Origin of the sequence: Paraburkholderia sp. CNPSo 3076, assembly GCF_026343935.1 — a bacterium.
GTDB lineage: Bacteria > Pseudomonadota > Gammaproteobacteria > Burkholderiales > Burkholderiaceae > Paraburkholderia > Paraburkholderia nodosa.
In genome coordinates this window covers 1-49,704 of the sequence record NZ_JAPMAL010000048.1, presented here as the reverse complement: position 1 = coordinate 49,704, position 49,704 = coordinate 1, and the positions used below count along the sequence as shown (strand labels likewise).

At 64.8% G+C, this 49,704-nt stretch carries 48 protein-coding genes and 4 pseudogenes; 27 read left to right on the top strand and 25 right to left on the bottom strand.

Annotated elements, in window-relative coordinates:
- Positions 1–665, top strand: a 665-nt coding sequence (pstS, locus tag M3A49_RS37775; RefSeq protein ID WP_266233379.1) for a phosphate ABC transporter substrate-binding protein PstS, incomplete at its 5' end; no start/stop codon positions are given.
- Positions 666–740: 75 nt separating this feature from the next.
- Here the strand turns inward: pstS and M3A49_RS37770 are convergent.
- The 3 genes from M3A49_RS37770 to M3A49_RS37760 form a co-directional block, all read right to left on the bottom strand.
- Positions 741–938, bottom strand: a complete 198-nt coding sequence (locus M3A49_RS37770) for a DUF3562 domain-containing protein (protein ID WP_254353186.1) — start codon at positions 936–938, stop codon at positions 741–743.
- Positions 939–1,074: 136 nt separating this feature from the next.
- Positions 1,075–1,794: a response regulator gene (locus M3A49_RS37765; protein ID WP_254353187.1), complete on the bottom strand. Its 720-nt coding sequence runs from the start codon at positions 1,792–1,794 to the stop codon at positions 1,075–1,077.
- Positions 1,787–3,241, bottom strand: coding sequence for an ATP-binding protein (locus M3A49_RS37760; protein ID WP_266233378.1), 1,455 nt, complete (start codon positions 3,239–3,241; stop codon positions 1,787–1,789). Before M3A49_RS37760 ends, M3A49_RS37765 begins: the two co-directional genes overlap by 8 nt.
- 232 nt (positions 3,242–3,473) lie before the next feature.
- Between M3A49_RS37760 and M3A49_RS37755 the strand changes: the two genes are divergently transcribed.
- Positions 3,474–4,205, top strand: coding sequence for a response regulator (locus tag M3A49_RS37755; protein WP_254353189.1), 732 nt, complete (start codon positions 3,474–3,476; stop codon positions 4,203–4,205).
- A 631-nt stretch (positions 4,206–4,836) separates the two neighbouring features.
- Here M3A49_RS37755 and M3A49_RS37750 read toward each other — a convergent pair.
- The 3 genes from M3A49_RS37750 to M3A49_RS37740 form a co-directional block, all read right to left on the bottom strand.
- On the bottom strand, positions 4,837–5,739 hold the full coding sequence (locus M3A49_RS37750) for a transglutaminase family protein (RefSeq protein ID WP_254353190.1): 903 nt from the start codon (positions 5,737–5,739) through the stop codon (positions 4,837–4,839).
- Positions 5,736–8,369: a circularly permuted type 2 ATP-grasp protein gene (locus M3A49_RS37745; RefSeq protein WP_254353191.1), complete on the bottom strand. Its 2,634-nt coding sequence runs from the start codon at positions 8,367–8,369 to the stop codon at positions 5,736–5,738. The genes M3A49_RS37750 and M3A49_RS37745 overlap by 4 nt, the downstream gene beginning before the upstream one ends.
- A 77-nt stretch (positions 8,370–8,446) precedes the next feature.
- Entirely contained in the window at positions 8,447–11,896 is a 3,450-nt protein-coding gene (locus M3A49_RS37740; RefSeq protein ID WP_266233377.1) for a DUF2126 domain-containing protein, read from the bottom strand.
- A gap of 173 nt (positions 11,897–12,069) precedes the next feature.
- On the opposite strand from M3A49_RS37740, the gene M3A49_RS37735 reads away from it, so the two are divergent.
- A complete protein-coding gene (locus M3A49_RS37735; RefSeq protein ID WP_266233376.1) occupies positions 12,070–13,143 on the top strand; it encodes a zinc-binding metallopeptidase family protein in 1,074 nt (357 codons plus the stop codon).
- Between the two features lie 37 nt (positions 13,144–13,180).
- Here the strand turns inward: M3A49_RS37735 and M3A49_RS37730 are convergent, their stop codons facing one another.
- The gene (locus M3A49_RS37730; RefSeq protein ID WP_266233382.1) at positions 13,181–14,629 is read right to left on the bottom strand and encodes a circularly permuted type 2 ATP-grasp protein; all 1,449 of its coding nucleotides are present in this window, start codon (positions 14,627–14,629) and stop codon (positions 13,181–13,183) included.
- A gap of 156 nt (positions 14,630–14,785) precedes the next feature.
- Entirely contained in the window at positions 14,786–15,445 is a 660-nt protein-coding gene (locus M3A49_RS37725) for a glutathione S-transferase family protein (RefSeq protein ID WP_254353194.1), read from the bottom strand.
- A gap of 312 nt (positions 15,446–15,757) precedes the next feature.
- Between M3A49_RS37725 and M3A49_RS37720 the strand changes: the two genes are divergently transcribed.
- The gene (locus M3A49_RS37720; protein ID WP_266233375.1) at positions 15,758–17,113 is read left to right on the top strand and encodes a polyhydroxyalkanoate depolymerase; all 1,356 of its coding nucleotides are present in this window, start codon (positions 15,758–15,760) and stop codon (positions 17,111–17,113) included.
- Positions 17,114–17,117: 4 nt separating this feature from the next.
- On the opposite strand, the gene M3A49_RS37715 is transcribed toward M3A49_RS37720, so the two are convergent.
- Positions 17,118–17,555 (bottom strand): cupin domain-containing protein, encoded by a 438-nt coding sequence (locus M3A49_RS37715; protein WP_254353196.1) that lies wholly within the window; start codon positions 17,553–17,555, stop codon positions 17,118–17,120.
- 207 nt (positions 17,556–17,762) lie between these two features.
- On the opposite strand from M3A49_RS37715, the gene M3A49_RS37710 reads away from it, so the two are divergent.
- From M3A49_RS37710 to M3A49_RS37695, 4 genes are all read left to right on the top strand, one after another.
- A complete protein-coding gene (locus tag M3A49_RS37710; RefSeq protein WP_266233374.1) occupies positions 17,763–18,875 on the top strand; it encodes a BMP family ABC transporter substrate-binding protein in 1,113 nt (370 codons plus the stop codon).
- Between the two features lie 26 nt (positions 18,876–18,901).
- Positions 18,902–19,438: a nucleoside deaminase gene (locus tag M3A49_RS37705; protein WP_266233373.1), complete on the top strand. Its 537-nt coding sequence runs from the start codon at positions 18,902–18,904 to the stop codon at positions 19,436–19,438.
- Between the two features lie 337 nt (positions 19,439–19,775).
- Positions 19,776–20,543, top strand: coding sequence for a ParA family protein (locus M3A49_RS37700; protein WP_028206927.1), 768 nt, complete (start codon positions 19,776–19,778; stop codon positions 20,541–20,543).
- Between the two features lie 101 nt (positions 20,544–20,644).
- Positions 20,645–22,000, top strand: coding sequence for a tryptophan leader peptide (locus M3A49_RS37695; RefSeq protein ID WP_266233372.1), 1,356 nt, complete (start codon positions 20,645–20,647; stop codon positions 21,998–22,000).
- A gap of 34 nt (positions 22,001–22,034) precedes the next feature.
- Here the strand turns inward: M3A49_RS37695 and M3A49_RS37690 are convergent, their stop codons facing one another.
- Both M3A49_RS37690 and M3A49_RS37685 read right to left on the bottom strand, forming a co-directional pair.
- On the bottom strand, positions 22,035–22,796 hold the full coding sequence (locus M3A49_RS37690) for an ABC transporter permease (RefSeq protein ID WP_028206926.1): 762 nt from the start codon (positions 22,794–22,796) through the stop codon (positions 22,035–22,037).
- Positions 22,793–23,785 carry an ABC transporter ATP-binding protein gene (locus M3A49_RS37685; protein ID WP_254353200.1) on the bottom strand — a complete coding sequence of 331 codons (993 nt, stop codon included), beginning with the start codon at positions 23,783–23,785 and terminating at the stop codon, positions 22,793–22,795. Before M3A49_RS37685 ends, M3A49_RS37690 begins: the two co-directional genes overlap by 4 nt.
- 171 nt (positions 23,786–23,956) lie before the next feature.
- Here M3A49_RS37685 and M3A49_RS37680 point away from each other — a divergent pair, with 171 nt between their 5' ends.
- From M3A49_RS37680 to M3A49_RS37645, 8 genes are all read left to right on the top strand, one after another.
- Positions 23,957–24,706, top strand: a complete 750-nt coding sequence (locus M3A49_RS37680) for an IclR family transcriptional regulator (RefSeq protein ID WP_266233371.1) — start codon at positions 23,957–23,959, stop codon at positions 24,704–24,706.
- An 83-nt stretch (positions 24,707–24,789) separates the two neighbouring features.
- Positions 24,790–25,545: a transporter substrate-binding domain-containing protein gene (locus M3A49_RS37675; protein ID WP_266233370.1), complete on the top strand. Its 756-nt coding sequence runs from the start codon at positions 24,790–24,792 to the stop codon at positions 25,543–25,545.
- A gap of 17 nt (positions 25,546–25,562) precedes the next feature.
- Complete coding sequence (locus M3A49_RS37670; RefSeq protein ID WP_254353202.1) at positions 25,563–26,231, top strand: amino acid ABC transporter permease; 669 nt, start codon at positions 25,563–25,565, stop codon at positions 26,229–26,231.
- Positions 26,228–26,995, top strand: a complete 768-nt coding sequence (locus M3A49_RS37665) for an amino acid ABC transporter ATP-binding protein (RefSeq protein WP_302056689.1) — start codon at positions 26,228–26,230, stop codon at positions 26,993–26,995. Before M3A49_RS37670 ends, M3A49_RS37665 begins: the two co-directional genes overlap by 4 nt.
- On the top strand, positions 26,992–27,633 hold the full coding sequence (locus M3A49_RS37660; protein WP_266233369.1) for a HutD family protein: 642 nt from the start codon (positions 26,992–26,994) through the stop codon (positions 27,631–27,633). Before M3A49_RS37665 ends, M3A49_RS37660 begins: the two co-directional genes overlap by 4 nt.
- A gap of 4 nt (positions 27,634–27,637) precedes the next feature.
- A complete protein-coding gene (locus M3A49_RS37655; protein WP_266233368.1) occupies positions 27,638–29,056 on the top strand; it encodes a formimidoylglutamate deiminase in 1,419 nt (472 codons plus the stop codon).
- Positions 29,057–29,083: 27 nt separating this feature from the next.
- Positions 29,084–29,893: an N-formylglutamate deformylase gene (hutG, locus tag M3A49_RS37650; RefSeq protein ID WP_266233367.1), complete on the top strand. Its 810-nt coding sequence runs from the start codon at positions 29,084–29,086 to the stop codon at positions 29,891–29,893.
- A gap of 228 nt (positions 29,894–30,121) precedes the next feature.
- On the top strand, positions 30,122–30,925 hold the full coding sequence (locus M3A49_RS37645) for a transporter substrate-binding domain-containing protein (RefSeq protein ID WP_266233366.1): 804 nt from the start codon (positions 30,122–30,124) through the stop codon (positions 30,923–30,925).
- Positions 30,926–30,996: 71 nt separating this feature from the next.
- On the opposite strand, the gene M3A49_RS37640 is transcribed toward M3A49_RS37645, so the two are convergent.
- From M3A49_RS37640 to M3A49_RS37630, 3 genes are read right to left on the bottom strand one after another with little or no spacing between them, the layout of a single operon-like run.
- On the bottom strand, positions 30,997–32,319 hold the full coding sequence (locus M3A49_RS37640; RefSeq protein WP_266233365.1) for a c-type cytochrome: 1,323 nt from the start codon (positions 32,317–32,319) through the stop codon (positions 30,997–30,999).
- An 11-nt stretch (positions 32,320–32,330) separates the two neighbouring features.
- Positions 32,331–34,595 (bottom strand): xanthine dehydrogenase family protein molybdopterin-binding subunit, encoded by a 2,265-nt coding sequence (locus M3A49_RS37635; protein WP_266233364.1) that lies wholly within the window; start codon positions 34,593–34,595, stop codon positions 32,331–32,333.
- Position 34,596: 1 nt separating this feature from the next.
- Positions 34,597–35,052 carry a (2Fe-2S)-binding protein gene (locus tag M3A49_RS37630; RefSeq protein ID WP_254353208.1) on the bottom strand — a complete coding sequence of 152 codons (456 nt, stop codon included), beginning with the start codon at positions 35,050–35,052 and terminating at the stop codon, positions 34,597–34,599.
- 279 nt (positions 35,053–35,331) lie between these two features.
- On the opposite strand from M3A49_RS37630, the gene M3A49_RS37625 reads away from it, so the two are divergent.
- The 4 genes from M3A49_RS37625 (at position 35,332) to M3A49_RS37610 (ending at position 38,835) form a co-directional block, all read left to right on the top strand.
- The gene (locus M3A49_RS37625; RefSeq protein WP_254353209.1) at positions 35,332–35,904 is read left to right on the top strand and encodes a TetR/AcrR family transcriptional regulator; all 573 of its coding nucleotides are present in this window, start codon (positions 35,332–35,334) and stop codon (positions 35,902–35,904) included.
- A gap of 77 nt (positions 35,905–35,981) precedes the next feature.
- Positions 35,982–36,863, top strand: coding sequence for an NAD(P)H-binding protein (locus M3A49_RS37620; protein WP_266233363.1), 882 nt, complete (start codon positions 35,982–35,984; stop codon positions 36,861–36,863).
- 44 nt (positions 36,864–36,907) lie between these two features.
- Positions 36,908–37,624: an SDR family oxidoreductase gene (locus tag M3A49_RS37615; protein ID WP_254353211.1), complete on the top strand. Its 717-nt coding sequence runs from the start codon at positions 36,908–36,910 to the stop codon at positions 37,622–37,624.
- 374 nt (positions 37,625–37,998) lie between these two features.
- Positions 37,999–38,835 carry a hypothetical protein gene (locus M3A49_RS37610; protein WP_254353212.1) on the top strand — a complete coding sequence of 279 codons (837 nt, stop codon included), beginning with the start codon at positions 37,999–38,001 and terminating at the stop codon, positions 38,833–38,835.
- Positions 38,836–38,847: 12 nt separating this feature from the next.
- Here M3A49_RS37610 and M3A49_RS37605 read toward each other — a convergent pair whose 3' ends face one another.
- From M3A49_RS37605 to M3A49_RS37595, 3 genes and pseudogenes are all read right to left on the bottom strand, one after another.
- Complete coding sequence (locus M3A49_RS37605) at positions 38,848–39,213, bottom strand: sensor histidine kinase (protein ID WP_254353213.1); 366 nt, start codon at positions 39,211–39,213, stop codon at positions 38,848–38,850.
- Positions 39,214–39,664: 451 nt separating this feature from the next.
- The gene (locus tag M3A49_RS37600; RefSeq protein ID WP_254353214.1) at positions 39,665–39,973 is read right to left on the bottom strand and encodes a hypothetical protein; all 309 of its coding nucleotides are present in this window, start codon (positions 39,971–39,973) and stop codon (positions 39,665–39,667) included.
- Positions 39,970–40,152, bottom strand: a pseudogene (locus M3A49_RS37595) (winged helix-turn-helix domain-containing protein); the annotation flags it as partial. The gene M3A49_RS37600 and the pseudogene M3A49_RS37595, both read right to left, overlap by 4 nt.
- 2 nt (positions 40,153–40,154) lie before the next feature.
- On the opposite strand from M3A49_RS37595, the pseudogene M3A49_RS37590 reads away from it, so the two are divergent.
- The 3 genes and pseudogenes from M3A49_RS37590 to M3A49_RS42550 all read left to right on the top strand — a co-directional run.
- Positions 40,155–40,370 (top strand): annotated as a pseudogene (locus M3A49_RS37590) (iron chelate uptake ABC transporter family permease subunit); the annotation flags it as partial.
- Entirely contained in the window at positions 40,367–40,615 is a 249-nt protein-coding gene (locus tag M3A49_RS37585; protein ID WP_266233362.1) for a hypothetical protein, read from the top strand. The pseudogene M3A49_RS37590 and the gene M3A49_RS37585, both read left to right, overlap by 4 nt.
- A pseudogene (locus M3A49_RS42550) lies at positions 40,515–40,736 on the top strand (porin); the annotation flags it as partial. The gene M3A49_RS37585 and the pseudogene M3A49_RS42550, both read left to right, overlap by 101 nt.
- A gap of 177 nt (positions 40,737–40,913) precedes the next feature.
- Here M3A49_RS42550 and M3A49_RS37575 read toward each other — a convergent pair.
- Positions 40,914–41,396, bottom strand: coding sequence for an SET domain-containing protein (locus tag M3A49_RS37575; protein ID WP_323183482.1), 483 nt, complete (start codon positions 41,394–41,396; stop codon positions 40,914–40,916).
- Positions 41,397–41,655: 259 nt separating this feature from the next.
- Between M3A49_RS37575 and M3A49_RS37570 the strand changes: the two genes are divergently transcribed.
- Together M3A49_RS37570 and M3A49_RS37565 are read left to right on the top strand one after the other, a co-directional pair.
- On the top strand, positions 41,656–42,111 hold the full coding sequence (locus tag M3A49_RS37570) for a MarR family winged helix-turn-helix transcriptional regulator (protein ID WP_028206875.1): 456 nt from the start codon (positions 41,656–41,658) through the stop codon (positions 42,109–42,111).
- 264 nt (positions 42,112–42,375) lie between these two features.
- Positions 42,376–42,582 carry a hypothetical protein gene (locus tag M3A49_RS37565; protein ID WP_266233361.1) on the top strand — a complete coding sequence of 69 codons (207 nt, stop codon included), beginning with the start codon at positions 42,376–42,378 and terminating at the stop codon, positions 42,580–42,582.
- A 236-nt stretch (positions 42,583–42,818) separates the two neighbouring features.
- On the opposite strand, the gene M3A49_RS37560 is transcribed toward M3A49_RS37565, so the two are convergent.
- The 7 genes from M3A49_RS37560 to M3A49_RS37530 form a co-directional block, all read right to left on the bottom strand.
- Positions 42,819–43,232 (bottom strand): VOC family protein, encoded by a 414-nt coding sequence (locus tag M3A49_RS37560; protein ID WP_028206874.1) that lies wholly within the window; start codon positions 43,230–43,232, stop codon positions 42,819–42,821.
- Positions 43,233–43,259: 27 nt separating this feature from the next.
- On the bottom strand, positions 43,260–43,793 hold the full coding sequence (locus M3A49_RS37555; protein ID WP_254353220.1) for a helix-turn-helix transcriptional regulator: 534 nt from the start codon (positions 43,791–43,793) through the stop codon (positions 43,260–43,262).
- A gap of 98 nt (positions 43,794–43,891) precedes the next feature.
- The gene (locus M3A49_RS37550; protein WP_266233359.1) at positions 43,892–44,257 is read right to left on the bottom strand and encodes a hypothetical protein; all 366 of its coding nucleotides are present in this window, start codon (positions 44,255–44,257) and stop codon (positions 43,892–43,894) included.
- 267 nt (positions 44,258–44,524) lie between these two features.
- The gene (locus tag M3A49_RS37545; RefSeq protein WP_069263211.1) at positions 44,525–45,292 is read right to left on the bottom strand and encodes an ABC transporter ATP-binding protein; all 768 of its coding nucleotides are present in this window, start codon (positions 45,290–45,292) and stop codon (positions 44,525–44,527) included.
- A gap of 30 nt (positions 45,293–45,322) precedes the next feature.
- Complete coding sequence (locus tag M3A49_RS37540; RefSeq protein WP_028206870.1) at positions 45,323–46,036, bottom strand: ABC transporter permease; 714 nt, start codon at positions 46,034–46,036, stop codon at positions 45,323–45,325.
- A complete protein-coding gene (locus M3A49_RS37535; protein WP_266233358.1) occupies positions 46,033–46,722 on the bottom strand; it encodes an ABC transporter permease in 690 nt (229 codons plus the stop codon). The genes M3A49_RS37540 and M3A49_RS37535 overlap by 4 nt, the downstream gene beginning before the upstream one ends.
- A gap of 65 nt (positions 46,723–46,787) precedes the next feature.
- Complete coding sequence (locus M3A49_RS37530) at positions 46,788–47,546, bottom strand: ABC transporter substrate-binding protein (protein ID WP_266233356.1); 759 nt, start codon at positions 47,544–47,546, stop codon at positions 46,788–46,790.
- Positions 47,547–47,811: 265 nt separating this feature from the next.
- Between M3A49_RS37530 and hutH the strand changes: the two genes are divergently transcribed.
- Together hutH and M3A49_RS37520 are read left to right on the top strand one after the other, a co-directional pair.
- Positions 47,812–49,350: a histidine ammonia-lyase gene (hutH, locus tag M3A49_RS37525; protein ID WP_266233355.1), complete on the top strand. Its 1,539-nt coding sequence runs from the start codon at positions 47,812–47,814 to the stop codon at positions 49,348–49,350.
- Positions 49,351–49,406: 56 nt separating this feature from the next.
- A pseudogene (locus M3A49_RS37520) lies at positions 49,407–49,704 on the top strand (urocanate hydratase); the annotation flags it as partial.

Here is a 49,704-nt window from a genome sequence, read left to right as displayed (position 1 = left end):
ACATCTACCTCGGCAAGATCAAGAAGTGGAACGATCCGGCCATCGTCGCGCTGAACCCGAAGGTCAAGCTGCCTGATCTCGACATCGCCGTGGTCCGCCGCGCCGACGGCTCGGGCACCAGCTTCATCTGGACGAACTACCTCTCGAAGGTCAACCCCGAGTGGAAGAGCAAGGTCGGCGAAGGCACGACCGTGAGCTGGCCGACGGGCACGGGCGGCAAGGGCAACGACGGCGTGGCAGCCTTCGTGCAGCGTCTGCCGGGCGCGATCGGCTACGTCGAGTGGGCGTACGCCAAGCAGAACCATATGGTCTACGCCGCGATGAAGAACGAAGCGGGCGCAGTCGTTCAGCCGAGCACCGAAACGTTCAAGGCAGCGGCCGCCGGCGCGGACTGGAAGAAGTCGTTCTACCAGATCCTCACGAACGAGCCGGGCAAGGACGCATGGCCGGTGGTCGGCGCGACCTTCGTGCTGCTGCACACGGCACAGGACAAGCCGGACCAGGGCAAGGAAACGCTCAAGTTCTTCGACTGGGCCTTCAAGAACGGCTCGTCCGCCGCCGATAGCCTCGACTACATCTCGCTGCCGGAGTCGGTCGTCAGCGAAATCAAGTCGCAGTGGAAGGAGAAGGTCAAGGACGCGAGCGGCAAGCCGATCGCACCTTAACCTGCAATGGAATGCAGGCGCGCATGCATTGCGCGCCTGTCTCCAGCCACGCTGAGCGTTCGAGGCCTGGTCAGCCTAGTGCGCGTCGCTGCGCAAACTCCGAAGATTTTCGCGCACACGCCGCGCGACCAGCACGCTCAGGTAATCCATGATGCGCGCGCCGTCGCTGAATGCCGCCCAGGTTTCTTCGTACATCCTGGAAACGGTCTCCATGGGAGCATGGGTCTCGGCTGCAATCGCCTTTACGAGTTCTTCTGTGGCGTGCTGGTTCATCGATGCCTCCATGCGTATAGAGGGGAACGCGGGAAGGCCATTAGACTGCATCGCGCGTCCGGCGCGCCAATACATTTAGCCTATCTAGCGACGCTTTTCGTTCGATCCGAATTTGTCGGTGTACAGCCTGTCAAATTCATTCGCCGGCAGGCGCGATCTCGAGGCGATAACCCACACCGTAGATTGAGCGAATCATGTCCTGCTCGGGCCGGATCGACTGGATCTTGCGCCGCAGGTTCTTGACGTGCGAGTCGATCGTGCGATCGGCCACGATACGGTGATCGTCGTATAGCGCGCGCAGAAGAAAGTCGCGCGCATAAATGCGGCCCGGGCCCGAATGCAATAGCGCGAGCAAACGAAACTCGATGGGTGTGAGGTGCAGATCCCGACCGTCCAGGCGCACGGCGTGTTGCGCAACGTCGATTGAAAACGGTGAGGCGACGGTGCCCTCCGCTTCCTGGTGCGCCCGCGCAAGCAGCTCGGCCCGGCGCAGGATCGCCTTGACGCGCGCCACGACTTCACGCGGACTGAACGGTTTGCACACGTAGTCGTCGGCACCCAGTTCGAGCCCGAGCAAACGGTCGATTTCGTCCACGCGCGCCGTGATGATCATCACGGGTATCGCGGAGAACGTGCGGAGTTCGCGGCACACGTCGAGGCCGCTGCGTCCGGGCAACATCAGGTCGAGCAGCACCATCGACGGTTGATGTTCGCGCACGTAGGGCACGACCTCGCGGCCGTCGGCCAGGATCGTCGTGGCGAAATCCTCCTTCGCGAGGTAGTCGGCGAGCAGGGCCGCGAGCTTCGGCTCGTCTTCGACGATGAGTATGGATGGCCGCGTGGTCGGATCAATCATGATGCATGTGTAGGCGAGGAAGTTGGACCAGGATCCGCAGCCCGCCAAGCGGGGAGCGCGATGCCTCGATGGTGCCGCCGTGCTGCTCCACGATGTGCTTGCACAATGCGAGCCCGAGACCCGCGCCGCCGCTTTGACGGCTGCGCGATGGATCGACGCGGAAGAACCGGTCGAACAGATGCGGCAGCAGCGGCGCGGGAACCGGCGGAAACGAGTCTTGAACGTCGACATAGATGTCGTTGTCGTTCGACGTGACCGAGAGCCTCACGCGGCCACCGGCATTGGTGTAGCGCAGCGCGTTTTCCAGCAGGTTTTTCCAGACCTGCGTGAGGCGATAAGGATCGCCCGAGAGCGTTGCATGTGCGTCGTCCGGACCGAATTCCAGCGAGATGTCTTTGGCGGCGAGGCGCTCGCGAAATACGTCGCATGCCGCTTCGACGATGGGCACGAGATCGAGCGGCACTTTTTCGAACGAAAGCTGGCCGATGTCCGCCAGCGATAGCTCGTAAAGATCGTCGATCAACTGGCTGAGCATCGCTACTTCGGACTGCAGAGAAGTGATGGTCGCCGCGTCGGGCCGGCGCACACCGTCCTCGATCGCCTCGAGTTCGCCGCGCAGCACCGAGAGGGGCGTGCGCAGCTCATGCGAAATATCGGCGATAAAGTCGCGGCGGTCGCTTTCGGCTTTTTCGAGCGACGCCGCGAGCCGGTTGAAATCGCTCGCGAGCATCTGCAATTCGTCGCTGCCTTTGGCCGGCACGCGCGTGGCGTAGTCGCCGCCCGCGAGGCGATGCGTGGCCGTGACGATCCGCTTGATCGGTGTGAGCAGCGTGCGCGCGAGGATGATCGACATGGCGGCGGAGAGCAACGCGGTAAAGCCCACGATGATCCAAGTCGCCTGCAGCTGGCGGTCCTTGAAGCGCTGCTCCGCCTGATTGATGAGCGAGGTGGGTCCCGCCACCGCGATCCAGCCGACCGTTTGACCCTTGACGCGCAGCGGATGGCGCACGGCGTCGGGCGGCGGGGGCGGACCCGCGCTCGTGACGAGCTTCATGTTCGCGTCGTAAAGCGTGTAGGGCGGGCGAAACGGCCGCGGGCGCCCGGCAAGGCCGGGGGCGAAGGGGCCACCGTTGCCGTCGCCGCCGTGGAAGCCGTCCGGCGCATCGGGCGGGCGCGCATCGCCGGGCGGCGCACCAGGCGGCGGGCCGCCATCGAACGGCGGCCGGTCTTGCGCGGGCTCGCGAGCGAAATCCCAATTGCCATGCTGGGCGTACGAGGCTTCGAGTTCCTGCTGGAGCGCCGACAGTTCGCTCGCACTTTGCTCCTGCAGAAAATCCACGAAGCCGAATTCGAAACTCGTCCGGATCGCGACGCCCATGGCCACGGCGGCGAGCACGCAAGCCGAAAGAATCGCGAGGAAGAGTTTGGAGGTGACGCTGACTTTCATGACGGGTTCAGCAGGGAGCAATAAAGGTGAGTGCGAAATTATTCGGCACTATTTTCGCCCGAAGCGTACCGCAAGGTGTACGTGGCCCGTCCGAATCCACATTTTCTCCAGATTTCCCTTCTTTTTCCTGCACCGTTGTTCCGTATGATCCGCTGCAGATCGAAGCGCATCCATGCGTTCGTGCGCGGGATCCGAATGGAAAGACGCGCATCTCAGAGGAAGGGACAGATCGATGGACATTCACGTGCTGCTTGTCGAACCCGATCAGGCATATCGGGACGACCTGCGTACTTATTTGCAGCGTCAGCAGATCGCGGTGTCGGTGCTGTATGGCGTCGAGCGGCTGGAGCAGCGTCTCGCGCGAGAAACGCCTTCGCTCATCATCGTGCGGCACGATGCGCTCAAGATCGACGGCATTGCAGCGCTGCGCACGCTGCGTGAGCGAGGGTGGCTGACGCCCGCCATCGTCGTGAGCCAGTCCGCCGACGTGGCCGACAAGGTGCTCGCCTTCGAATTCGGCGCCAACGACTACATGGTCGATCCGTTCGACCCTCGCGAACTGCTCGCGCGCCTGCACCACGCATTGCGCTGCAAGATCGACTATCCCGCGTCGCCGCGCAGGGAGACGAAGTACGTCTTCGACGGCTTCGAACTCGACGCCATCGACAATCAACTGTTCCGGGACGGCCTCAAGATTCCCGCGCCTCCCCTGGTGCTCGCCGTGCTCGCGGTGTTCGCCGCGAACCGCCGGCGGCCGCTTTCACGTGAGCGCATCGTGAGCATGATCGATCGCAATTCGTCGCTTCACGCGCGCAGCGTCGACGTTGTCGTCTTTCGTCTGCGCAAGTTGCTCGGCCTGTCGCCTTGCGGCCGCCAATATATTCAAACGCGTTACCGGGACGGTTATGTTTTTTGCCCCGACGACGCGCTTCCCGATCTGGACCTGGCCGCTGCACGTGGATAAAAAAAACCCGGCGGTTCGCCGGGTATGCAAAGGGTTGAAGGTAAAGCACCCTTCATCTGCGGTCGAGGCTTCCCGCGCAATGTCAGGCGAGACCAGCGTAGCAGGTGGCGTCGCATTCTCGAACTCCGGAAACATTGCTATTTCTTAACGCGTAATGGGTCCCGTAACGTTCAGGCGCGCTGGCGTGGCGCGGAAGAAATCCGCAGAAAGATCACGTAATCTGCAAAGCGCGCCACAGTGGCACCATGCGTGTCCATAGCCGAAACCCGCCTGGACACGTAACCGATGCCACAACCCGCCCGTGTGAGTCACGCACAAACGGCATTCGTGCGCCGCTGGAGTTTCGGCACCGCCGTTACGCCCAACGCGTGGCGGTGCATCCGGAGGCCAGCACGGCCGACAAGCGCTGGCTGGCGCGGCGCTTCGTGGGTTTATCCCAGCGTTTGAGCGGGGAAGGCTTTGCGCCTGAGTTCGTGGTTGCCGACAGCGAGCGCAAGCATTGGTTGCCAGTGCGTGTTGCTCTTTCCTTCGAGCAGCCATGTGCGCAAGGGACTTCCGCTCGTTGAAGCCGCCGTGCGAGACCTGAATGAACCCGTCGGCGTCGCTTCGACGCTGGGTCTGAGCGCGGCTGTCATTCCGCGCTCACATTGACCGCCACATCCACCTGATGCGCGCCCCCGCCAAGAATGACGCCGCGCAGGAGCGACACGTCGGTGTAATCGCGGCCGATGGCGAGCGTCACGTGGCCCTGGTCGGCGAGCACGTCGTTGGTCGGATCGAGATCGATCCAGCCGGCGGTCGGTGCAGACGGCGCCGCAGGCACGTACAGCGACACCCATGCATGCGAGGCGTCCGCGCCGATCATCGGTTGAGCGCCTTCGGGCGGGTCGTTGCGCAGATAGCCGCTTACGTAGCGCGCGGCGAGCCCGAGCGAGCGCAGGCAGCCGATCATCACCTGGGCGAAATCCTGACACACGCCATGGCGCAATTCGAATGCGCGCGCGGCGGGCGTGTCGAATGACGTCGCCGAGGGGCGGTAGGCGAAATCGGCGTGGATGCGATGCATCAGGTCGATCGCACCGGCCAGAACCGGCGCGCCGGGCGCGAAACTCTCCAGCGCGTAAGCGCGCAATTCCGGCAGCAAGGCGATATTCGGCGAGGCGCAGCAGAACTCCGACTCCGCATGGAAGGCGCCGCCCGCCGTGTAACGCAGCGTTTGTGCGACCTCTTCCCAGACCGGCGTGCCGTCTGCATCGAGCGTTGCGTAGCGCGACGAGAGCAGCACGCTCGTTTCGCTCGTCATCTGCAGGTAGTCGTGCGGCGCGTCGAACGAGAAGTAGAGCACCTCGTTGCCGAAGGCGTCGCGGCGGCTCGTCTGATACGACGGCGCGGGTTCGATACGCTCGCGGTGCGTGAGCACGCGCTGCCAGGGAAGATCGAGCGGGCGGATGGTCGCGAGATGCTGCGCGGTCTCGACGAGCGTCGAATAGCGGTAGGTCGTGCGGTGCGTGACCGCGAGGCGCGTGCCGTTCATGACCAGACCTGCGCGGCGAGCGGCACGGCGTGGCTGAACCAGCGCGCGCTGATCTCGTTCGACATCGCGGCCATCCGCTCGGCGAGGCTGTCGCACAGAGCGGTGAGCGCGGGGTAGCGGCCGTCGTCGCCGGGCTCGCAGAGCGCCTCCAGCGTGGGCAGCGCCTCGACGGACGGGAGTTGCGAGGCGAACGGCTCGCGCTTCGGGCCGCGCGCCGCCTGGGCGATTTCGTCGAGCCGCGCGCGCAGCCGCGCATAGACGCCGTAGAGGCCGCGCGGATTGGTCGGGTCGGTCACGATCACGTCGAGCAGGGCAGGCACTTCGAGGCGCCCAGGATACAGCGAGCGATACGTGAGCGTGCTGTCGAACAGTTGCAACAGCACGTCGAAGCCCGCGGGCGTGGCGAGCGTGCGTTCGTGCGCGGCGATACGGAGCATGGTGGCCAACGCGGCTACGCGTTCGATATGGCGTCCGGCGAACAGCAGGCGCCAGGCTTCGTCGCGGGTCATGCGGTCGCCCTGGCAGCCGCTGATGGCGCTCAACTGCGTTGCGAGCGCATCGAGCGCGCCCATCAGCGCCATGCGGTCGTACGGCGTGGGACGCCTGAATTCGATCGCCGCTCCCTGGCGCGCGGCCGCAGGCACGAGCGAAAGCGCCTGAAGCGCGTCACGGAAGTCGTTGCGCGAGGCGAGCACGGTGCGCCAATGGTCGTTCGAAAGCCGGCCGCGAATCTCGCCGCACGCATACGCCTGGCTTGCGAGCGTGCGGCCGATGCCCGTTGCGCCGGCATTTTCGTGCAGATTGGCCACGAGCGCGCGCTCGAAGTCGTCGAGGCTGCGCCGCGCTTCGCTGACCGTTGAGGGCACGAGCCCGTTGGCGGCGGCCAGCTCGATGAAGGTGCCGAACAGCTCTTCGGCGTCGCTGCCTTCGAGCGAGCCGAGAATCAGTCGGCACAGGCGCACGCCGTTTTCGGCGCGCTCGCCATAACGTCCCGCCCAGAACAGGTTCTCCGCTGAACGGCTCGGCACGCGGCGGCGCTCGCGGCGCAGCTCTGCGGGCTTGATCGGGCTCGGCAGGAGCGTGAAGGTCGAACCGGGCTGGCTTGACAGCACCCAGGTGTCCACGCTGCTGCCACCCATCTGCATCGATACGGATTCCTGATGTTCGGCCGCGAGGCGCGTGAAGCCGCCAGGCAGCACACGCCAGCCGCATTCCTGGTCCGCAATCGCGTAGACGCGCAGCACGGCAGGCCGCGCGCCGAGCATGCCCGCACCGGTCTCATAGCGCGGCGTATAGCTGTAGCGCAGCGGCTGCTGGACCGTGAAGGCGTCGGGCAACTGCTCGATGCGCTCGCGCCAGTCGGCGAGCGATTGCTCGCCGGCGGCGAGTCCGGGCGGCGCGGACGACGCGTTCGCCGCGCCCGGCCACGTCGGCACGAGCAGCGCCTCGGGCACCTGCGCGAGCGCATCGCGCCAGGCCGCGTCTTCGCCGCACCACCAGGTCGCGACGCCCGGCAGCGCAAGCTCCTCGCCGAGCAGCGCCTGCGCGATGCCGGGCATGAATCCGTGCAGCGCTGGCGATTCGACGAAGCCCGCGCCGGGCACGTTCGAGACCATCACGTTGCCCGCGCGCATGACCTGCAGCAGCCCCGGCACGCCGATGGTCGAGTCGGCGCGAAGCTCGACCGGGTCGCAGAAGGTATCGTCGAGGCGGCGCAGCACGGCGTGCACGCGCTCCAGCCCGTCCAGCGTTTTCAGGTACAGCATGTCGTCGCGCACCGTGAGGTCCTTGCCCTCGACGAGCGTGAGGCCGAGGTAGCGCGCGAGGAACACGTGCTCGAAGTAAGTCTCGCTGAAGGGCCCCGGCGTGAGCAGCACGATATGCGCAGACGCGCCGCTCACGCTGCGCTCGTCGGCGCTCATGATCGCGCGTGCAGCCGCGGCGAGCGTGGCGATGAGCTGCGAATAGGACGGCGCGAGACGGTGCACCCGCATGGTGCGAAACGGCTCGGCGAAGAGGCTCGAGACGATGAGCCGGTTTTCCAGCAGATAGCCGAGTCCCGAGGGTGCTTCCGTGCGGTGAGAAACGACGGTCCATTGTCCTTCGGGCGAGCGCGCAAGGTCGAGCGCGACGATCTGCAGATACTGGCGGCCGGGCGGCACGAAGCCTTTCACGGCGCGCAGATAGCCCGGGTGGCCGAACACCAGCGCGCTCGGCAGCAGGCCGCGCGCGAGCAGCGTTTGCGGCCCGTAGATATCGGCGACGATCTCGTTGAGCAGGCGCGCGCGCTGCGCGGCGCCGCGCTCGATCTGCGCCCATTCGGCTTCGTCGATGATGAACGGCAGCACGTCGAGCGCCCACGGCCGCGGTCCGCCCGCGTCGGCGTAGACGTTATAGGTGATGTCGTTCTCTCGCACCTGGCGCGCGACCGATGCGGCGGCGCCGTCGAACCCCGCCGCGCCCGGCTTGCCGAGCAGCCCGAAAAACTGCCGCCAGGGCTCGCGCAGCTCGCCTTCCGCCGTTTGCAGTTCGTCCCAGTGTCCGGCGCGCACCGGCAGCGTGCGCAGCGGCGCGCCCGCCTGGTCGTCGCTGGCGGAGGAATCGAACGGCAGGGTGGATTGAGTCGGCAAGATCGTGGGTCGTGGCAGCGCGCCTCGTTCGTGAGGCGCGCCTTCGGTTAGGGCTCTTGACGGGTTATCGGCCGCAATTAGCCGCGGCGTAGATCCAGTGTGAACGGAAATTCGAGGCTGCGCTCGGGCGGCGCCACTTCCACGGGCCCCGGTGTGTGGCCGGTCGTGAAGAAGCGCGCGCGCCGCCGGCTCTCGGCCTCGTAGGCATTGACCGGAAACGTCTCATAATGGCGGCCGCCCGGATGCGCAACATGATACTGGCATCCGCCGATTGCGCGCGCGCTCCAGGTGTCGACGATATCGATCGTGAGCGGCGCGTGCACGCCGATGGTGGGATGCAGCGACGTCGACTGTTGCCACGCGCGAAAGCGCACACCCGCCACGCTCTCGCTCACGCGCCCGGTGGATTGAAGCGGCAGCGCGCGGCCGTTCACGGTCACGACGTGGCGGCTTTCGTTGATGCCGAGCACGCGCACTTCGAGCCGCTCCACCGACGAATCGACATAGCGCACCGTCGCGCCGGCGCCGCCTTCTTCGCCCATCACGTGCCACGGTTCGAGGGCATGGCGCACCGAGAGCGCGATGCCGCTCGTCTGCAACTCGCCGACCAGCGGGAAGCGGAACTCGAAGTGCGGCGCGAACCAGGCGGGATCGAGCGCGAATCCCGCCGCGGACGTTTCGGCGAGCACGTCGTCGAAATCCATCCGCACGAAGGTCGAGAGCATGAAGCGGTCGTGCAGTTCGGTGCCCCAGCGCGTGAGGCGTTGCGTGTACGGCGTCTGCCAGAAGCGCGCGACGAGCGCGCGCAGCAGCAGTTGCTGCGCGAGACTCATGCGCGCGTGCGGCGGCATTTCGAAGCCGCGCAGCTCGAGCAGGCCGAGGCGGCCGGTCGGACCGTCGGGCGAGTAGAGCTTGTCGATGCAGAACTCGGCGCGATGCGTGTTGCCGGTCACGTCGATGAGGATGTTGCGCAGCGTGCGGTCGATGAGCCAGGGCGGCACGCGCGGGCGGTCGTCGAAGGGGCTCCCGAAGCCACGCAGCAAATCGACCTGACGCTGAATCTCGGCGAACGCGACTTCCAGCTCGTAGACCTGATCGTTGCGCGCTTCGTCCACGCGCGGCGCCTGGCTCGTCGGCCCGATGAAGAGGCCCGAAAACAGGTACGACAGCGACGGATGGTTGTGCCAGTAGGCCACGAGGCTCGCGAGCAGGTCGGGCCGGCGCAGGAACGGGCTGTCGCCGGGCGTGGCGCCGCCGAGCACGAGGTGATTGCCGCCGCCGGTGCCGGTGTGCCGGCCGTCGAGCATGAACTTCTCGGTGGAGAGCAGGGTTTCGTGCGCGGTCTGATAGAGGAATTCGGTGCGCTCGACCAGTTCATCCCAGTTCGACGACGGGTGGATGTTCACCTCGATCACGCCGGGGTCGGGCGTGACCTGGAGCATTTTCAGGCGCGGGTCGCGCGGCGGCGGATAGCCTTCTATCACGACGGGGAGTGCCAGCTCGGCGGCGGTGGCTTCGACGGCGGCCAGCAGGGCGAGGTAATCGTCGAGTTCGGTGAGCGGCGGCATGAATACATGGAGCTGGCCTTGCGAGCGGCCAAAGGAGGCGGCTTCGGCTTTCGGCCCTGCGGCGCGCGCGGGGTCGCGTACTTCGACGCACAGTGCGGTGCGGTAGGTCCAGGCGGCGGATTCGCCGCGCTCGGGATAGCGGTTTGTTTCAGGTCCGTTCGCGGTTCCCGCGTTTTCCTCGTGCCGCGATTGCGCGGCAGCATCGAAGCCCGCCTCGTACTGCATGCGCAGTTCGGCCGCGCTGCGCAGCGGCGCCGGCGCGGCGAACGGATCGCGCGAGTGTTGCCACCGGTAGTCGCCCGCCGCGACCCACGGCAGCGAATCGAGCGGCAGACGGTAGCCCATCGGCGAGTCGCCGGGAATCAGATACATGCGGTCGTCGCGGAAGAACCATGGACCGCTCACCCAGCGCGGGCCCTGCAGGGCGGGCTGGGCCGCCGTCGGCTCGCCGCGCTCGCACGCAAGCGGCAGCACATAGCCCGTCACGGTATCGAGGCCGGAGTCGAACACGCGGCGCAGCCGCATGCGTTCCAGTTCGTCGTCGAGGCGCGAGTCGAACGGATCGACGTTCACGGGCAGGCGGCGCTCGCGCCACAGGTAGTACCAGGTGTCCTCGTAGCCCGGCTGCACGTGTTGTGGATCGACCGCGAGCTTCGCTGCGACGTGTTCGATGAAGCGCTGCGCGTCCTGGGCCGTGTGGTGCGTCAGCGAGCGCTCGTCGGCGAAGAGCGCGGGATCGCGCCAGCAGGGTTCGCCGTCCGCGCGCCAAAAGAGCGAAAGCGCCCAGCGCGGCAACTGCTCGCCCGGATACCACTTGCCCTGGCCGATATACAGAAAGCCCAGTGCCCCATAATGCGCGCGCAGCTTGTCCATCAGCGCGATGGCGTAGCGGCGCTTGGTCGGGCCGAGCGCATCGGTGTTCCATTCGGGCGCGTCGCGGTCGCCCGCCGCCACGAAGGTCGGTTCGCCGCCCATCGTGAGCCGCACGTCCTGGCCGGCGAGCGCGGCGTCCACCTGGACACCCATGGCGTGCATGTCGGCCCATTGCGCTTCGGTGTAGGGCTTCGTCACGCGCGGCGTTTCAAGCACACGCGAGATCGACATCGAATGCGCGAACTCGACTTCGCAGTCGTCGAGCGCGCCCGAGATCGGCGCGGCGCTGCCGGGCTCCGGGGTGCAAGCCACCGGTATATGGCCTTCGCCCGCGAGCAGGCCCGAGGTCGGATCGAGCCCGATCCAGCCCGCGCCCGGCAGATAGACCTCGCACCAGGCGTGCAGGTCGGTGAAGTCGGCCTCGGCGCCGCGCGGGCCGTCGATTGCCTTGACGTCGGGCGTGAGCTGCAGCAGATAGCCCGACACGAAGCGCGCCGCGAGCCCGAGCTGACGCAGCGTCTGCACGAGCAGCCAGCCCGTGTCGCGGCACGAGCCGGAGCCTTTCTCCAGCGTTTCCTCGGGCGTCTGCACGCCCGGCTCCATGCGGATCAGGTAGCCGATCTCGCATTGCAGGCGCTGGTTCAGATCGACGAGGAAGTCGATCGTCACGCGCGGCGTGCGGTCGATCGTTTCGACGAACGCGGCGAAGCGCGGCGTCGGCTCGCTGCGCGCCAGATACGGCGCAAGCTCCGCGGCCAGCTCGGGCGCGTACACGAACGGAAAGCGCTCGGCGCCCGGTTCGAGAAAGAAGTCGAACGGGTTGTAGACCGCCATTTCCGCGACCAGGTCGATCGTGACGCGGAACTCGCGCGTCGGCTCGGGAAACGCGAGCCGCGCCTGGTAGTTGGCGAACGGGTCCTGCTGCCAGTTGACGAAATGACCGGCGGGCTCCACGCGCATCGAGTACGAGAGGATGGGCGTGCGGCAGTGCGGCGCGGGGCGCAGGCGCACCACGTGAGGCGCGAGGCGCACGAGCCGGTCATAGCGATACTGCGTGACATGGTTTAACGCGACACGGATGGACACACCCAACTCCTCGATCGACGTGGATGGAACGGCGGAAAAGGCGCACGGCGCAACCCGCCTATGATGCGCATGGCGCGAGTGCAGGATGTGACAGCGGCGGCCACGTGCGTGCGAGGCATGCGGCGTGCTGCGCGAGGCACAGCGGAGCGCGCGGCCCTCACAGGAATACGGCAATGAAGACCTTTCACTGCGATCACTGCAATCAGCTGGTGTTTTTCGAGAACTCGCGCTGCGAGCGGTGCGAGGCGCGCCTCGGCTACGTGCCGCTGACAGGAGAGATGCACGCGTTCGAGGATGCGGGCGAGGGCCGCTGGCGCAGCCTGAATGCGCAGGCAAAAGGCACGCTCTTTCGCCAGTGCCACAACTACGCGATCGAAAATGTCTGCAACGGCATGATCCCGGCCGATTGCGAGGATACGCTGTGCCGCGCCTGCCAGTTCACGCACACGATCCCCGACCTCTCGCGGCCCGAGAACCGCCTTTACTGGTATCGCCTCGAGACGGCCAAACGGCGCCTGCTCTACACGCTGGGGGCGCTCGGCCTGCCGCTCGTCACGCGCGCCGAAGACCCGGAGCATGGCCTGCAATTCGAGTTTCTCGAAGAGACGGGCGACGGCCAGCTCATTATGACGGGCCACGATCATGGCCTTATCACGATGAACATCGTCGAGGCCGACGACGCGCATCGCGAGCGCACGCGCGTATCGCTGCACGAGCCGTATCGCACCTTGCTGGGGCATTTCCGCCACGAGGTCGGCCACTACTATTTCGACCGTCTCGTCGCGCAGGAGCCGATGGGGCGCTGGCTCGAACCGTTTCGCCGCCGCTTCGGCGACGAGCGCGCCGACTATGCCGCCGCGCTCGCCGCCCATTACGCCAACGGCCCCGCGCCCGACTGGGCCCAGCGCCACGTGAGCGCGTATGCGTCCGTGCATCCGTGGGAGGACTGGGCCGAGACATGGGCGCATTACCTGCATATCGTCGATACGCTCGATACGGCCATGGCCTGCGGCCTCGCGCTCATGCCCGACAGCCCCGACGAGCCCACGCTGGTCGACCAGACGCCGGTGGACGAGGCGAGCTTCGACAGCCTGATGGCGCGCTGGTTTCCGCTCACCTATGCGCTCAACAGCCTGAACCGCAGCCTCGGCATGCCCGACGGCTATCCGTTCGCGCTGGCTTCGCCCGTCATCGACAAGTTGCGCTTCGTTCATCGCGTGATCTCGGCTTCGTGTTCGCGGTCGTGAACGCCCACGCGCCGCGCGAATTCGTTGCTGCGCCGGCTCAGCGCTCCAGCACCCAGGTGTCCTTCGTGCCGCCGCCCTGCGAGGAATTGACCACGAGCGAGCCCTCGCGCAGCGCGACGCGCGTGAGCCCGCCCGGCACCATGCGCACTTCCTTGCCCGAGAGCACGAACGGACGCAGATCGATGTGGCGCGGCGCGACGCCCGCTTCGACCCACGTCGGACAGGTGGAAAGCGAGAGCGTGGGCTGCGCGATGTACTTGTCCGGGTTCGCGACGAGCGCCGCGCGAAACGCCTCGATCTCGGCGCGCGTGGCGGCGGGACCGATCAGCATGCCGTAGCCGCCCGCGCCGTGCGTTTCCTTCACGACCAGCTCCGGCAGATGGTCGAGCACGTACTGCAGGTCGTCGGCCTTGCGGCACATCCACGTGGGCACGTTCTTGAGCAGCGGTTCCTCGCCCAGATAAAAGCGCACCATGTCGGGCACGTAGGGGTAGATCGACTTGTCGTCGGCCACACCCGTGCCCACCGCGTTGCACAGCGTCACGTTGCCCTTGCGGTAGACATTCATGAGGCCCGCGGCGCCGAGCGTCGAGTCGGCGCGGAAGACGAGCGGGTCGAGAAAGTCGTCGTCCACGCGCCGGTAAATCACGTCCACGCGCTGCGGGCCCTGCGTGGTGCGCATATAGAGGTGATCGTTCTCGACGAACAGGTCCTGGCCTTCCACGAGCTCGATGCCCATTTGCTGCGCGAGGAACGCGTGCTCGAAGTAGGCCGGGTTGTACATGCCCGGCGTGAGCAGCACGACCGTCGGGTTGTCGGCGCCGGAAGGCGCGGCGGCGCGCAGCGTGTCGAGCAGCAGGTCGGGGTAGTGCGCAACGGGCGCCACGCGATTGCGCACGAACAGATCGGGAAAGAGCCGCATCATCATCTTGCGGTTTTCGAGCATGTACGAGACGCCGGAAGGCACGCGCAGGTTGTCCTCGAGCACGTAGAACTCGCCCTCGCCGGCGCGCACGATGTCGATGCCCGCGATATGCGCATAGATGTCGTGTGCGACGTTCACGCCTTGCATCTCGGGGCGGTACTGCGCGTTGCGCAGGATCTGGTCGGCGGGGACGATGCCGCGCCTGACGATCTCCTGCTCGTGATAAATGTCGTGGATGAAGCGGTTGAGCGCGCTTACGCGCTGGCGCAGGCCTCGCTCGAGCGTGTTCCACTCCTGGCGCTGGAAGATGCGCGGGATCACGTCGAACGGAATCGTGCGCTCGGTGCCCGCGCCCGTTACGTCCTTTTCGCCATACACGGCGAAGGTGATGCCCACGCGCCGGAAGATGGCATCGGCTTCGGTGCGCTTCTTGAGCATCTGCTGCTCGCTCTGGCTGCGCATCCAGGCGAAGAATTCGCGGTAGTGGGTGCGCGGCTCGCCGGCCTGCGCGAACGCCGTGGCGGCCAGGCCCCGAACGTCGAACTCCCCGTACTCGAACATCTCGTTGAAGACTGTTGGCGTCATGTGCGTTTTTCCGTTCGCTGCTTTTTTGCGCTCGCTTATTCGTGTTTGTTCGTGCCGGGCTGCATGGGGGCGATGCAACTTCCATGCCGAAGCCCGCGGCAAGACGTGCTCGATGTTGGTGCGCGGCGACGCTCAGAACTCCATATCGAGCTCGTCGATGTCCTCGGTTTCCGACTGTGCAGCTGCAATCCATTCGGCGACGTAAGGCTGCTTGAGCACGCGCATGCAGTAGTCGCCGATATCGGGGTCGATCGGCACGTCATAGGTGAGCAGGCGCGTGACGACGGGCGCATACATCGCGTCCGCCGCGCCGATCTCGCCAAAGAGCCAGGGCCCGCCATATTTCTGCAGACATTCGCGCCAGATAGTCACGATGCGCGCGATGTCGTCCTGCGCGCGCGACCAGACGCGAAAGTTCGGAAAGTGGCCGCGCAGGTTCATCGGCAGTGCGGAGCGCAATGCGCTGAAGCCCGAGTGCATTTCCCCGCTTACCGAGCGGCAGTGCGCGCGCGCCGTGCGGTCCGCGGGCAACAGTTGCGCCTGCGGCTGGATCTCGTTGAGGTATTCGCAAATCGCGAGCGTGTCCCAGACCGCGATGCCGTCGTGGCGCAGGCAGGGAACGAGAATGGAAGGCGAGAGCAGCAGCAGTTCGGCACGCGTGGCGGCGTCGTCGAGCGGCACCGTCACCGTGTCGAATTCGAGTCCGGCGAGTCTGGCAAGCAGCCAGCCGCGCATGGACCACGACGAATAGTTCCGGCTGCTGATCGTCAGGGTCGTATTCGTCTGACTCATGGAGGCTCCTGAACGGTGAGGACATGACGGCAAACAGTGTGACGGTCAGGCAGCCGCATGCACCGAATGCGCGCATCGCCCCTGCATGCACCGCTCACGCCAACTGGGCGCACTACATTGCGGCATGCAGGAAGGCAGTGCCGCCGCTTCCTGCGAAGCGTCCGCGCCGTGCTGCCGTGACGCAGCGCGCCGGCCAGGGCGCGAGTGCAAGCGCGCCATGCCGGGAAAGTGCAAGCACTGTGCCAACGAGCGCTTCTGGCATACGTATTGCCTGCTTTGCTTCGCGTTCAAGACAAATCGGGATCTCTGCCCATGAACCTGCTCGCCTATCTGGCCTACCAGACGTTCGCGGACTTCACGAGGTTCGGGCGCACCACCGCGTCGTTCTCCCGCGCGGCGCTCGCGGCGTGGCCCGCGCTCGCGTGCGGCTTCGACGCGCGCTATCTCGACGCCTGGTGGGAGCAGATCGAGCTTGCCGGGCTCTCGCACGCGCGGCCGCCGTTCGAAATCGATGGGGTGGAGGTGGGTGGCGTGCGCACGCCGGTGACCGAAGCCATCGTCAAGCGCACGCCGTTTGCCTCGCTGCTGCACTTTCGCAAGGACGTCGCCACGCCGCAGCCGCGCGTGCTGCTCGTCGCGCCGATGTCGGGGCACTTCGCGACGCTGCTGCGCGGCACCGTGCGCACCATGCTCGCCGATCACGACGTCTATATCACCGACTGGCACAACCCGCGCGACGTACCTTTATCGGCGGGGCGCTTCGGCTTCGACGAATACGTCGAGCACGTCATGTCCTTCATTCGGCGGATCGGCCCCGATGCACATCTGGTGGCGATCTGCCAGCCGACGGTCGCGGCGCTCGCGGCCGTATCGTTGATGGCCGCCGACAACGATCCCGCGCAGCCCGCGAGCATGACGCTGATGGCGGGACCGATCGATTGCCGGGTGAATCCCACCAAGGTCAATGAACTCGCCAACAGCAAGCCGATCGCGTGGTTCGAGCGCAATCTCATCAGCGCGGTGCCAGGCGGTTTTCCCGGCGCGCAGCGGCGCGTGTATCCGGGTTTCGTGCAGCTCAGTGCGTTCATGTCGATGAACCTGGAGCGTCACATCGCTTCGTTCGAGGAGATGCGCCACGAGCGGGCGAAGGGCGACCCCACGAGAGCGGATGCGCTCAACGTGTTCTATCGCGAGTACTTCGCCACTTCCGATCTCACCGCGGAGTTCTACCTGGAAACGGTCAGATCGGTGTTTCAGGAATACGCCCTGCCGTCAGGCAAGCTCAAGGTGGGCGAGCGCCTCGTGGAGCCGCACGCGATTCGCCGCACCGCGCTGCTCACGATCGAAGGCGAGAAGGACGATATCTGTGCGGTCGGCCAGACCGTTGCCGCCCATGACCTGTGCCGGGGGCTGCGCCCTTATATGAAGACGCATCATGTGCAGACCGGCGTGGGTCACTACGGCGTCTTCAATGGCCGTCGCTGGGACACGCAGATCTATCCGCTCGTGCGTTCGACGATTCACGACCACGAGCCGCGCGCGCGGCGCATTGCGGCGCCGGAGGCGATGGGCGACGATCGGGTAACCCTGCGCGCGCTGCTCGACGCCGACGCGCATGCCGCAACGGCAATCAGCCGCGCCGCCGAAACGCAGCCCAACCAGGGCTAGCGCGTTAGATTGCGGGGCTCGCTTGCCAGGGTGTCGGCGCGGGCACCGCGCAGGGCGCTTCCACATCGATCGACTTGAAGTCGGCGGGGCTCACGATTTCGAGGTACTCCATGTCGGGCGAGTAATCGAAGAGGTAATGGGCGATGCCCGGCGCCTGATGCACGCAGTCGCCCGCTTCAACGAGCGTTTCCTTCTCGCCGTACATGAAGCGCGCCCAGCCCTTGAGCATGATGACGATATGAAACTCTGCCTCATGCCGGTGCCAGCCCGTGCCCAGTTCCGGCGCAAGATTTGCCCTGACGAGTTGCGCGACCACCTTGCCATGCGTGGCTTTGGCGATGCCCAGGTCGCGATAGACAAAGAAGTCGCGCAGCCCGCCGCCCGTGAACGAGGTGTCCTGCGGCTTGACGTGCGAAAAATCCGTGGCGAGTGCGGTTTGCATGACAGGTCTCCCGAGCGCAAAGGTTGAAGGGGCAAGGGGTTCGGCAAGCACGACGCGTTCCAGCGTGAAGCCACCGACGATTCCGTGCTTCAACGGCGCGTTGGGCGTTATATCGATTCCGTTATTCATCACATAATGAATCGAAATTTCGGCCTCAATTTTGACTGACCAGTATCTGACCTTTCCATTCCCTGTTTCGGAGACCTCATGGCAACAAGATTCGCTCGCGTGTCGGTGCGCTCACTGCGCCTGGTGGCTGCGCTGTTCGCCACGCTCGGCGCCTGGGTCGCGTTGAGCCCTACCGCCATCGCTGCGGCCCCGATGGGCGTCGCGTTCGTCTATCTCGGCAACCCCGGCGACGCAGGCTGGACCTACGCGCACGAACAGGGCGTGAAGGCGATCGAAGCGAAATACGGCGACAAGATCAAGGTCACACGTGTGGAGAACGTCCCCGAATCCGCCGACTCGGAGCGCGTGTTTCGCGATCTCGCGAGCAAGGGCAACAAGATTATCGTGGGCTCGAGCTTCGGATTTCAGGACTTCGAACTGAAGACCGCAAAGGATTATCCCGACGTTGTGTTCGAGCATGCGACGGGATACAAGAAGGCCGCGAACTTCGCGACCTATGACGTGCGCACGTACCAGAGCGCGTATCTGGCCGGGCTCGTCGGCGGCTATACGACGAAGACGAATACGCTCGGCTTCGTCGCCTCGGTGCCGGTGCCCGAAGTGGTGCGCAACATCAACGCCTTCACAATGGGCGCGCGTTCGGTCAATCCGAATGCGAAGGTCAAGGTCATCTGGATCAATAGCTGGTTCGATCCGGGCAAGGAGAAGCAGGCGGCCGAAACGCTGATCGGCCAGGGCGCGGACGTGCTGATCCAGAACACCGACTCGACGGCGACGATGCAGACTGCCGAGCAGAAGAAAGTGCATGCGTTCGGTTGGGACTCCGACATGAAGAAGTTCGGCCCGAATGCCCAACTGGGGGCTTGCGTGAGTTACTGGGGCGTGTATTACTCTCACCTGGTCGAAGAGGTGCAAGCCGGCACGTGGACCAACACGCCGACGTGGTGGGGCCTCAAGGAAAAGGCCATCGACCTCGCCGACATCAACACCGCAACCGTCTCGCCCGCCGCGCAAAAGGCGCTCGCGCAAAAGCGCGACGACATCATCGCCGGAAAATTCGAACCGTTCGCGGGGCCGATCAAGGATCAGAGCGGCGCGATCAAGGTGGCAGCGGGCACGTCGCTGCCCGACGCCGAGTTGCTGCGGCTGAACTGGTTCGTGCAGGGCGTAGACGGTGCGTTGCCGAAATGAAACCGCCAACAAGGAGGAGGCTCGCTTTGAGCCTGACCATTTCCCCACAACAGAACGCTTCTGAATTCCCGGAGCAAGGGCTCGCGCCGACGCGCGATCAGATCGTCCGCCATTTGCGGCACGCAAGCGTGATCGCGGAACGCGCGACGCAGTTGGGCCATCACCCGTTTGGCGCCATTCTCGTCGGGCCCGATCAGGAATCGGTTCTCATCGAACAGGGCAATGTCGATACCGTCAATCATGCGGAAGCCGTGCTCGCGCGCATCGCCGCGCTCAACTTTACGCCGCAATACTTGTGGAGTTGCACGCTGTATACGACGGTCGAGCCGTGCTGCATGTGCGCGGGCACGGCCTACTGGGCGAACATTGGGCGCGTGGTGTTCGGCATGACGGAAGAGCGGCTGCTGCAGGCCACGGGCAATCACGCGGAGAATCCGACGATGAGTGTGTCGTCGCGCTATGTCTTCGATCATTGCCAGAAGCGCGTTGACCTGATCGGGCCCGTAGCCGAGGTCGAGGAAGAAGTGATGCAGGTGCAGCGCAATTTTTGGGGACACGTTTGAGCAGTGACTTCATGCCGTAATCACGCGAAATCGCTCTGTAAGTCGGCTGACCTATGCTTAACCCACCGGCGTACCTTTGAACAGGAGAAACGCAAATGAAAGCTCGGCGCATCTTTGCAGCCCTGTTGGCTGTATCGCTTGTCCTGGCGCTGCCAGCCACCGCGAGTTACGCATGCGACGGTACTGGTTATAACCAGCCAGGCTCTGGAAAATGAAACGGTTAGATAACTAGCCGTTTGCCTGGAAAACGGCCACCAAAATCTTTTTGCACCGCCGCATCGGGTATGCTCATCCCCATCCATCTCATTGAATGAGAGAGAAACAGGGGAGCGAAGAGATGCGGCGCGTGGTGTTCAATCAGAAGGGTGGTGTAGGCAAGTCAACGATCGTTTGCAATCTGGCTGCGATCAGCGCGAACGAGGGCCGGCGCACGCTCGTGATCGACCTCGACGCGCAGGCAAATTCGAGCCAGTACCTGCTCGGCGCGGCTTCCACCGACGCGAAGCCCAACGTAGCCGACTTCTTCGAAACCGCGCTGACGTTCAGCTTCCGGCCGGTCGAGGTCACGTCGTTCATTCATTCGACACCCTTCGAGAATCTGGACGTGATGCCCGCGCATCCCGATCTCGACACGCTGCACGGGAAGCTCGAGTCGCGCTACAAGATCTACAAGCTGCGCGACGCGCTCAAAGAGCTCGACATGTACGATGCGATCTACATTGACACGCCGCCTGCACTGAACTTCTACACGCGCTCGGCGCTGATCGCGGTCGAGCGCTGCCTCATTCCATTCGACTGCGACGACTTCTCGCGCCGCGCACTTTACACGCTGCTCGAAAACGTGAAAGAAATTCAGCAGGACCACAATGCCGCGCTTACGGTCGAAGGCATCGTCATCAACCAGTTCCAGCCGCGCGCGAGCCTGCCGCAGCAACTCGTTGACGAACTCGTCGATGAAGGGTTGCCGGTGCTGTCGTCGCGGCTTTCATCGTCGGTGAAGATTCGCGAATCGCATCAGCAGGCCAAGCCCGTCGTTCACCTCGATCCGGCGCACAAACTCACGCGCGAATTCCTCGCGCTCCATCAGGAACTGAGCGGGGCTTAAAGGGCAAGCGCGGAGATCACCGGTTTACGCCCTCGGCGGAGTGTGCAAGTATCCCTCGCAGCGAGTCGCACCGAGACTCTTGCTCTCTTGCGAGGTGCAGAATGGACTGGAGGTTCTGGAAGAACGAGAAGCGCCAGGAAGAGGCGCGCAACTGGCCTGCCAATACGCATGAATCGATACGCCAACTCCTGGGCATGTATCAGGGCGTCGGCACGCCGCCGTTTGCGAACTGGGCCGCGCCCGGCATCGCATTCACACCCGAGGTCGAAGCAACCGCTCAAAATGGGGTCAAGGGCTACCAGCTCGCCCTCTGGTTCTGGCTCTTTGCCGAGAAGCACGGCACCATCGCGGCGAGAATGGCACGCGAGACGTTTTGCCTGCTGGCCGACGCAGCGCAGCCGTCGTCGGGAGACGCGATCGATGCGCTCCTCGATCAGGAAAACCGCCTCGCGCACGCTGTCGAGGCGATTTCCGCCGAGCAGCGCGCGTTCAGACTGGAAGGCCAGAGCGTCGAACTGCCGATGGAATTCTTTTTGGCCACCGGCACCCTGAGGCTCAGGCCCGACTCGCCTTACGCGGGGGATGTGGCCGCCTCCCTGCAAGGCAACGACTACAAGCTGGCGGACTGCTTTCGCCATGCCACCGACGAAGCGCTGTCCGTGTTCCGGCCGATGATCCAGGCGGTCGAATTCGACGCGAAATCGTTGCCCAACTGGAAATGGAGCGCCCGGCCGGGCGCGGCCGAGCGGCATCTGCAGCGGCGCTACAGCAATCCACTCTTTCCGCTGCATCGGCAGATGGTGACGGCTCACGACGTGCATGAGGCGCGTCTTGCCGATAACCAGGCGCTGCAGGATATTCGCAACGAACTCAGTGAAGTGCGCCGCGCATTCTTCGAAAAGCCGGAGCTGCCGTTGAACTGGCTGGCGTACCTCGAAAGCTACCGGGACGAGGTGGACAGGCTCGACGAACGCCGCCTCGTTGCGGGCGGGCAGAACGCGGCGCTCGGCGAAGCGATAGCGGCGCTGCGTGCCGAGATTCTGGCGCCGTGGCGCGCCGAGATTCAGAAGAATCGCCACAGCCTCGCCGCGCTCGAGCAGGACGAAGCGCGCAGGGCCGAACGGCGCGCACTGCTGTATGGCTGCGACTGGACCGCGCAACTGCTGAGTCACGGCTCGCTGATCCCGCCGGACGAAGTCGTTCCGGCTCTGCTGAGCGAATCTCCACCAGAGCTGCAGAGGGCGGTGACCGGTTTGCAGTCGGAGCCGCGCCTGCATGAGACGCTGGCCCACTGCCGGGCCGTTGCGCATCGGCTCGTGAACGAGCTGCGCGCGGCAGGTCACACCTTTCCCGATATGACCGACAAGCTGCGTATTCTGGACGGCTCGTTCGACGCCCCCCTGAACGGCCCGAAGGACCGGCCGCTCGACGGCGCGCCGGGAGAGGTGCCGGCCTGAAGTTCGAGGCGGGCACCCGGTTGATTCGCTAACGTCAGGTTTTCAGCCGGTAGCCCGTCTTGAAGATCCACGCAGTGATCGCGAGGAACACGGCGAGAAAGGCGGCTGTCATGCCGAGACTCACGCCGACGTCGACATCGGCGAGCCCGTAGAAGCTCCAGCGAAAACCGCTGATGAGATAGACGATCGGGTTGAATAGCGTGATCACTTTCCACGCCGTCGGCAGCATGTCGACCGAGTAGAAGGCGCCGCCGAGGAAGGTCAGCGGCGTGATGATCAGGAGCGGCACGATCTGCAGTTTCTCGAAGTTGTCCGCCCAGATGCCGATGATGAAACCGAGCAGGCTGAACGTGACCGCGGTCAGCAGCAGGAACAGCGCCATCCATACGGGGTGCTGGATCTGGATCGGCACGAAGAGCGCCGCGGTCGCGAGGATGATGAGCCCGAGCACGACCGACTTGGTCGCCGCCGCGCCGACATAGCTGACCACGATTTCGAGGTAGGACACGGGCGCCGAGAGCAGCTCGTAGATCGTGCCCGTGAAGCGCGGGAAGTAGATGCCGAACGATGCGTTCGAGATGCTCTGCGACAGCAGCGACAGCATGATCAGGCCCGGCACGATGAACGCGCCGTAGCTGACACCGTTCACTTCCTTGATGCGCGAACCGATTGCGGAGCCGAAGACGATGAAGTAGAGCGAGGTCGAAATGACCGGTGCGACAATGCTCTGCATCAGCGTGCGCCGGGTGCGCGCCATTTCGAATCGGTAGATGGCGCGAATTGCGTAGTGGTTCATCGGGAGGTTACCTGTCCTTTGCCGTCTTCTGCGACCGAAGCTGCGGCGGGCCGTGAAGCGGCCGCCGGGTCTCTATGGACGAGACTCACGAAGATGTCCTCGAGCGAACTCTGGCTCGTTTTCAGGTCCGTGAAGCCGATGCCGGCCTCGTTCAGGTTCTTCAGCAGCGTGATGATGTCGTTGCGTTCGTTTTCGCTGTCGTACGTATAGATGAGTTCGGAGCCGCCGTCGGCCAGCTCCAGCCCCCAGGCAGCGAGCCCGTCCGGAATCGCGCCCAGCGGCGCGTCGAGCTGCAGCGTCAACTGTTTGCGGCCGAGCTTGCGCATGAGCACGTCCTTGCGCTCGACGAGCATGATCTTGCCCGCGTTGATGACGCCGATGCGGTCGGCCATCTCCTCCGCCTCGTCGATGTAGTGCGTCGTCAGGATGATCGTCACGCCGTTCGCCTTGAGCCCGCGCACGAGTTCCCACATGTCGCGGCGCAGCTCGACGTCCACCCCCGCCGTCGGTTCGTCCAGAAACAGGACTTGCGGCTCGTGCGCGAGCGCCTTCGCGATCAGCACGCGGCGTTTCATGCCGCCCGAGAGCGTCATGATCTTGTTGTTCCGCTTTTCCCACAGCGAGAGGTCGCGCAGCACGCGCTCGACATACGCGGGGTTGGGCGGCTTGCCGAACAGGCCGCGGCTGAACGATACGGTGGCCCAGACCGTTTCGAACGCGTCGGTCGTCAGCTCCTGCGGCACGAGGCCGATCAGCGAGCGCGCGGCGCGATAGTCGGCGAGGATATCGTGACCGGCCACGCGCACACTGCCTTCGCTCGCATTGACGATGCCGCAGATGATGCTGATCAGCGTCGTCTTGCCGGCGCCATTCGGCCCCAGCAGCGCGAAGATTTCGCCCCGCGCAATGTCCAGATTGACGTTCGTGAGCGCCCGGAGTCCCGATGCATAGACTTTCGAGAGATTCTCGATGGATAGGATCGTTTGCATGTGCGTGACATTACCAGAAGCGGGTAAAAGACATCGCACGGACCCACACGGGACATTGAACATCTCCAGGGAAAACCCTCTCATGTCATTCCCATTCGCTGGGAATCGTATTTTTGATTTCTGGGAGTAGCGTGGCATGCTGAGTGCATCAATTCAGCCTTCGTCTTCCAGGTGAAACAGGAACCCGGTGTTACTGGCGCAGAGCGCCTGCTACTGGTGCTTTCGGCACTCGCGAGCCGCGGCAAGGCAATGTCCGCGAAGGACATGCTCGCGGCCACCGGGCTCGCGCAAAGCACACTTTACCGCCAGGTCGCGGTGCTCAAGCGCTGGGGCTTCGTGACCGAAGACGCCGGCTACTACGCGCCGGGCCCCATCAGTCTGCAGCTTGCGCTTGGCTTCGACGTCAATTCGCTGCTCGTCGAATCGAGCCGCGAAGGCATGCTGCAACTCGCGCGGACCTCGCAGGAGAGCGTCGGGCTCGTCGTCGCCGTGAACGACCAGGTGGTCTGCCTCGAAATGGTCGAAAGCACACATTCGCTGCGCTGCTCGTTCGAGAAGGGGCGCGCGGTGCCGCTCAAGGCCGGGGCGTCGGCCAGGTCATTGCTCGCGTTCATGCACGAAAAGGCGCGCGGCGAGACGCTCGATCGCCTCTTCGCCGGCGACGCCAAGGGCCGCGCCGCCATGGAAGCGGAACTGAAGCAGATTCGCGCGCGCGGCTACGCGGTGAGCGAAAGCGAAGTCGACCCCGGCGTATGGGGCGTGAGCGCGCCCGTGTTCCGGCGCGTTGCGCGCGGCGCGGGGGCCAACGCGTCGATCACCTTGATGGCGCCGTCCTCGCGCGTGGCAGGCCGCGAATTGCAGCTCGCCGACTGGACCTTGCGCACGGCGCACACCATTTCCGCCCGCCTGCAGACCGATTGACCGCAACGAACGAAGCCCACGAACAAAGCCAACGAACGAAGCCAAAAAACGCAGCGTCCCGACCAACCACACAGGAGTCCAACATGAAACTGCACAAACTGCTGTCCGCCACGTGCGTCGCCCTCGCGATGTTCGCCGCCGCCGCTCCCGGCACCGCGGGCGCGCAAGCGCAGAACGTCCTCCAGGTCGCGACCGATGCGACGTTCCCGCCGATGGAGTTCACGGAAAACGGTCAGCGCACCGGGTTCGACGTCGACCTGATGAACGCGCTCGCCAAGGCAATGGGCAAGCAGGTCCAGTGGACCGACATCGACTTCAAGGGGCTGATTCCGGGGCTGATCGCACACCGCTTCGACGCCGCGATCTCCGGCATCTACATCACGCCGGAACGCAGCCAGGTGGTGGACTTCACGCAGCCGTATTTCGCAGGCGGCCTCGTCGCGCTCGTGAAGGCCGACTCGCCCATCAAGACGCTCGCCGATCTCGACGGCAAGAAGGTCTCGGTGCAGGTCGGCACGAAGTCGGTGAACTTCCTGCGTGACAACTACCCGAAGGTCACGCGCGTCGAGGTCGAGAAGAACCAGGAAATGTTCGACCTGGTCGGCATTGGCCGTGCCGACGCCGCCGTGACCGGCAAGCCCGCGGCGTACCAGTTCGCCCGCACGCGCTCGGGTTTTCGCGTGCTCGACACGGAGCTGACGAAGGAGGCCTATGGCATTGCCGTGCGCAAGGATGAACCGCAGCTGCGTGATTCGCTGAACGCGGCACTTGCGAAGATCAAGGCGGACGGTACCTACGCCCAGATCGTGAACAAGTGGTTCGGCTCGAGTTCGAAGTGACCCGGCGGATCTGATCCATGCAATTCGACTTCTCTCCGGCTATCGCCGGTTGGGCCGACATCGCACACGGCGCGCTGGTCACGGTGGAAGTGACCGCTGCCGCACTCGTGCTCAGCTGCATGCTCGGCCTCCTGATCGGCATCGGCCGGCTCGCGCCGCAGCGGCGGCTCGTCTACGGCTTCTGCACGGGCTACCTCGTGTTCTTTCGCGGCACGCCGCTGCTCGTGCAGCTGTTCCTGCTGTTCTTCGGACTGCCGCAGTTCAACATCCTCTTGCCGGCGTTCGTCTGCGGCATGCTGGGGCTCGGGCTCTATTCGGCGGCCTACGTCTCGGAGATCGTGCGCGGCGCGATCCAGTCCGTCGATCGCGGGCAGATGGAAGCCGCGCGGTCGATCGGCATGTCGTCGGGGCAGGCCATGCGCGCCATCATCCTGCCGCAGGCCGTGGTTCGCATGATTCCGCCGCTCGGCAACGAATTCATCGCGCTCATCAAGAATTCCGCGCTGGTCTCGCTGCTGACGATCGACGACCTGATGCATGAAGGCCAGAAGATCATCAGCGTTTCGTATCGCTCGCTGGAGGTGTACCTCGTGATCGCGCTCGTCTATCTCGTGCTGACGCAGACGACCAACTACGCGCTGCATCGCGTCGAGCGCCGTCTGCGCGCAGGAGGGATGGTGCAATGAGCGCGCAACCGGATCCGATCGTTCGCATTCGCGGACTCAAGAAGTCGTTTGGCTCGCACCTCGTGCTCAACGGCATCGACTTCGACATTCAGCCGCAACAGGTGGTCGTGGTGATCGGCCCGAGCGGTTCGGGAAAGAGCACGTTCCTGCGCTGCTGCAACGGACTCGAGCAGGCCGAGGGCGGCACCGTCGATATCTGCGGTCATCGCCTCGTGGAAAACGGCGCGATGCTCAAGGACCGCGCGCTCAATGCGCTGCGTACCGAAGTCGGCATGGTGTTCCAGTCGTTCAACCTGTTTCCGCACCTCTCGGTGCTGCACAACATCACGGTCGGGCCGCGCATGTTGCGCGGGGCATCGAAGGCGCAAGCCGAGTCCGCCGCGCTTGCCTTGCTCGAGAAAGTCGGGCTCGCGCACAAGGCGCATGTGATGCCGGCGAGCCTTTCGGGCGGCCAGAAGCAACGTGTCGCCATTGCGCGCGCGCTGGCCATGCAGCCGCGCGTGATGTTGTTCGACGAGCCGACTTCGGCGCTCGACCCGGAGCTGGTCGGCGAGGTGTTGCAGGTCATGAAGCTGCTGGCTTCCGAGGGGATGACGATGGTGGTCGTCACGCACGAGATGGGCTTCGCGAAGGAAGTGGCCGATGTCGTGGTGGTGATGGACGGTGGCGAGATCGTCGAGTCGGGGCCGCCTTCGACGATCTTCACCGCGCCGGCACAACCGCGCACGCGCAGTTTCCTGCAAGCGGTGTTGTCGCGCGCATGAGCCGCTCTTCCGCACCCGAAGGCAGGGCAGGCGCAAGAGTGACGCTGCTGCGCGGCGCCGATCTCGTGCCCGCGCCCTGGAAAAACGGCGGCGGCGTGACGCGCGAAATCGTGACGGGTTGCGCAGCGGGCGCGCCGCCCGATGGGTTCGCTTGGCGCGCGAGTCTCGCGGATATCGCGCAGGCCGGGCCGTTTTCGTGCTTCGCGGGCGTCGACCGCACGCTCGTGTTGATCGAGGGCGCCGCCTTGCAGCTGGACGAAGCGTGCGCAGGAGGACAAGCGCCACACGCCAAACATACGCTCGATCGCGCCCTGGACATCGCGCGCTTTGCCGGTGAATCGGCGATCGATGCACGGATCGCCGCCGGCCCCGTGCGCGTGTTCAACCTGATGGTGCGCCGCGAGGCCGCGCGCGGCGCGCTCGAAGTGTGGCGCGAGGCAGGGCGGCGCAGTGTGCATGCGCAGACCGTGTTGCTGCATGCCGTGCAAGGTCGAGTCGAGGTGAGCGTGGCCGGCGACGGCTTCATCGCGCTCGCGCCCGGCGACACGTTGCGCGTGGACGCGGCGCAGGCCGTGGACCTCGAAACGCGCGGCGCAGGCGCGCTGCTGGCCGTCACACTCGATATCGCGCGAGCCTGATTTCATGAGCCCCCTGATTTCTCCGCTTGCCACGACGAACGCGCTCTTCGCGGACCATGCGTACCTGCCCGGCGGCTGGCGCCGCAACGTGCTGCTCGAATGGGACACCACGGGCACGCTGCGCGGCGTGACGCCCGACCTCGCGCACGCGCCGAACGGCGTTGCGCACGCGGCGGGGCCGATCATGCCTGGCATGCCCAATCTTCATTCGCATGCGTTCCAGCGCGCCATGGCGGGCCTCACCGAATATCGCGCGAATCCGACCGACAGCTTCTGGAGCTGGCGCGACCTGATGTACCGCTTCGCGGCGCGCATCACGCCCGACGATCTTGCCGCGGTCGCGAGCTGGCTTTACGTGGAAATGCTCAAGGCGGGCTATACCTCCGTTTGCGAGTTTCACTACGTGCATCACGCGCAGGACGGCCAGCGTTATGCGAGTCCTGCCGAACTGGCGCAGTGTGTGGTCGAGGCGGCCGAGGTCACCGGCATCGGCATGACCATGCTGCCCGTGCTCTACCAGTACCGCGGCTTCGGCGCGCAAGCGCCGCGCGACGATCAGCGGCGCTTCATCAACACGCCCGATCAGTTGCTCGGCATCGTCGAGGCGCTGCGTGCGTGGCGGCCCGAGCATGGCGCGTTGCGCTATGGCGTCGCGCCGCATTCGCTGCGCGCCGTTTCGCTCGACTCGTTGCGTGCGCTGCTGGAAGGCCTGGATCACGCGCTTCCTCACGCGCCCGTGCATATCCACATCGCCGAGCAGACGGCCGAAGTGGACGCGTGCCTCGCGACCGAGGGCGCGCGGCCCGTGCAATGGCTGCTCGATCGCTTCGACGTGAACGCGCGCTGGTGCCTCGTCCATGCCACGCATATCGATGCGCGGGAGACCGCCGCGCTCGCGCAGAGCGGCGCGATTGCGGGCCTGTGCCTCACGACCGAAGCGAATCTTGGCGATGGCATTTTCCCCGCGCGCGAGTATCTCGATGCGGGCGGCGCGTTCGGCATCGGCTCGGACAGCCATATCGGCGTGGACTGGCGCGCCGAATTGCGCCTGCTCGAATACGGACAGCGGCTCGTACGGCGCGAGCGCAATGTATTGGCCGCGACGCATCAGGCGCAGGTAGCCGACCGTCTTTTCGACGCGGCGCTCGCGGGCGGTGCGCGCGCGACGGGGCGCGCGGTGGGCGCGCTGCAGGAGGGCGCCCGCGCGGACTGGCTCGTGCTCGACGCGCAGCATCCGAACCTCGCGCAGCAGACGCCGCCAAGCTGGCTTTCCTCCGTGGTGTTCTGCGAGCATGGCGAGACGCCGGTGCGCGACATCTATGTGGGCGGCGAGCAAGTCGTCGCGCAGCGCCGGCATCGCGACGAAGCGCGCCTGTACGCCAGCTATCGCAAGGCGTTGAACCATCTCCTCGCCGGCGCCTGAGCGCGCGGCCAACCGAACGGAGCCCCCATGACCGACCTCTTTACGCTCGAACGCGGCACGGCGCCGCTGCTGATCTCGATTCCCCACCTCGGCACGCAGATTCCCGAGGCGCTGCGCGACGCCTATACGGACATCGCGCTCACGGTCGCCGATACCGACTGGCATCTCGACCGGCTCTATGCGTTTGCGAAGTCGCTGGGCGCGACGATACTCGGTGCGCGCGTGTCGCGCTATGTGATCGACCTGAACCGGCCGCCCAACGACGAAAGCCTGTATCCGGGGCAGACGACGACTTCGCTGTGCCCGACCGAAACGTTCCGCGGCGAGGCGCTCTATCGCGAGGGCCGCGCGCCTGATGCGCACGAGCGGCAACGCCGCGTCGCCACATACTGGCAGCCGTATCACGACGCGCTGCGCGCCGAGCTGCAACGCCTGCGCGCGCAGCACGCCAACGTGCTGCTGTGGGAAGCGCACTCGATTGCGAGCGTGCTGCCGCGGCTATTCGACGGCAAGCTGCCCGATCTGAACATCGGCACGCAGGACGGGCGCACGGCGGCGGCGGCGGTGCAGGCGGCGGTCGAGCGCGCGGCGGCCGCGAGCGACTTCACGTGGATCGCGAATGGCCGCTTCAAGGGCGGCTACAACACGCGTCATTACGGCGCGCCGCAGGACGGCGTGCATGCCGTGCAACTCGAAATGTGCCAGTCGACTTACATGAGCGAGGCAGCACCGTTCGACTACATGCCGTCGCACGCGCAGAAAGTCGAGCCGGTGGTGAGCAGGATGATGGGCGGCGCGCTCGAGGCCGTGAAGGCGATGAACGCCGCCGCGGGTTGATTGCGCCGCGCGTGAACACGCTATTAAGCGAATCCCTACCTTTCAGACAGCAGCCGGTCTCAAAGGCGATGTGCCCCGTTCTGCGCGCCGCCCAGCGCGGGAAAGTACTCAGTTGTGCGGGCTACGATCGCGCTGCCGATCGTAGTATTCTCTAGCGACGCGGCCTCGGGGGGCGCTGATGTGCCATCGCGAAGCAGTCCAGACATCCACATAAAGAGGAGAGGTTGAATGAAGTTGACGAAGCTCCTGTTCACAAGCGCGCTTGCCGTATCGGCACTTGGATTTACCGCCATATCCGCCCATGCGGAAGACCTGCTGGATTCCGTCAAACAGGCCGGGGTGCTCAAGATCGGTCTGGAAGGCACCTATCCCCCATTCGATTCCCGTGACAGCAAGGGCGAACTCGTCGGCTTCGACGTGGACGTCGCGAAGGCCGTGGCGGCCAAGCTCGGGGTTAAGCCCGAGTTCATTCCCACCGAGTGGAGCGGCATTATCGCGGCGCTGCAGGCCGGCAAGTTCGACGTGATCGTCAATCAGGTGACCATCACGCCGCAACGCCAGCAGGCGCTCGACTTCAGCCAGCCGTACACGTACTCGGCCGCGCAGCTGATCCAGCGCTCCGACGACAAACGCGAATTCAAGACGCTCGACGAATTCAAGGGCGACAAGAAGCTCGGCGTGACGCTCGGCACCAACTATGACCAGATGGCGCGCGCCGTGCCCGGCATCAACGTGCAGACCTATCCCGGCGCGCCCGAGAAGCTGCGCGACCTGGCCACGAAGCGCATCGACGCAACGATGGACGACCGCCTGATGCTGCCGTACATCATCAAGACGTCGAACCTGCCGCTGCGTCCGGGCGCCGTGTTGCCGGGCGCCGATCAGCAAATGGCCATTCCGTTCCGCAAGGGCAATCCGAAGTTCGAGAAGGCGATCAACGACGCGCTCACCTCGCTCAAGCAGGACGGCACGCTCAAGAAAATCTCCATGCAGTGGTTCGGCCAGGACGTGACGCAACCGCTCGCTCACTAACGCTACTGGCGTTTCTCGACACTCGCGCCGGCCGCATTCATGGCCGGCGCGTTTCGCTTCAACACATCTTCCTATCGCGCCGCCTGCGTCCTCGTGCGCAGCTTCGCGACTTCCGCCGCGCCCACCCCGCCTGCCTTGTTGTTCCAGCCCGCACGCACGAACGTGAGCACATCGGCGATCTGCTTGTCGCTTAGGACATCTGCATAAGCGGGCATGGGGTACGGCGCGGGCATGCCCTGGATCACGAGATCGCCCGTGCCGTTGAGCGTGACGTTGATGAGCGACGACGCGTCTTTTTCCAGCACGTTCGGGTTGCCCGCGAGCGGCGCGAACATCGGCGCGAAGCCGCGCCCGTCGGCGCCGTGGCAATGCATGCAATACGCCGTGTAGACGCGCGCGCCCGCATCGTTCGCCGGACGCGAGAGCGATACTTTCGTCGCCTGCGCGTCATAGGCGTAAGCCGGTGCGCCGTCGCCGCCCTTCGCGGGCAGCGACTTCAGGTAGAGCGCGATCGCGTTGACATCCGCGTCGTTCATGGCCTGGGTGCTCTTGTTGACCACATCGGTCATCGCGCCGAACGCCGAGGCGTGCTGGTTCGCGCCCGTCTTCAGGAACTGCGCGAGGTCCGCTTCGTTCCAGCGCCCGAGGCCCGTGTTGTGCGCGCCGGTCAGGTTCGAGGCGAACCAGCCGTCGAGCACGGCGCCCGTGAGCCAGGCGTCGCCGCTTTCGTCGAGCGCCTTCTCGTTGAAGCCGATGCCGCGCGGCGTGTGGCACGAGCCGCAATGGCCGAGACCCTGCACGAGGTACGCGCCGCGGTTCCATGCCACGTCCTTGCCCGCTTTGTCCTGGTACGCGCCTTTCTCGAGGAAGACGGCGTTCCAGATCTTGAGCGGCCAGCGCAGGTTCATCGGCCACTTGATGTCGGCGTCGCGATTGCTCTGCCTGACCGGTTTCACGCCTTGCATGAAGTACGCGTAGAGCGCGGCGACGTCCTCGTCGCGCACCTTCGCATACGAGGGATAAGGCATCGCCGGATAGAGGTTGTGGCCGTCTTTGGCGACGCCCTCGCGCAGGGCGCGCGCGAAGTCCGCTTGTGTGTAGCCGCCAATGCCGGTGTCCGGATCGGGCGTGATGTTGGTCGTGTAAATGCGGCCAAGCGGTGTGCTCATCGGCAGGCCGCCTGCAAACGGCTTGCCGTGCGGCGCGGTGTGGCACGCCGCGCAGTCGCCCACGGCGGCGAGGTAGGCGCCGCGCTGGATCGTGGCGGCGTCCGCTGCGCCCGCCGCGAGCGCGGGGCGCGCAGTCACGCACGCGAATGCCGCGAGCGCGAGCGTTGCGGCGGCAGCGCGGCGCAGGCCGCGGGCTCGTTGGGATGCGTCGATCGTCTTCGTCATGGTTCGCTCCCTCAAGCCGATTGCGCGGACGCGCCCGCGTTCACGAGCTGGCGGCCCACGGGCAAGTGCCGCAGACGTTTTCCGGTCGCCGCATAGATCGCATTCGCCACGGCCGGGATGACCGCCGAGGTCCCGGGCTCGCCGATCCCGCCGGGCGCTTCGGCGCTCTTCACCAGATGCACTTCGATTACCGGCATCTGGTCGATGCGCATGATCCGGTAGTCGGTGAAGTTGGTTTGCGTGACGCGTCCGTGCTCGATCGTGATCTCGCCCCACAGCGCGGCCGTGATGCCGAACACGATGCCGCCCTGGATCTGCGCCTCGATGGTCTCGGGATTCACGGCCATGCCGCAATCCACGGCGCACACCACGCGGTCCACGCGCACTTCGCCGTCGTCCACGGTGACGTCCGCGACCATGCTGAGGAAGCTGCCGAACGCGTGCATCACCGCAACGCCGCGCCCCTGGCCCTTCGGCATGGGCGGTCCCCAGTTCGCGGCGCGCGTGGCCACGTCGAGCACATTGAGCGCGCGCGGCGATTTGCCGAGCAGATTGCGGCGGTAGGTGACCGGATCGGTTTTCGCGGCCACCGCGAGTTCGTCGACGAAGCTCTCCACCACGAACGTGCCGCGCGTGGGCCCCACGCCGCGCCAGAACGCGGTGGGCACCGCATGCGGCTCCTGGCGCACGTATTCGATCAACTGGTTCGGCAGGTCGTAGGGCAGGTCGGCGGCGACTTCCACGGCGTCGGGGTCGACGCCGTGCTGGAACGCGGGGGGCGCAAAGCGCGCGATGATCGAGGAGCCAGCGATACGGTGCTGCCAGGCCACGGGCTTGCCGTTCGCGTCGAGCCCGGCGGACAGGCGGTCGTAGTAGTACGGCCGGTACATGTCGTGCTGAATGTCCTCCTCGCGCGTGTAGAACACCTTCACCGGCACCTTGAGCTGCTTGCCGATCTTGAGCGCCTGGGTGATCGCATCGACTTCGAGCCGCCGCCCGAAGCCGCCGCCAAGCAGATGATTGTGCAGCGTGACCTGCTCGGGTTTCAGGCCCGTGACGGCCACGGCGGCATCCACGGCGCGCGTGGGCACCTGGGTGCCCACCCAGATCTCGCAGCCATCGGCCTGCACGTTGACCGTGCAGTTGATCGGCTCCATCGTTGCGTGCGCAAGGAACGGCTGCTGATAGACGGCGTCGATGCGTGTTTTTGCGGTGCCGAACGCCTGCTGCACGTCGCCATTCTTGCGGGCGACGGCACCTTCGCGTTGCGAGGCGCTCGCGAGATCGGCGACGATCTGCTGCATCGAAACGTTCGCGCCCGCGCCTTCGTTCCACTCGACGACGAGCGCCGCAGCGCCCCGTTTCGCGGCCCACGTGTGCGCGCCGATCACGGCCACGGCGTTGTCGATCTTCACGACCTGCGTGACGCCGGGCACCTGCTTCGCGTGGGTGTCGTCGACCTTCGCGAGCGTGCCGCCGAACACAGGGCAGTTCACGATGGCGGCGTAGACCATGTCGGGCAGGCGCACGTCGAGGCCGAAAAGCGCCGAGCCGTCGACCTTTTCGGGCGAGTCGAGGCGCTTGGTGGGCTTGCCGACCAGCGTGAAGTCTTTGGGGTCCTTGAGCGCCACCTTCTGCGGCACGGGCAGATGGGCGGCCGCATCGACGAGCTGGCCATAGGCGATGCGCCGGCCGCTCGCGTCGTGCAGCACCTCACCTGCTTTGGCGTGGCAGGTGGCCGGATCGACTTGCCACTGCTGCGCTGCCGCCTGAATCAGAACGGTGCGCGCGGCCGCGCCCGCTTCTCGCATGGGCTGCCAGGCAAAGCGAATCGACGTCGAGCCGCCCGTGAGCTGGCCGCCCAGCAGCGGGTCGGTGAAGAGCTTCGCATTGGGCGGCGCGTGATCGATCGTGACGCTATCGAGCGGCACTTCGAGTTCTTCCGCGATCAGCATCGGAATCGAGGTGTACACGCCTTGCCCCATCTCCACCTTGGGGACGATCAGCGTGACCTTGCCCGAGCGGTCGATCTGCACGAACGCGTTCGGCTCGAACACGCCGTCTTGCGGCGCTTCGTTGCCGTCGCCGCCAACGACCGATTGACGCGTCTGGCTGTCGCCCTGCGCGCCGGCAGAAAAGCTGATGCCGAGCAGCAGGCCGCCGCCCGCCGCCGCGCCGAGCTTGAGAAAGGTGCGGCGCGAGAGTGGGCCGCTTGCTGTGACAGGCTGCTTGCGTTCTGGCGCGCCGTTCTGCGCATCGAGGAGACCCTGTGACATGTCAGGCCTCCTTCGCGGCTTGCTTGATGGCGGCGCGAATCCGCGCATAGGTGCCGCAGCGGCAGATGTTTCCCGCCATGGCGGCGTCGATATCTGCGTCGCTCGGGTTCGGATTCGCGGCGATGAGCGCTGTCGCCGACATCACCTGCCCCGATTGACAGTAGCCGCACTGCACGACGTCGATCTCGCGCCACGCCTTCTGCACCTTCTGTCCGGCGGGGGTCGCGCCGATGGCCTCGATGGTGGTGATCCTGCGGCCCGCAACGGCCGCGACGGGTAGCACGCACGAGCGCGCGGCCACGCCGTCGAGATGCACCGTGCATGCGCCGCACTGTGCAATACCACAGCCGAACTTCGTGCCGGTGAGGCCGACAATGTCGCGCAGGACCCAGAGCAGCGGCATGTCGGGCGGCGCGTCGACCGTATGAGTTTCTCCGTTGATTGTTAGCGTCGTCATGGTGCGGCTCTCGGAAAGTGGGGATTTGTCGTTCTTGATCGTGCAATCGAAGTGTCCGCGCGCCGGCTGTTCCGCCTGGCTTGCCTAATGAGCAAGCCAAAAGCGCAGGCCCGTGGGCACGGCCTTTCGACAACCGTTCGAGTGTAGCGCCGCCGTTAAATGCGTGCAGAAAACGGGTCCGCGGCTGCCCTGCGATGCCCGAATAGCCAAAACGCGCCTTGACTTCCGTTTAGATGATGACTAGCATCTAAACAACATCGAATCACGGAGCGGGTCATCATGAGGAAGTCGAAGGTCGAAACGGCGCAGACGCGGGAGCGCATCGTGGAAGTCGCGGCTGGAGCATTCAGGGCGAATGGCATCCATGCAACGGGACTCGCCGACGTGATGGCCGCTGCAGGGCTCTCGCATGGCGGCTTTTATCGCCATTTCGAGTCGAAGGATCAGCTGGTTGCCGAGGCGTGCGAAGCGGGGCTGGCCGGCATCGTCGAAAACCTCGTCGCCGCTGCGGATGGGGCCACGGGCGAGGACGCGTTCCGGGCGATCGTGGACGCGTACATGTCCACCGGTCATCGCGACGCGCGCGCGAACGGTTGCCCGCTTGCCGGCATGGGCAGCGAGCTGGCGCGCGCGGACGACGCGACCCGCGCGGCGGCTTCGCGCGGGTTCGACGCGCTCGTGGACATGCTGGCGGCGCGCATGGCAACACCGGAGGAAGAGGCGAACCGCTCGCAGGCCGTTTTCGCGCTCGCGGCCATGATCGGCGCGCTGACCCTGGCGCGCATCATCCCCGATCAGGATGCTTCCGCGTCGTTGCTGGAAGACGTCAGGCAACACATCGAAGTGATCTGAACGAAAGCTGTCGCCAGAGTCTGGCGATTCAATTCGCGCTCATATGTGTATATGCACTTTTTAACGGAGAACCCATCATGCAACAGCGAAAATTCCTGATTACCGGCGCCACGGGAAAAACCGGCGTGCACGTGGTCAATAACCTGCTCGAAGCCGGACATGCGGTTCGCGCGATGGTCCGTACGGAAGACGCGCGCAGTGCCGCGCTGCGTGCCGCCGGCGCCGAAGTGGTGGTCGGCGATCTGCTCGATCACGACGACCTGATTCGCGCCACCTCAGGCGTGACGGGCGCGTACCTCTGCTATCCCGTTCGGCCCGGGTTTATTCAGGGCACCGCGTATTTCGCGGACGCCGCGCGCCGCGCCGGTCTCGAAGTCGTCGTGGAAATGTCGCAGATTTCCGCACGCGAGGATGCGAAGAGCCACGCCGCGCGCGACCACTGGATCGCCGAACGCGTGCTCGACTGGTCAGGGGTACCGACCATTCATGTTCGCCCGACCTTTTTTTCCGAATGGCTGATCTTCCCGTGGGTGCGCGACACCCTCGTCAAGCAAGGGCAGATCACGCTGCCTTACGGAGCGGGACGCCACGCGCCGATCGCCGCCGTTGACCAGGCCCGCTTCATCGCCACGGTGCTCGCGCAACCGTCGGGCCATATCGGCAAGCGCTACGAGCTTTGCGGGCCGGTCGAATTCGACCACCAGGGCATTGCCGACGAGATCGGCAAGGTGATCGACCAGAAGATCGTTTATCGCCCCGGCACACTCGATGAATATCGCGAGCATTTGCAGAAGTACGACCTTCCCGAGTTTGCGATCCAGCACTTCATCGAAGTCGCCGTCGATTACCAGAACGGCGTGTTCAAGGGGACCGACAGCATCATCGAGCAGGTTACCGGCAAGGCGCCGCAGACGGTCGAGGCGTTCGTTCGCACTCGTCGCGAGCTTTTCCGTGCCTGATTCAAACGAACACTTTGCATGACTAATTTCATTGGAGATTCAAAATGAAGATCAAGAATGCCGTTGTGTTTGTCACCGGCGCAAGCCGTGGCCTCGGTCTGGCTTTTGCACGCGAGGCGCTCGCCCGCGGCGCCGCCAAAGTCTACGCCGGGGTGCGCAATCCGGAAGGCTTCCGCGAGCCCGGCATCGTCCCGGTCAAGATCGACGTGACGGATCCGGCCTCCGTTACGGCTGCCGCGAAGATCGCCGCGGACGTGACGCTGCTCGTGAACAACGCAGGGATTGCGGAAATTCTCGCGTCGCCGCTTGCGGCAGAGGCGGAGGAACAGGCGCGGCGCATCTTCGAAACGAACTTTTATGGCGTTATTCGCACGACGCGCGCGTTCGAATCCGTGCTGCCCAGCGACGGCAACGGCGGCGTGATCAACGTGCTCTCCGATGTCTCATGGCGAGCCGTGCCGTTCCTCGCGCCGTATTCCGCTTCGAAGGCGGCGGCCTGGAGCTATACCAACAACATCCGGCTGCACTTCAGCGAGCGCAAGATCGGCGTGGTCGGTGTGCATGTCGGCTTCGTGGATACCGATCTCACGAAGGATTTCGACGTGCCGAAAGCCAGTCCCGTCGATGTCGTTCGCCAGGCCTACGAGGCGCTCGAAGCGGGCGAAAGCGAAGTGCTCGCGGATGCGGGCAGCCGTGAGTTGAAGCAATCGCTTTCGGCTGCGGTGCCGGGCTATATCGACCCTGCGGTCCTGCTGGCATAGGTATGCTGGCGTAGGCAGCAACGGGCCGGTGCGCCGCGCGCGCATGAAGACTGCGCGGCTCCGGCTCTAGATATCGTCTGGATGCGCAGCGAAGTGCCGAATGCGACAGGTTTCGAATCATCATTTCGATTCATGAATGATTCGAACTACGAAGGTTTGGATTCGTGTAACAACAATCAAGATGAGTCGTCCCTCCGTTGCCTTCCCTGTGTGGCATTCCACACACAACCCGCATTCGCGGTCTTGAGCGTCGTGTCAAAACCGCTGATCGTTGAAGAGAGGGCGCCCGCCACGCGATTGCCTCGAACATGCTGCGATCTGCAGCGGGCTGCGCAGTCTCTCATCTCTTGAAGTGCACGCACGCGGAGTCGCACATGTTCAACAGCACCGTACTCGAAGTCGGCATCGGCCTGGTGTTCTGCTATTTCGCGGTGAGCCTTGCCGTCAGCACCGTGACCGAGCTTTTTGCGTCGCTCTTGCAGTTGCGCGCGAAATGTCTGCTATCCGGCGTCAAGCAGATCCTGAACGACCCGCAGTTCAACGGCATGGCGCGCGACCTCTATAACCACGCGCTCGTGAGCCCGCGCGACTCCGGTGACGCGACGAATGCGCGCGACCTGAAGTACAAGCCATCCTATATTCCGTCGAAAGACTTTGCCCTGGCGATGATCGATATCCTTCGGCGCGCGCCCGGTGCGGACCAGGACATCGGTCAGTCGATTGCCACCATCCAGAACCAGCAATTGAGGGAGGTGTTGCAGGCGATGTATCGGCACGCCAACCAGGATGTCGGCCAGTTTTCAGACGCGCTCGGCAAGTGGTTCGACAATGGCATGGACAGGCTCTCCGGCACCTACAAGCGCTGGTCGCAGTTCATTTCATTTGCCGTGGCGCTCGTGATCGTGATTGCGCTGAACATCGATACGGTTTTTCTGTTCAGGATTCTGTGGGTGCATCCCTCGCTCGCGGGTGCGCTGCACTCGAGCGCGTCTTCTGGTGCGGTCTCCCTGATGAACCAGTTGCCGATCGGCTGGCAAAGGGATGACGCCTACGCTGACGGCGTGGTCTGGATGATCGTCGGCTGGCTTCTCACGGCGAGCGCAACGTTGTTCGGCGCGCCGTTCTGGTTCGATCTGCTGCAAAACGTGACGAACCTGCGCGGCACCGGGCCGTCCACCGACGACGCTGCCCGCAAAACGGCGTCGAATTGACGGCCCGTCGGCTCAATCGCCCGTCGGCAAAGCCAGCTCGGCATCGAGCCCAACAACTTGCTCATCCACCACGCGATTGCGCAGCACGAGCGTGCCGCCATGCGCGGCCGCCACGCTGCGCGCGATCGTGAGCCCCAATCCCGTGCCGGCGGGCGCATCGCTGCCACACGAACCGATGCGGAAATAAGGCTCGAACACGCGTTCGAGCAGAGCGGCATCGGCAATGCCGGGCCCGTTGTCGCTGATCACCACGTGCACGCCATCCTCCACATCGCAAACGGTGACGCTCGCCTCGCTGCCATAGCGAATCGCGTTGTCGAAAAGATTCTGCAGACAGCGTTTGAGGTTGCGCGCAAAGTCCGGAACGGGCGCGCGCACGATCCTCGGCGAGAGGCGCGCGATAGATATTGCGCCCGAGCGCTTCGGCCGCCGTCGCGAAGCGGCGCAACGGCGCAAGCGCGAAGCGCACCGCCACCATGGCGATCAGGCACACAGCGGCGAAGCGCAGCAGATAGATCCGCAGCAGGTAATCGATCACGAGCGCGCCGCGCTCGGTATGCATGCCCGCCTGGCCTTCGTTCGCGTGGATGTCGAGCCAGCCGTGTCCGGGCACTTCGAGTTGCACGTGAAAGTCGCCGGTGGGCATGCGCGAATCGAACAGGCTCAGCACGCCGCCTTCCCGGCGCGCGCCGTCGCGCACCTGAGCGTCGATGAGATGTACGTCGATGGCTTCGGACAGGCGCTTGCGGATCACGCCTTCGATCAGCCCGGCGGTGGCGCGCTGTGCGAGCGAAAGCGTGGCGGGCGTGGCCAGCGGCGCGCCTTGCACTCAATGCAGGCGGTAGCGATCGTCGCCGAGCGTGCCGACGATCGCCTCGCGCGTCGCCGCGTCGGGCGCGCGCTCGATGAGGCGCACCGTATCGGCGAGACGGCTGCCGAAGAGCCGCGCCGGAATTTCGAGCGTGAGGTTGTCGTGGGTTTCGAACCAGATCGTGCTGGTCAGCAACTGTCCCGCGAACATGCCCGCCGCGAGGACCATGACGAGGCGCCCAAAGAGCGTGTCTGGCCAAAGCGGCCGAAGTGGCAAAAGCAGCGGCCAGCGGCGCAACTGCGCCGCGATCTGCGCGACCCGCCTCACGCTTCGTACCCGACGTCGGCCACGAGCATATAGCCCTCGTTACGCACGGTGCGAATGAGCGTGGCCTCGCGCGCCGAGTCCTTCAGGTGCTGGCGCAGCCGGCTCACGCAGACGTCGATGGCGCGAACGAGCGGCGTCAGGCTCTTGCTGAACACCTGGTCGAGCAGAAACTCGCGCGAGAATTGCGCCGCATATCGCGCGCACGATTTTCGGCGAGGATCATCGCTTCTATTTGCCGGGCGGCCTGCTGCTCGGCGCGCTGATGCTCTCGCTCGCTTCCATTGCCTCGAAACTGCTCGTGCCGGGCGTGCTGATTCCCGTTGGGCTCGTCACGGCGCTCGTGGGCATTCCGCTCTTTCTCGGCATCGTCGTGCGCTCGCAGGGAGCCATGCAATGAGCGGATTGTCGATTCACGCGCTTTCGGTGCGCTACGGCAAGCGCGAGGTGCTGAGCGACTTGAGCGCCGGGCCGCTCGCGCGCGGCGAAATCACGGCGCTGCTCGCGCCGAGCGGCAGCGGCAAATCCGGCGCGCTTCGGCTTCGTGTGGACCCGCACGCAACTGGGCGGCCTCGACACGATCAACGGCGCGAACAGTCTCGGCCTCGTGCAGAACGGGCAGGGCGCGAGCTTCAGCAACTATGAGGTGAACGCGAGCTACCTGTTCACGCCGAAATTTAGCCTGAACGGCGCGTACACCTACACGCAGGGCGCGCTTTCGAGTTCAGGCGGCGAGCATCACCCGCGCTGGCACGAGGTGTCGGTACAGGCCGACTACTTCCTATCGAAGCGCACCGACGTCTATGCGCAGGCGAGCTACCAGCACATCAGCGCGGATGGATCGGGTCTGGGTGCGGATATCAGCGGGCAATCGCCGTCGTCGACGAATCAGCAGACGGTTGTTGCGATCGGCATGCGGCACCGGTTCCAGGCAACGTGCAGCCTAAAGCAGGCTGACTACGCTGACGATGCTGCTCAAGCCGGCGTCAACGCCAACACCGGCGCCGGCAAGCATCGTCCCGCGGCACAGCGGCGCGCCGCAGCGGCAGGTGTATTCACGCAGGCTGTCTTCGCAGGCGTCGTCGGGCAGTTCGAGCGCGTAGTCGATGAACAGCTCTTCGCCTGGCAGGATGTCGCGGCACGCGTCGATGAATACGTGACCGTTGATTTCGATCGTTTCGCAGTTCGCCTGGCACGCGTGATTGAGCCAGCGCGCCCAGTTGCCGTCCTGGCCGCCGTCGATCACGCGGCCATCGGAAAGGCCGAAGAGAAACGTATGCGCACCGTCTTCACGCAGACGATAACGCCGGGCCGCGCTGCGCCAGCTCATGATCTTGCCTTTGTATTCGAAGATGCGCTCGCCGGCCCGCAGGGGACGCAACGCATAGACGCCTTTTCCGTGCACCGGCGACTGCCGGACAGTCATTCGTTTGCTCATGGCCATCTTCGCGCGTTGAACGCGTGCAGTATAAGCGGCCACGATGAAAGCGAGTGATGAAAATGGATATGGGCATCGACCTTGCGTATCGCGCCGTCACACATTGCGTGCACCGTATTGAAGCGGACGGCGCCCGACTCTCGGCTTCTGCCACATGTGTGCCTCGCAGTTGACCTCGCGGGCAGGATCAAGGCAACATACCCGGGTTTCTTTGGCGAGTTTCCGGATCCAATTCTCGAGTGGGTATATGGCAAGCACGAATGAGCCAGGCGCAGACGCCTCGCTGACCTATCGGCTGAAGGCATTGACCAAGATCGCCGACCGCATGAGCAGCGAGATGTCGCGCGACAAGCTGGGTGTGCCGTATCCGGAGGCAAGCATCATCGCCGCGATCGGCACTTTCGGTCCGCAAACCGTGATGGATATCTCGCGGCGCGCCAACCTCGACAAGAGTCAGGCGAGCCGCACGGTCGAGGCCATGCTCTCGAAGGAGATCCTCGCGCGCACTGGCAACGACAAGGACGGGCGCAGCGTCATCATTTCGCTCACCGCCGAAGGCCGCAAGATTTTCAAGAAGATCGGCCCGACCCTGGACAAGCGCGAAAGCGACCTTTACCACGGGCTGAACGAGGCCGAGCGCGTCGCGCTGCGCTTCCTGCTCGACAAGATCCTCGCGTCACACGGCTGGGACGCCACGCCCTGACCGCCTCCTGGTCCGTGCATGAATTTCCGGCACGCGATCAGTCATTGAATTGTCATCAAATTGCCACCGCGAAGCGCAATGCCGCTTCGTGGCGGACCGGGCGTTAACGCTCAGTGGCGCCCGAGCATAAAAGAATGGCATTTGAAACGAAAAGCGCTTCGATGGATTGCCGTATCGTCCGCTCACATCGAAAAGCATGCGGGTTGCGCCGCGCAGACCGTCGGCCCCCGCATGCGGATCTAATTTCTTTGAAGCAGGACTGACATGAATGACATCATCGCGGAAAGCCAGGAGACGAGCGCCGAGGATCGCGCGACGAGCGCCGTGCCACGCAGCGGGGCGGATCGCGCAAGCCGCAGCGCCGCAGCGCATTCGCCTTCGAACTGGGCGTGGGCGACGCCGACCAGCCAGTACGACTGGATGGACGGCCACGCGCCGTTCGCTGCGCTCGAGTCGCGCAAATGGCAATGATCTGAAGACCGATGCGCCCCATTCAACGCTCTCACGCGACAGGGTGTCGCCTGCGAGCGGGTTATTTCGGCACAATAGTTGACTTGTCATGTAACTGAAAGTCGGCGGCAGGCAGCGCTGAAATAGAGGCAACGATGTTCAGGAACATTGGCAAAACGTATCTGGACCTGGTGGGCGATCGCACGCGTGTGCAAACCTCGCGAGTCATCGCCTTCGAAGCCGCGCATGCCTGGCTGCTATGACTGCTTCGGCGCCTGGATCATCTTCCAGCCGTTGCCGGCAGGATCGCGAAAACCCGCGTCGACGCTGCCGTAGCGGTCAACCGGCTCCTGGGTGAATTCCACGCCAAGGCCTTTCAGGCGCTCGTAGCTGGCGCGGCAGTCCGCCACCGCGAGCACGAGGGGCGGCATGGCGCCCTTGGCGACCATGGCGCGCAGCGTTTGCGCGGTGGCCTCGTCGTGAACCGGCGGCCCGGGCAGGAACAGCCCGAGCTGGAACGATGGCTGCTCCGGGTGCTGGACCGTGAGCCAGCGGTACGCCCCATTGCGCACGTCGGTATGCACACGGAATCCGAGTTTGTCGACGTAGAACTTGAGCGCCTCGTCCTGGTCGTCGACGTACAGGCCCACCACATTGATACCCTGATTCATAACACCTCCCTGGTTAGTGACCGCACTTCAGGTCCGCACTTTAGCCTTGCCCGTACGCCGCCGCTTCTCCAAAACTGCTGTGGTGAGGTCGGGGCGCTGCGCGGCTTTCAGTACGCAGGCGGGCACGCGGTCGATCTCGGGCAGGTTGGCCCGCGCCTGGACGCGCATGGCGCTGGGGCTCGAGCCGGTCACGTCGCGAAACGTGCGGCCAAAGGTGCCGAGGCTCTCCCAGCCGGTGGCGAAGGCGATGTCCGTGATGTCGAGATCGGTGTCGCGCAACAGGGTGGTGGCCTGCTCGATGCGCCGCGTGAGCAGGTAGCGATGCGGCGGGAGGCCGAAGGCGCGCTTGAAGGAGCGCGCGAAATGCGCTTCGGAAACGCCGCTGACCTCGGCCAGGCGCTTGACGGGCCAGGCCTCGTGAGAGGCGGCGTCCATGCGGTCTTTCGCGCGCAACAGACGGCGCAGCAGGGCTGGGTCCAGGAGCGGTTCGGCGTCGGGCGGTTCAGGATGCGCATGGGCGAGCGTGGGCGCATCGGCGTGGAGGGCTGCGCTAGCGGGCATGCATTCGTCTGGAGTGGGCGGCATGCCGGTAGTTTAGGCCCAACGGCGATCGATGGCCGGCGATCGGCTTTCGATCGGTTGGGCTTGCCAGGCGTCGCTCACTGCGATTCGACGAACTGGATGATCTCGCCGTTGTCGCGCTTGAGGTACAGGTCGGCGCCTTTCATGCGCACTTCGTTGCACGGATACGGCATCTTGCTGCCTTTGCTGCAGATCTTCCCGTCCTCGGCTTTCCAGTCGCCGTGGTCGGCGAAGCCTTTGCTCGACTTGAAGTCGTAGTCGCCGTTATTGCCGTACTGCACGTGCCACGTGCTGCCGTCGGCGATCTTGATGTCGAACGCCTTGCCCGAGAGGCGTTGCTGGATGTCGGCCGCGCTGGGGTTCGCGGAACCGTCCGGGAATGCCGCGGAGTCTGCAAAAGCCGTAGCGGGAACGATGAGCAAGAGGGCAAGCAGCTTCTTCATGGGAGGTCTCCTGAAAGCCGGATTACTGCCTTGCTTCGAGACGATGGAGTGGCGCGCTCGCCCGGCGGATAGCCTGATGCCAGGCGTGGAGGCGAGCGTTGCGTGTCGTTCTCGTGCACGTTTTCACTATAGCTCCGGGCGATTTCGCCAATGTGGTCTGGCGCACACAAGGCGTGTAACCGGGGGCCGCAAGTCGATGTCCGCACATCGTTGCGCATGGCCCCCGAGGTGTGCTGGCGGGCCCTGAAACGACTGCCCGCCACGACCTTACTTCAACCGTCCCGCGAGGAACTGTTGGAGCCGCTCGCTGCGCGGCGCATTGAGCACTTCCTTGGGGTCGCCTTGCTCTTCGATCTTGCCCTTGTGCAGAAACACGACGTGATTCGACACGTTGCGCGCGAAGCCCATTTCGTGCGTGACGACGATCATAGTGCGGCCTTCCTCCGCGAGCTTCTGCATGACCTTGAGCACTTCGCCCACGAGTTCGGGGTCGAGCGCGGAGGTGGGCTCGTCGAACAGCATCACTTCGGGCTCCATGGCCAGCGCGCGGGCGATCGCAACGCGCTGCTGCTGGCCGCCGGAAAGATGCGACGGGTACTTGTGCTCGACGCCGGCGGCCAGCCCCACCTTGTCGAGGTACTTGCGCGCGCGGGCCTCGGCCTCGCTGCGGGAGAGGCCAAGCACGCTGACCGGCGCCTCGATGATGTTCTCGAGCACGGTCATGTGCGCCCAGAGATTGAAATGCTGAAAGACCATCGAAAGGCGCGTGCGCATTTTCTGGAGCTGCTTCGGATCGCTCACGCGCAGCGCGCCGCCGCGGTCGGCGCTCGTACGGATCTCCTCGCCGTTGAGCGTGATGCGTCCCGAGCAAGGCGATTCGAGAAAGTTAATGCAACGCAGAAACGTGCTCTTTCCCGAACCGCTCGATCCGATCAGGCTGATCACGTCGCCAGCCTTTGCCTTGAGCGATACGCCCTTCAAAACCTCGTTCTCGCCGAACTTCTTGTGCAGGTCGTCGACAATCAGCTTGTACATACTCGGTTCACTCCATCAGGACTGAAATTCTTAATGGCCTTGCGGCTTCAAATAGGCCAGCACACGTGTTTCGAGGCGGCGGAAACCCCAGATCAGGGCGAAGACGATGGACGCATAGAGCGCCGCTGCGATGCCGTACGCCTGGAACGTCATATAGGTGGCGGAATTCGCGTCGCGCGCCACTTTCAGGATGTCGGGCACGGTCGCGGTGAAAGCCAGCGTCGTGGCGTGCAGCATGAGAATCACTTCGTTGCTGTACGAGGGCAGCGCGCGCCGCAACGCGGAAGGCAGGATGATGCGCGTGTAGACCTTGGTCTTCGACATGCCATATGCCTGGGCCGCTTCAATTTCGCCATACGAGGTCTCACGAATCGCGCCCGCGAAAATCTCGGTGGCATAAGCGCACTCGTTCAATGCAAACGCCAGCAGCGTGCAGTTCATGGCACTGCGAAAGAAGTCGCCAAGGACCGGATTGGCGTGCACGAAGTGCAGGCTGTACAGGCCGGTGTAACAGAGCAGCAACTGCACATAGAGCGGCGTGCCGCGGAACACATACGTATAAACCCAGACCGGCCGCGAAAGCCACGGGTTGCGCGACGCGCGCGCAATGGCGAGCGGCACGGCAAGCAGGAAGCCCGCCACGATCGACACGACCAGCAGCCAGAGCGTGATGACGAGGCCGCTCGTGTTGAAGCCGTCGCTGTACAGATAGTTGGGCCAGTATTGACGAAGCAGTTCGATCACAGCGCTGCCCTCCGCACACCGGTCGAATAGCGCTTTTCGAGGTGGTGCAATGCCAGGTTGGAAACCGTGGTGATGGCGAGATAAATCGCGCCGGTCACGAGCGTGAAAAAGAAGAACGCCTGGGTGGCCTTGCCCGCGTCCTGCGCGGCCTTCACCACATCGGCGAGACCGATGATCGAAACGAGCGCCGTGGCCTTCACGAGCACCTGCCAGTTATTACCGATGCCAGGCAGCGCGAAGCGCATCATCTGCGGGAACAGGATGCGTGTGAACACGCGCGTGGAACTCATGCCGTATGCAAAACCCGCTTCGATTTGCCCGAGCGGCACGGCGAGAAACGCGCCGCGGAAGGTCTCCGTGAAATACGCGCCGTAAATGAAGCCCAGCGTGATGACGCCGGCCACGAACGGGTCGATGTCGATCTGGTCCATGCCCATCATGTCGGTCGCGTCGTTGAGCCAGATCTGGATGCTGTAGAACAGCAGCAACATGAGCACGAGGTCGGGCACCGCGCGAATGAGCGTGGTGTACGCCGTGCCGATGCGCGAAAGTACGCGGTTGGGCGAGAGCTTCGCGGCAGCGCCCGCAAGCCCTAGTAGAAACGCGGCGCCTAGCGAAAGCACCGCGAGCTTGATGGTTTCCCACGTGCCCGCAAGGAGCAGCGGGCCGAAGCCTTGAAAGACCATGGAAGAATGTCCTCGTTCAGGGGAGCGGCGCTCCCGCTGGTTGTTGCAGATGAACGCGGCGGCGCTTAACCACCGTACACGTCGAAGTCGAAATACTTCGACTCGATCTTCTTGTAGGTGCCGTCCTTGATCATGTCGGCGATCGTCTTGTCGATCTTCGCCTTGAGGTCGGCATCTTCCTTGCGCAGGCCGATGGCAGCGGCGCCCGTGGGGATTTCCGCGCCTGCGAACGCAAAACCTGCGCCACGCGGCGTCTTCAGGAAGCCGAGATTGGCCTGCACTTCGTCTTGCAGCGCGGCGTCGAGGCGCCCCGACTGCAGATCCAGATAGACCTGGTCCTGGTTCTGGTAGGGAATCACGCTGATGCCCTTGGGCGCCCAGTTCTGCTTCGCGTAGGTCTCCTGAATCGAGCCTTGTTCGACGCCCACCGTCTTGCCTTGCAGCGAAGCGATGGTCGGCTGCAGCGGCGAGCCCTGCTTCGCGACGAGGCGCGTGGGCGTGTTGAAGAGCTTGGCGGAGAAGGCGATCTGCTGCTCGCGCTGCGGGGTGATCGTGAGCGCGGAGAGCGCGCCATCGAACTTCTTGGCCTTGAGGCCCGGGATCATGCCGTCGAAATCCTGCTCGACCCACACGCATTTGGCGTTCAGGCGCCGGCAGATTTCGTTGCCAAGGTCGATGTCGAAACCGGCCAGCTTGCCATCGGTCGCCTTCGACTCGAACGGTGCGTAGCTCGCGTCGGTGCCGAAGCGGATGGTGGACCAGTCTTTCGCATACGCGCCACTGGCGGCAAGGGCGAGGGCCACACACAAGGCAAGTTTCTTCATGAAGTCTCCGATAGGAAGGGTTGGCGTGTGCCCGGTCATGGACTGGAGGTCCGGTCCGGCAAGTTGTCTATACAATTATCGATGTGTCGAAAAGACCGGCAATCGGTGTTATCACCTGGGGATTTCACTGTGCCGCAATCGAAAGATGGCGTAATTCAGGCGTCAGGGATAGGCATACGGGTATACGTGCAGCAGATTGAACTTGTATAGACAAGCTCGCTTCGGTAATCTGATTCCACCTTGTCCAGACAACTTAGACACCGCAATGAACATCAAACTCACTCCCGGCCATCTGACCCTGCCCCAACTGCGCCAGATCGCGCGTGCGCATGAAAACGGCGGCGTGAAGCTCGAACTCGATCCGGCCAGCTTCGCGGCCATCGACGCGGGCGCTCGTGCCGTTGCCGAGATCACGGCGAAGGGCGAGCCCGCCTACGGCATCAATACGGGCTTCGGGCGTCTGGCGAGCACGCATATCCCGCGTGAGCAGCTCGAACTCCTGCAGCGCAATCTGGTGCTTTCGCATGCCGTGGGCGTGGGCGAACCGATGGAGCGTCCTGTCGTGCGCCTCTTGATGGCGCTGAAGCTGTCGAGCCTGGGCCGCGGCCATTCGGGCATCCGCCGCGAAGTGATGGACGCGCTCATCACGCTGTTCAACGCCGACGTGCTGCCTGTGATTCCGGTGAAGGGTTCCGTGGGCGCCTCGGGCGACCTCGCGCCGCTCGCGCATATGTCCTGCGTGTTGCTGGGCGTGGGCGACGTGTTCGCGAAGGGCGAGCGCATGAGCGCGCTGGAGGGCTTGCGTCTCGTCGGGCTCAAGCCGCTTGCGCTGCAGGCGAAGGAAGGTCTCGCGCTGCTCAACGGCACGCAGGCTTCCACGGCGCTCGCGCTCTACAACATGCTCGCGATCGAAGACCTCTACCGCACGGCGCTCGTCTCGGGCGCGCTCTGCGTGGACGCAGCGGCGGGTTCGGTGAAGCCGTTCGATGCGCGCATTCACGAACTGCGCGGCCATCGTGGCCAGATCGATGCGGCCGCCGCCTATCGCACGCTGCTCGACGGCTCGGCGATCAACCTCTCGCACCGCGACTGCGGCAAGGTCCAGGACCCGTACTCGCTGCGCTGCCAGCCGCAGGTGATGGGCGCGTGTCTGGACCAGATGCGCCACGCAGCGCAGGTGCTGCTGATCGAGGCGAACGCGGTGTCGGACAATCCGCTGATCTTCCCCGAAACGAACGAAGTGCTATCGGGCGGCAATTTCCACGCGGAACCGGTGGCCTTCGCCGCCGACAACCTCGCGCTGGCCGCAGCCGAAATCGGCGCACTGGCCGAGCGCCGCATCGCGCTGCTCATCGACGCGACGCTCTCGGGCCTGCCGCCTTTCCTCGTGAAGGACGGCGGCGTGAACTCGGGCTTCATGATCGCGCACGTCACGGCGGCTGCACTGGCATCGGAAAACAAGACGCTCGCGCATCCGGCCTCGGTCGATTCGCTGCCGACCTCGGCAAACCAGGAAGACCACGTTTCGATGGCGACGTTCGCGGCGCGCAAGCTCGCCGACATTGCCGACAACACGGCCAACATCCTCGCGATCGAACTGCTCGCTGCGGCCCAGGGCGTGGACCTGCGCGCGCCGCATCACACGAGCCCGGCGCTCGCGCATGTGATGCAGTCGGTGCGCGCCGAGGTGCCGCATTACGACCTCGACCGCTACTTCGCGCCGGACATCGCCGCGATGACGAAGCTGGTGCAGAACGGCGCGATCGCCAAACATAGCCCGCTGGCGTTCGAGTCCGAGCAATAGACGCTAGATTCCGAATAAAAACAGTCATCCTGAATAACATCCGAGACGAAGACGTTATGAACCACCCGAACTTCACCGACCCGCGCCTCGACCCGACCCGCACGATCCGCGCGCCGCGCGGCAGCGAGAAGGTCTGCAAGACCTGGCTGGCGGAAGCCGCCTACCGGATGATCCAGAATAATCTGGACCCCGAAGTCGCCGAGCATCCGCATGCGCTCGTGGTGTACGGCGGCATTGGCCGCGCCGCGCGCAACTGGGAGTGCTTCGACCAGATCCTCGCGTCGCTGAAGGACCTGAACGAGGACGAGACGCTGCTGATCCAGTCGGGCAAGCCCGTGGGCGTGTTCCGCACGC

Excerpts from the sequence above, each read along its gene's own strand:
- M3A49_RS37770 (WP_254353186.1), bottom strand. The coding sequence starts at position 938 with ATGAACCAGCACGCCACAGAAGAACTCGTAAAGGCGATTGCAGCCGAG.
- M3A49_RS37765 (WP_254353187.1), bottom strand. The coding sequence starts at position 1,794 with ATGATTGATCCGACCACGCGGCCATCCATACTCATCGTCGAAGACGAG.
- M3A49_RS37760 (WP_266233378.1), bottom strand. The coding sequence starts at position 3,241 with ATGAAAGTCAGCGTCACCTCCAAACTCTTCCTCGCGATTCTTTCGGCT.
- M3A49_RS37755 (WP_254353189.1), top strand. The coding sequence starts at position 3,474 with ATGGACATTCACGTGCTGCTTGTCGAACCCGATCAGGCATATCGGGAC.
- M3A49_RS37750 (WP_254353190.1), bottom strand. The coding sequence starts at position 5,739 with ATGAACGGCACGCGCCTCGCGGTCACGCACCGCACGACCTACCGCTAT.
- M3A49_RS37735 (WP_266233376.1), top strand. The coding sequence starts at position 12,070 with ATGAAGACCTTTCACTGCGATCACTGCAATCAGCTGGTGTTTTTCGAG.
- M3A49_RS37730 (WP_266233382.1), bottom strand. The coding sequence starts at position 14,629 with ATGTTCGAGTACGGGGAGTTCGACGTTCGGGGCCTGGCCGCCACGGCG.
- M3A49_RS37725 (WP_254353194.1), bottom strand. The coding sequence starts at position 15,445 with ATGAGTCAGACGAATACGACCCTGACGATCAGCAGCCGGAACTATTCG.
- M3A49_RS37720 (WP_266233375.1), top strand. The coding sequence starts at position 15,758 with ATGAACCTGCTCGCCTATCTGGCCTACCAGACGTTCGCGGACTTCACG.
- M3A49_RS37715 (WP_254353196.1), bottom strand. The coding sequence starts at position 17,555 with ATGCAAACCGCACTCGCCACGGATTTTTCGCACGTCAAGCCGCAGGAC.
- M3A49_RS37710 (WP_266233374.1), top strand. The coding sequence starts at position 17,763 with ATGGCAACAAGATTCGCTCGCGTGTCGGTGCGCTCACTGCGCCTGGTG.
- M3A49_RS37700 (WP_028206927.1), top strand. The coding sequence starts at position 19,776 with ATGCGGCGCGTGGTGTTCAATCAGAAGGGTGGTGTAGGCAAGTCAACG.
- M3A49_RS37695 (WP_266233372.1), top strand. The coding sequence starts at position 20,645 with ATGGACTGGAGGTTCTGGAAGAACGAGAAGCGCCAGGAAGAGGCGCGC.
- M3A49_RS37690 (WP_028206926.1), bottom strand. The coding sequence starts at position 22,796 with ATGAACCACTACGCAATTCGCGCCATCTACCGATTCGAAATGGCGCGC.
- M3A49_RS37685 (WP_254353200.1), bottom strand. The coding sequence starts at position 23,785 with ATGCAAACGATCCTATCCATCGAGAATCTCTCGAAAGTCTATGCATCG.
- M3A49_RS37675 (WP_266233370.1), top strand. The coding sequence starts at position 24,790 with ATGAAACTGCACAAACTGCTGTCCGCCACGTGCGTCGCCCTCGCGATG.
- M3A49_RS37670 (WP_254353202.1), top strand. The coding sequence starts at position 25,563 with ATGCAATTCGACTTCTCTCCGGCTATCGCCGGTTGGGCCGACATCGCA.
- M3A49_RS37665 (WP_302056689.1), top strand. The coding sequence starts at position 26,228 with ATGAGCGCGCAACCGGATCCGATCGTTCGCATTCGCGGACTCAAGAAG.
- M3A49_RS37660 (WP_266233369.1), top strand. The coding sequence starts at position 26,992 with ATGAGCCGCTCTTCCGCACCCGAAGGCAGGGCAGGCGCAAGAGTGACG.
- M3A49_RS37655 (WP_266233368.1), top strand. The coding sequence starts at position 27,638 with ATGAGCCCCCTGATTTCTCCGCTTGCCACGACGAACGCGCTCTTCGCG.
- hutG (WP_266233367.1), top strand. The coding sequence starts at position 29,084 with ATGACCGACCTCTTTACGCTCGAACGCGGCACGGCGCCGCTGCTGATC.
- M3A49_RS37645 (WP_266233366.1), top strand. The coding sequence starts at position 30,122 with ATGAAGTTGACGAAGCTCCTGTTCACAAGCGCGCTTGCCGTATCGGCA.
- M3A49_RS37640 (WP_266233365.1), bottom strand. The coding sequence starts at position 32,319 with ATGACGAAGACGATCGACGCATCCCAACGAGCCCGCGGCCTGCGCCGC.
- M3A49_RS37635 (WP_266233364.1), bottom strand. The coding sequence starts at position 34,595 with ATGTCACAGGGTCTCCTCGATGCGCAGAACGGCGCGCCAGAACGCAAG.
- M3A49_RS37630 (WP_254353208.1), bottom strand. The coding sequence starts at position 35,052 with ATGACGACGCTAACAATCAACGGAGAAACTCATACGGTCGACGCGCCG.
- M3A49_RS37625 (WP_254353209.1), top strand. The coding sequence starts at position 35,332 with ATGAGGAAGTCGAAGGTCGAAACGGCGCAGACGCGGGAGCGCATCGTG.
- M3A49_RS37620 (WP_266233363.1), top strand. The coding sequence starts at position 35,982 with ATGCAACAGCGAAAATTCCTGATTACCGGCGCCACGGGAAAAACCGGC.
- M3A49_RS37615 (WP_254353211.1), top strand. The coding sequence starts at position 36,908 with ATGAAGATCAAGAATGCCGTTGTGTTTGTCACCGGCGCAAGCCGTGGC.
- M3A49_RS37610 (WP_254353212.1), top strand. The coding sequence starts at position 37,999 with ATGTTCAACAGCACCGTACTCGAAGTCGGCATCGGCCTGGTGTTCTGC.
- M3A49_RS37585 (WP_266233362.1), top strand. The coding sequence starts at position 40,367 with ATGAGCGGATTGTCGATTCACGCGCTTTCGGTGCGCTACGGCAAGCGC.
- M3A49_RS37575 (WP_323183482.1), bottom strand. The coding sequence starts at position 41,396 with ATGACTGTCCGGCAGTCGCCGGTGCACGGAAAAGGCGTCTATGCGTTG.
- M3A49_RS37570 (WP_028206875.1), top strand. The coding sequence starts at position 41,656 with ATGGCAAGCACGAATGAGCCAGGCGCAGACGCCTCGCTGACCTATCGG.
- M3A49_RS37565 (WP_266233361.1), top strand. The coding sequence starts at position 42,376 with ATGAATGACATCATCGCGGAAAGCCAGGAGACGAGCGCCGAGGATCGC.
- M3A49_RS37560 (WP_028206874.1), bottom strand. The coding sequence starts at position 43,232 with ATGAATCAGGGTATCAATGTGGTGGGCCTGTACGTCGACGACCAGGAC.
- M3A49_RS37555 (WP_254353220.1), bottom strand. The coding sequence starts at position 43,793 with ATGCCCGCTAGCGCAGCCCTCCACGCCGATGCGCCCACGCTCGCCCAT.
- M3A49_RS37550 (WP_266233359.1), bottom strand. The coding sequence starts at position 44,257 with ATGAAGAAGCTGCTTGCCCTCTTGCTCATCGTTCCCGCTACGGCTTTT.
- M3A49_RS37545 (WP_069263211.1), bottom strand. The coding sequence starts at position 45,292 with ATGTACAAGCTGATTGTCGACGACCTGCACAAGAAGTTCGGCGAGAAC.
- M3A49_RS37535 (WP_266233358.1), bottom strand. The coding sequence starts at position 46,722 with ATGGTCTTTCAAGGCTTCGGCCCGCTGCTCCTTGCGGGCACGTGGGAA.
- M3A49_RS37530 (WP_266233356.1), bottom strand. The coding sequence starts at position 47,546 with ATGAAGAAACTTGCCTTGTGTGTGGCCCTCGCCCTTGCCGCCAGTGGC.
- hutH (WP_266233355.1), top strand. The coding sequence starts at position 47,812 with ATGAACATCAAACTCACTCCCGGCCATCTGACCCTGCCCCAACTGCGC.